Source organism: Paracoccus binzhouensis (assembly GCF_016446475.1).
Lineage (GTDB): Bacteria > Pseudomonadota > Alphaproteobacteria > Rhodobacterales > Rhodobacteraceae > Paracoccus > Paracoccus binzhouensis.
This window is the reverse complement of the sequence record NZ_JAEHFP010000012.1, coordinates 1-54,538: the sequence shown is the minus strand read 5'-3', so window position 1 is coordinate 54,538 and position 54,538 is coordinate 1. Positions and strand designations below refer to the sequence as shown.

General features: G+C 69.2%; 42 protein-coding genes. 28 read left to right on the top strand and 14 right to left on the bottom strand.

Features of this window, described 5'->3' with window-relative positions:
- Positions 1-89: 89 nt before the first annotated feature.
- Complete coding sequence (locus I9P22_RS05485) at positions 90-860, top strand: amino acid ABC transporter ATP-binding protein (protein ID WP_199258351.1); 771 nt, start codon at positions 90-92, stop codon at positions 858-860.
- 142 nt (positions 861-1,002) lie between these two features.
- Entirely contained in the window at positions 1,003-1,908 is a 906-nt protein-coding gene (locus tag I9P22_RS05480; RefSeq protein ID WP_199258350.1) for a calcium-binding protein, read from the top strand.
- 191 nt (positions 1,909-2,099) lie between these two features.
- Here I9P22_RS05480 and I9P22_RS05475 read toward each other — a convergent pair whose 3' ends face one another.
- Positions 2,100-2,960, bottom strand: a complete 861-nt coding sequence (locus tag I9P22_RS05475) for a D-amino-acid transaminase (protein ID WP_199258349.1) — start codon at positions 2,958-2,960, stop codon at positions 2,100-2,102.
- Positions 2,961-3,136: 176 nt separating this feature from the next.
- On the opposite strand from I9P22_RS05475, the gene I9P22_RS05470 reads away from it, so the two are divergent.
- Complete coding sequence (locus tag I9P22_RS05470) at positions 3,137-4,093, top strand: L-malyl-CoA/beta-methylmalyl-CoA lyase (protein ID WP_199258348.1); 957 nt, start codon at positions 3,137-3,139, stop codon at positions 4,091-4,093.
- A gap of 125 nt (positions 4,094-4,218) precedes the next feature.
- Here the strand turns inward: I9P22_RS05470 and I9P22_RS05465 are convergent, their stop codons facing one another.
- From I9P22_RS05465 to I9P22_RS05445, 5 genes are read right to left on the bottom strand one after another with little or no spacing between them, the layout of a single operon-like run.
- On the bottom strand, positions 4,219-4,470 hold the full coding sequence (locus tag I9P22_RS05465) for a hypothetical protein (RefSeq protein WP_199258347.1): 252 nt from the start codon (positions 4,468-4,470) through the stop codon (positions 4,219-4,221).
- Between the two features lie 32 nt (positions 4,471-4,502).
- Positions 4,503-6,128, bottom strand: coding sequence for an ABC transporter ATP-binding protein (locus I9P22_RS05460; RefSeq protein ID WP_199258346.1), 1,626 nt, complete (start codon positions 6,126-6,128; stop codon positions 4,503-4,505).
- On the bottom strand, positions 6,125-6,937 hold the full coding sequence (locus I9P22_RS05455) for an ABC transporter permease (RefSeq protein ID WP_199258345.1): 813 nt from the start codon (positions 6,935-6,937) through the stop codon (positions 6,125-6,127). The genes I9P22_RS05460 and I9P22_RS05455 overlap by 4 nt, the downstream gene beginning before the upstream one ends.
- Positions 6,934-7,872 carry an ABC transporter permease gene (locus I9P22_RS05450; RefSeq protein WP_199258344.1) on the bottom strand — a complete coding sequence of 313 codons (939 nt, stop codon included), beginning with the start codon at positions 7,870-7,872 and terminating at the stop codon, positions 6,934-6,936. The genes I9P22_RS05455 and I9P22_RS05450 overlap by 4 nt, the downstream gene beginning before the upstream one ends.
- A 50-nt stretch (positions 7,873-7,922) precedes the next feature.
- Entirely contained in the window at positions 7,923-9,557 is a 1,635-nt protein-coding gene (locus I9P22_RS05445) for an MFS transporter (RefSeq protein ID WP_199258343.1), read from the bottom strand.
- Between the two features lie 253 nt (positions 9,558-9,810).
- Here I9P22_RS05445 and I9P22_RS05440 point away from each other — a divergent pair, with 253 nt between their 5' ends.
- A complete protein-coding gene (locus I9P22_RS05440) occupies positions 9,811-11,112 on the top strand; it encodes a D-amino acid dehydrogenase (RefSeq protein WP_199258342.1) in 1,302 nt (433 codons plus the stop codon).
- 75 nt (positions 11,113-11,187) lie between these two features.
- On the opposite strand, the gene I9P22_RS05435 is transcribed toward I9P22_RS05440, so the two are convergent.
- The gene (locus I9P22_RS05435) at positions 11,188-11,448 is read right to left on the bottom strand and encodes a GlsB/YeaQ/YmgE family stress response membrane protein (RefSeq protein WP_199258341.1); all 261 of its coding nucleotides are present in this window, start codon (positions 11,446-11,448) and stop codon (positions 11,188-11,190) included.
- Between the two features lie 321 nt (positions 11,449-11,769).
- Between I9P22_RS05435 and I9P22_RS05430 the strand changes: the two genes are divergently transcribed.
- The 3 genes from I9P22_RS05430 (at position 11,770) to I9P22_RS05420 (ending at position 14,233) form a co-directional block, all read left to right on the top strand.
- Complete coding sequence (locus I9P22_RS05430) at positions 11,770-12,519, top strand: L,D-transpeptidase (protein WP_199258340.1); 750 nt, start codon at positions 11,770-11,772, stop codon at positions 12,517-12,519.
- Between the two features lie 124 nt (positions 12,520-12,643).
- A complete protein-coding gene (locus I9P22_RS05425) occupies positions 12,644-13,243 on the top strand; it encodes a hypothetical protein (protein WP_199258339.1) in 600 nt (199 codons plus the stop codon).
- Positions 13,244-13,315: 72 nt separating this feature from the next.
- Positions 13,316-14,233, top strand: coding sequence for a lytic transglycosylase domain-containing protein (locus tag I9P22_RS05420; protein WP_199258338.1), 918 nt, complete (start codon positions 13,316-13,318; stop codon positions 14,231-14,233).
- A 58-nt stretch (positions 14,234-14,291) separates the two neighbouring features.
- On the opposite strand, the gene I9P22_RS05415 is transcribed toward I9P22_RS05420, so the two are convergent.
- From I9P22_RS05415 to serB, 3 genes are all read right to left on the bottom strand, one after another.
- Complete coding sequence (locus I9P22_RS05415; RefSeq protein WP_199258337.1) at positions 14,292-15,761, bottom strand: ABC transporter substrate-binding protein; 1,470 nt, start codon at positions 15,759-15,761, stop codon at positions 14,292-14,294.
- A 53-nt stretch (positions 15,762-15,814) separates the two neighbouring features.
- Positions 15,815-16,507 carry a CDP-alcohol phosphatidyltransferase family protein gene (locus tag I9P22_RS05410; protein ID WP_199258336.1) on the bottom strand — a complete coding sequence of 231 codons (693 nt, stop codon included), beginning with the start codon at positions 16,505-16,507 and terminating at the stop codon, positions 15,815-15,817.
- 101 nt (positions 16,508-16,608) lie between these two features.
- Positions 16,609-17,484, bottom strand: coding sequence for a phosphoserine phosphatase SerB (serB, locus tag I9P22_RS05405; protein WP_199258335.1), 876 nt, complete (start codon positions 17,482-17,484; stop codon positions 16,609-16,611).
- 193 nt (positions 17,485-17,677) lie between these two features.
- Between serB and I9P22_RS05400 the strand changes: the two genes are divergently transcribed.
- The 6 genes from I9P22_RS05400 to hspQ all read left to right on the top strand — a co-directional run bounded on the left by I9P22_RS05400 (position 17,678) and on the right by hspQ (position 24,347).
- Entirely contained in the window at positions 17,678-18,832 is a 1,155-nt protein-coding gene (locus I9P22_RS05400; RefSeq protein ID WP_199258334.1) for a phosphoserine transaminase, read from the top strand.
- Positions 18,833-18,948: 116 nt separating this feature from the next.
- Positions 18,949-20,538, top strand: coding sequence for a phosphoglycerate dehydrogenase (serA, locus tag I9P22_RS05395; RefSeq protein WP_199258333.1), 1,590 nt, complete (start codon positions 18,949-18,951; stop codon positions 20,536-20,538).
- Positions 20,539-20,590: 52 nt separating this feature from the next.
- Positions 20,591-21,319, top strand: coding sequence for a metallophosphoesterase (locus I9P22_RS05390; RefSeq protein WP_199258332.1), 729 nt, complete (start codon positions 20,591-20,593; stop codon positions 21,317-21,319).
- Between the two features lie 150 nt (positions 21,320-21,469).
- Positions 21,470-23,098, top strand: coding sequence for a Na/Pi cotransporter family protein (locus I9P22_RS05385; RefSeq protein WP_199258331.1), 1,629 nt, complete (start codon positions 21,470-21,472; stop codon positions 23,096-23,098).
- Between the two features lie 306 nt (positions 23,099-23,404).
- Positions 23,405-23,866 carry a CreA family protein gene (locus I9P22_RS05380; RefSeq protein ID WP_199258330.1) on the top strand — a complete coding sequence of 154 codons (462 nt, stop codon included), beginning with the start codon at positions 23,405-23,407 and terminating at the stop codon, positions 23,864-23,866.
- Between the two features lie 148 nt (positions 23,867-24,014).
- Positions 24,015-24,347 carry a heat shock protein HspQ gene (hspQ, locus tag I9P22_RS05375; RefSeq protein ID WP_199258329.1) on the top strand — a complete coding sequence of 111 codons (333 nt, stop codon included), beginning with the start codon at positions 24,015-24,017 and terminating at the stop codon, positions 24,345-24,347.
- Here the strand turns inward: hspQ and I9P22_RS05370 are convergent.
- Both I9P22_RS05370 and I9P22_RS05365 read right to left on the bottom strand, forming a co-directional pair.
- The gene (locus tag I9P22_RS05370) at positions 24,320-24,886 is read right to left on the bottom strand and encodes an ATP-binding protein (RefSeq protein WP_233253232.1); all 567 of its coding nucleotides are present in this window, start codon (positions 24,884-24,886) and stop codon (positions 24,320-24,322) included. The two genes, hspQ and I9P22_RS05370, sit on opposite strands and share 28 nt — an antisense overlap.
- A gap of 59 nt (positions 24,887-24,945) precedes the next feature.
- On the bottom strand, positions 24,946-25,284 hold the full coding sequence (locus tag I9P22_RS05365) for an STAS domain-containing protein (protein ID WP_199258327.1): 339 nt from the start codon (positions 25,282-25,284) through the stop codon (positions 24,946-24,948).
- A 273-nt stretch (positions 25,285-25,557) separates the two neighbouring features.
- Between I9P22_RS05365 and I9P22_RS05360 the strand changes: the two genes are divergently transcribed.
- The 7 genes from I9P22_RS05360 to I9P22_RS05330 all read left to right on the top strand — a co-directional run bounded on the left by I9P22_RS05360 (position 25,558) and on the right by I9P22_RS05330 (position 33,931).
- On the top strand, positions 25,558-25,908 hold the full coding sequence (locus I9P22_RS05360; protein ID WP_199258326.1) for a hypothetical protein: 351 nt from the start codon (positions 25,558-25,560) through the stop codon (positions 25,906-25,908).
- A 20-nt stretch (positions 25,909-25,928) separates the two neighbouring features.
- Positions 25,929-28,289: a M10 family metallopeptidase gene (locus tag I9P22_RS24830; RefSeq protein ID WP_269846627.1), complete on the top strand. Its 2,361-nt coding sequence runs from the start codon at positions 25,929-25,931 to the stop codon at positions 28,287-28,289.
- 212 nt (positions 28,290-28,501) lie between these two features.
- Complete coding sequence (locus I9P22_RS05350) at positions 28,502-29,914, top strand: circularly permuted type 2 ATP-grasp protein (RefSeq protein WP_199258324.1); 1,413 nt, start codon at positions 28,502-28,504, stop codon at positions 29,912-29,914.
- Between the two features lie 14 nt (positions 29,915-29,928).
- Positions 29,929-30,888: an alpha-E domain-containing protein gene (locus I9P22_RS05345; protein WP_199258323.1), complete on the top strand. Its 960-nt coding sequence runs from the start codon at positions 29,929-29,931 to the stop codon at positions 30,886-30,888.
- A gap of 9 nt (positions 30,889-30,897) precedes the next feature.
- Positions 30,898-31,704: a transglutaminase family protein gene (locus I9P22_RS05340; RefSeq protein WP_199258322.1), complete on the top strand. Its 807-nt coding sequence runs from the start codon at positions 30,898-30,900 to the stop codon at positions 31,702-31,704.
- 77 nt (positions 31,705-31,781) lie between these two features.
- Entirely contained in the window at positions 31,782-32,507 is a 726-nt protein-coding gene (locus I9P22_RS05335; RefSeq protein WP_199258321.1) for a proteasome-type protease, read from the top strand.
- A 38-nt stretch (positions 32,508-32,545) separates the two neighbouring features.
- On the top strand, positions 32,546-33,931 hold the full coding sequence (locus I9P22_RS05330) for a glycosyltransferase 61 family protein (RefSeq protein ID WP_199258320.1): 1,386 nt from the start codon (positions 32,546-32,548) through the stop codon (positions 33,929-33,931).
- Here I9P22_RS05330 and mutS read toward each other — a convergent pair.
- Positions 33,895-36,531, bottom strand: a complete 2,637-nt coding sequence (mutS, locus tag I9P22_RS05325) for a DNA mismatch repair protein MutS (protein ID WP_199258319.1) — start codon at positions 36,529-36,531, stop codon at positions 33,895-33,897. The genes I9P22_RS05330 and mutS overlap by 37 nt on opposite strands.
- Before the next feature lie 155 nt (positions 36,532-36,686).
- Here mutS and I9P22_RS05320 point away from each other — a divergent pair, with 155 nt between their 5' ends.
- From I9P22_RS05320 to I9P22_RS05300, 5 genes are all read left to right on the top strand, one after another.
- On the top strand, positions 36,687-37,526 hold the full coding sequence (locus I9P22_RS05320) for a 2-keto-4-pentenoate hydratase (protein ID WP_199258318.1): 840 nt from the start codon (positions 36,687-36,689) through the stop codon (positions 37,524-37,526).
- Between the two features lie 140 nt (positions 37,527-37,666).
- On the top strand, positions 37,667-38,773 hold the full coding sequence (locus I9P22_RS05315; protein WP_199258317.1) for an ABC transporter substrate-binding protein: 1,107 nt from the start codon (positions 37,667-37,669) through the stop codon (positions 38,771-38,773).
- Positions 38,774-38,825: 52 nt separating this feature from the next.
- Positions 38,826-39,674, top strand: coding sequence for an ABC transporter permease (locus tag I9P22_RS05310; protein ID WP_199258316.1), 849 nt, complete (start codon positions 38,826-38,828; stop codon positions 39,672-39,674).
- Positions 39,671-40,453, top strand: coding sequence for an ABC transporter permease (locus I9P22_RS05305; protein ID WP_199258315.1), 783 nt, complete (start codon positions 39,671-39,673; stop codon positions 40,451-40,453). Before I9P22_RS05310 ends, I9P22_RS05305 begins: the two co-directional genes overlap by 4 nt.
- Positions 40,450-41,484 (top strand): ABC transporter ATP-binding protein, encoded by a 1,035-nt coding sequence (locus I9P22_RS05300; RefSeq protein WP_199258314.1) that lies wholly within the window; start codon positions 40,450-40,452, stop codon positions 41,482-41,484. The genes I9P22_RS05305 and I9P22_RS05300 overlap by 4 nt, the downstream gene beginning before the upstream one ends.
- Here I9P22_RS05300 and I9P22_RS05295 read toward each other — a convergent pair.
- Entirely contained in the window at positions 41,481-42,263 is a 783-nt protein-coding gene (locus I9P22_RS05295; RefSeq protein ID WP_199258313.1) for a WecB/TagA/CpsF family glycosyltransferase, read from the bottom strand. The genes I9P22_RS05300 and I9P22_RS05295 overlap by 4 nt on opposite strands.
- A 290-nt stretch (positions 42,264-42,553) precedes the next feature.
- Here I9P22_RS05295 and I9P22_RS05290 point away from each other — a divergent pair, with 290 nt between their 5' ends.
- From I9P22_RS05290 to I9P22_RS05280, 3 genes are read left to right on the top strand one after another with little or no spacing between them, the layout of a single operon-like run.
- On the top strand, positions 42,554-48,844 hold the full coding sequence (locus I9P22_RS05290; protein ID WP_199258312.1) for a type I polyketide synthase: 6,291 nt from the start codon (positions 42,554-42,556) through the stop codon (positions 48,842-48,844).
- A 2-nt stretch (positions 48,845-48,846) separates the two neighbouring features.
- Complete coding sequence (locus I9P22_RS05285; protein ID WP_199258352.1) at positions 48,847-49,839, top strand: glycosyltransferase family 2 protein; 993 nt, start codon at positions 48,847-48,849, stop codon at positions 49,837-49,839.
- Entirely contained in the window at positions 49,836-54,455 is a 4,620-nt protein-coding gene (locus I9P22_RS05280) for a MupA/Atu3671 family FMN-dependent luciferase-like monooxygenase (RefSeq protein WP_199258311.1), read from the top strand. The genes I9P22_RS05285 and I9P22_RS05280 overlap by 4 nt, the downstream gene beginning before the upstream one ends.
- Positions 54,456-54,538: the final 83 nt, after the last annotated feature.

The window sequence follows — 54,538 nt, the reverse complement described above, 5'->3', positions numbered from 1 at the left end:
CCCCTCGCAGCCTTCAACACCATGTTTTATATAGGAAATATAATGGTCAGGACAGCGAAATCAGCGCCTTACTTGGGAAATGTGGGTTCATGGCAACGCAAACCCAGACCCAGACGCCGCTTGGCGAGACCGCCATCGACATCGTCAAGCTCAACAAGTGGTACGGCACCTTCCACGTGCTGCGCGACATCGACCTGAACGTCGGCCGGGGCGAGCGCATCGTCATCGCCGGCCCCTCCGGCTCGGGCAAGTCGACGCTGATCCGCTGCATCAACCGGCTGGAAGAACACCAGTCGGGCAAGATCATCGTCGACGGCACCGAGCTGACCCACGACCTGAAAAACATCGACAAGGTGCGCTCCGAGGTCGGCATGGTGTTCCAGCATTTCAACCTGTTCCCGCATCTGACCATCCTGGAAAACTGCACCCTGGCGCCGATCTGGGTGCGCAAGATCCCGCGCCGCGAGGCCGAGGAGACGGCGATGCATTTCCTGACCAAGGTCAAGATCCCCGAGCAGGCGAACAAGTATCCCGGCCAGCTGTCCGGCGGTCAGCAGCAGCGCGTCGCCATCGCCCGCGCGCTGTGCATGCGGCCGCGGATCATGCTGTTCGACGAGCCGACCTCGGCGCTCGACCCCGAGATGATCAAGGAGGTGCTCGACACCATGATCGAGCTGGCCGAGGACGGCATGACCATGCTCTGCGTCACGCATGAGATGGGCTTCGCCCAGGCGGTGGCGCATCGGGTGATCTTCATGGACCAGGGCCAGATCGTCGAGCAGAACACGCCGAAGGAATTCTTCAACAATCCGCGGTCCGAACGCACCAAGCTGTTCCTGTCGCAGATCCTCGGCCACTGACTGTGGGCAGGCGGCCGCCGGATGCGGCGGGCGCCTGCCTCGCGGGATATTTGCCGCGGGCCGGGGCGGAGGTACGTTCTGGCGGTTGCCGGCCGGTGCAGCGCCGGTCTATCTTGCCGGCAACCGCTTCGGAGAATTGACGATGAACCAGACCATTTTCCTGATGCTCGGCCTTCTCAGCATCGTCGGCATCGGCTCGCTGGTGTCCAGCAACGACGACGACCACGCGCCTGAAGCCGAGCCGGATGATCCCAGGCTGTACGACGGCAACGAGATTACCGGGGATGGCGACGAGAACGGCGACGACCTGGTCGGAACCGAGGATGGCGACAGCATCCTGGCGGATGACGGCGACGACACGGTCCAGGGGGCCGCCGGCGATGACGGTATCCGCACCAGGGGCGGCGACGACGAGGTCGATGGCGGGGCGGGCGACGACCTGATCTATACCGGCTATGGCAATGACACGGTCAGTGCCGATGCGGGCGACGACGAGATCTACCTGGGCTATGACGACGATCTCTACGGCGCCGAGAACCCCGGCGTGAACGAGGGCGACGACACCATCGACGGCGGCGAAGGTGAGGACACGATCATCACCAACCTCGGCAACCATTTGATCACCGGCGGCGACGGTGACGACAGCATCACCGACAATGGCGGTTCGGTCTATATCGACGGCGAGGACGACGACGACCTGATCCTGTCGCCCGACGATTCCGAGGCCGACGCCCCCGACACATTGCTGGGCGGCGATGGCAACGACACCATCCATGCCGGCGGCGGCGATCTGGTCGACGGCGGCGACGGCGACGACACCTACATGCTGAGTTCCGCCGCTGGCGGCGCGGCCGACATCACCTACAGCAACGACGACGCCATCGTCATCACCCTGGCCGAGGATTACGGCGGCGAGGGCGAATACGAGCTGGTGCAGGACGGCGACGATGTGCGCGTGGTGCTGGACGGCGCCGATGTGGCGATCCTGCGCGACACGCTGGTCAACGCGGTCGGCACGATCAGCGTGGTGAACGCCGCGGCCAGCTAAGTCCCGAAGGCGCGGTCATTCCCCGGCCGCGCCCCGATCCGGCTTTTTCCGTTTCCCCAATACTCTCGGGGCTGTCGAGCGCCAGGGAGAAGGTTCGGGGATCTTTTCAGCGACAAAGGGGCCGGGAGGCCGGAGATGGGGCGGACAGCCCGCGATGCGACGCCGGCCGACCAGCGACCGGCGCGCCCGTTTCAGATCGCCGATTTCAGCGATTCTTCCAGATACAGCTCGCGCAGCCGGGTCGCCACCGGGCCGGGCCTGCCCTCGCCCAGCGTCACGCCGTCGATCTCGACCACCGGCAGCACGAAGGCCGAGGCCGAGGTGAAGAAGGCCTCGTCCGCCGCCTGCGCCTCGGCGATGGTGAAGGGCCGTTCCTCGATCTGCATCTGCGCCTCGGCGGCATAGCGCAGCAGCGAGGCGCGGGTGATGCCGTGCAGGATGTCGTTCGACAGCTCGCGGGTGATGATCCGGCCGTCCTTGACGATATAGGTGTTGTTCGAGGTGCCCTCGGTCACGAAGCCGTCCTCGACCAGCCAGGCGTCGTCGGCGCCCCTGGCCTTGGCCTCCATCTTGGCCAGCGACGGATAGAGCAGCTGCACGGTCTTGATGTCGCGCCGCGCCCAGCGCAGATCCTCGACCGAGACCACGCGCAGGCCGGTCCTGGCCTGCGGATTGTCGGCCAGGCCGGGCTTGGACTGGGTGAACAGCACCACGGTCTGCGGCGTGTCCTCGGGCGGGAAGGCGAAGTCGCGGTCGCCGGGATTGCCGCGGGTGACCTGCAGATAGATGATGCCCTCGTCGATGCCGTTCAGCTCGACCAGCTTGCGATGCACGGCCAGCCATTCCTCGTCCGAAAGCGGGTTGCCCATCCGCAATTCGCCCAGCGAGCGCGCCAGGCGCTTCAGGTGGCCGGGAAAGTCCAGCAGCTTGCCGTTCAGCACGCTCGTCACCTCGTAGACCCCGTCGGCCATGACGAAGCCACGGTCGAAGATCGAAACCCTGGCCTCGGTTTCCGGCAGATAGTCGCCATTCAGATAGACGGTGCGGGTCATCTTTCCTTCTCCATTCGCAACGGCTGGTGGCGCGGTCCTGCGCCCAAAGCGGCAGGGCGTCAAGATGGCGGCGGCTTCGGTCCTTTCGCAACTGCAAAACAGGCTTGATGCAGGCGCGGCAATTATCTATCGGTTTTGCAGAGCCGTTTGAAACATCCTTACCCGAAAGGCAAGCCATGTCCTTCCGCACGCAACCCGCCCCGCCCGCCCGCCTGAACCGCTGCCAGCTTTTCGGTCCCGGCTCGCGCGAGGCGCTGTTTGCCAAGATGGCCGGCTCGGCCGCCGACGTCATCAACCTGGACCTGGAGGATTCGGTGGCGCCCGACGACAAGGCGCAGGCGCGCCGCAACATCATCCAGGCCATCGGCGACATCGACTGGGGAACCAAGACCCTGTCGGTCAGGATCAACGGGCTGGATACGCCCTGGTGGTATCGCGACGTGGTGGACCTGCTGGAACAGGCCGGCGAGCGGCTGGACCTGATCATGATCCCCAAGGTCGGCAATGCCGCCGACATCTATGCCGTGGACGCGCTGGTCACCGCCATCGAGGCGGCCAAGGGCCGGCAAAAGCGCATCGGGCTGGAGGTGATCATCGAATCCGCCGCCGGCATCGCCCATGTCGAGGAGATCGCGGCCTCCTCGCCCCGGTTGCAGGCGATGAGCCTGGGCGCGGCGGATTTCGCCGCCAGCATGGGCATGGCCACCACCGGCATCGGCGGCACCCAGGAAAACTATTACATGCTGCATGAGGGGGCGAAATACTGGTCCGACCCCTGGCACTGGGCGCAGACCGCCATTGTCGCCGCCTGCCGCACCCATGGCGTGCTGCCGGTCGACGGCCCCTTCGGCGATTTCAGCGACGACGAGGGCTTCCGGGCGCAGGCCCGCCGCTCGGCCACGCTGGGCATGGTCGGCAAATGGGCGATCCATCCCAGGCAGGTGGCGCTGGCGAACGAGGTGTTTTCGCCCGGCGAGAAGGCGGTGACCGAGGCGCGCGAGATCCTGGCCGCGATGGAGGAAGCCAAGCGAACCGGCGCCGGCGCGACCGTATACAAAGGTAGACTGGTTGACATCGCGTCCATCCGTCAGGCACAAGTGATCGTGCGTCAGGCAGAATTGATCGGCGCCTGACCATCAGGAATACCTGGGCGGCCACGCGGGGAGGCTGGCCGCCATGACAGGGGAGGAGCAACAGGCCCTGCGGCTGCGCGGGGCCTGTTGTCGTTCAGGGCCCGCGACCGGAGCGCCGCCGATTTTCATGACAATTCAATGACATCGCAATCCCGCTCCGCGTCGGCTGGCAGGGCTCGGGCTGCGACGCGATCCTCGACCGGCCGCGGCTGCAGCGGATCCGGCGTGCGGTGGCGCCGGGCCAGGTCGAGAATCGGTGATTCGGGCATGGCGGGGAGGCCGCCGCCCATCAGGGAACGGAAGGCGGGTTTTCCGGCGCAAGCCGGGCGATTTCTTCGGCCGGCGGCGAGGCCGGTGCCGCAATCTTCGCGTGTCATGTCCTGTCTCGCTGCGAACAAGTCCGCCGCAGTTATGGAGCCGGCGGGGAAAGCGCAAGGGGGCTGACCGGAATGTGAGCCTGCCATGCGGCCGGGATCCGCGGCGTCGCCGCCAGCAGGCCCTGCGTATAGGGGTGCTGCGGCGCATCCATCACCGCATGGGTGGAGCCGGTCTCGACGATGCAGCCCTTTTCCATGATCATCACCCGGTCGGTGATCTGGCGCACCACCGACAGGTCGTGGCTGATGAACAGGTAGGACAGACCGTGGCTGACCCGCAGCCGCGCCAGCAGGTCCAGCACCTGCGCCCGCACCCGCACGTCCAGCGCGCTGACCGCCTCGTCCAGCACAATCAGCCGCGGCCTGATGATCAGCGCCCGGGCGATGGCGATGCGCTGGCGCTGGCCGCCGCTGAATTCGTGGATGCGCCGGCGCATGGTCTCGGCGCCGGTGATGCCGACCTCGAACAGCGCCTCGGCCACCTGCTCGCGCCAGTCGCGGGGCAGGCCGGTCAGGTGGAAGGGTTCGGCCACCAGCCGCTCGACCCGCCAGCGCGGATCGAAGCTGCCGAACGGGTCCTGGAACACCACCTGCATCTTTGCGCGCAACTCGCGGGACAGGGCGCGGCCGGCGCGGATTTCCTGCCCGTCCAGCAGGATGCGGCCGCCCTGCAGCGGATCGAGGCCAAGGATCGCCCGGGTCAGCGTCGATTTCCCGCAACCGGATTCGCCGACCAGCCCGACCGATTCCCCGGCCTCGATGCGGAAGCTGACCCCGTCCACCGCGCGCAGGCTGCCGCGCGGCGCGGTCAGGCCGCGGCGGGGCAGGGGGTATTCGCGCACCGCCCCGTCCACCTGCAGCAGCGGCCGGGGTTTCGTGGCGGGCAGCACCAGCCGCGGCTGGTGGGTCGAGGCAGCGAACAGCGCCCGGGTATAGGGGTGGGCTTGCCGGCGGAACACCGTCTCGGTCGGCCCTTCCTCGACGACGCGGCCCTGCTGCATGACCGCCACGCGGTCGGCGATGCCCGAGACCACCGCAAGGTCGTGGGTGATGAGCAGCAGCGCCATTCCCTCGTCCCGCACCAACGCCTTGAGCAGCTCGAGGATGCGGGCCTGCGTGGTCACGTCCAGCGCCGTCGTCGGCTCGTCGGCGATCAGCAGCTCGGGGCGCAGCGCGATGGCCAGCGCGATGGCGACGCGCTGGCGCTGGCCGCCGGACAGCTCGTGCGGGTAAAGCGTCAGCGGAAAGCGCGGCGCGGGCAGGCCGACGCGGTCCAGCCGGTCGCGGGCACGTTCCAGCGCCGTCTTGCGGTCCAGGCGCTGATGGGTGCGCAGCACCTCGGCCACCTGGTCGCCGATGGTCATCAGCGGGTTCAGCGCCGTCATCGGCTCCTGGAAGATCATGCCGATGCGCTTGCCGCGGATGCGGCACAGCTCCCGCTCGGGCAGCTCCAGCAGATTGCGGCCGTCCAGCTCCACCCGCCCCTCGGCGGCCATGCCCTCGGGCAGCAGGCCCATGATCGCCAGCGCCGCCATGGACTTGCCCGAGCCGCTTTCGCCGACCAGCCCGGTGATCCGGCCGGGCGGCAGTTGCAGGTCGATGCCGCGCAGGATCTCATGCGCGCCGATCTCGACCGAGAGATTGGCGAGTTCGATCATGGCGACCTGCGCAATCTGGGGTCCAGCGCGTCGCGCAAGCCGTCGCCCAGCAGGTTCAGCCCCAGCACCGTCACGACGATGGCGAGGCCGGGGATGATGGCGACATGCGGCGCCAGCGCCACCATGGTCTGCGCCTCGGCCAGCATCCGGCCCCAGCTGGGCGTGGGCGGCTGCGCGCCAAGCCCGACATAGGAAAGGCCCGCCTCGGCCAGGATGCCCAGGCTGAACTGGATGGTGCCCTGTACGATCAGCAGGTTGGCGATGTTGGGCAGGATGTGCTGGACGCTGATCCGGGCGGCGCCCTTGCCGGCGACCCGGGCGGCGCGGATATAGTCCAGCGTCCAGATCGGCAGCGCCGCGCCGCGGCTGACGCGGGCAAAGACCGGGATGTTGAAGATGCCGATGGCGATGATCGCGTTCAGCGCCGAAGGCCCCAGCGCTGCGGTGATCAGGATGGCGATGACGAGGCTGGGAAAGGCGAAGACCAGGTCGTTGCCGCGCATGACGATCTCGTCGATCCAGCCGCCGCTGCGGGCGGCGGCCAGCAGGCCCAGCGGCACGCCCAGGCCCATGCCGATGCCCACCGCCACCAGCGCCACCGCGATCGAGGTGCGCGCGCCGACCATGATCATCGTCAGCATGTCGCGGCCGAAATGGTCGGTGCCCAGCCAGTGCTGGCCCGAGGGCGGCAGCAGCTTCTGCGCGATGGCCAGCTGCGTCACGTCCGCCGGCGTCCAGATGAACGAGACCAGCGCCGCGGCCAGCGCCAGCCCGGAAAGCAGGGTACCGAGGATCAGCGATACCCTCATCTGCGCAGCCTCGGGTCGATCAGCGCATAGGACAGATCGACCAGGAAGGTGACCAGGATCACCGCCGCCACCAGCACCAGCACCGCGCTTTGCACCACGATCAGGTCGCGCTGGGTGATGGCCTGAAAGATCAGCCGGCCGAGGCCGGGCAGATAGAACACATTCTCGATGATGATCGCCCCGGCCAGCAGAAAGGAAAACTGCATCCCCAGGATGGTCAGCACCGGGATCAGTGCGTTGCGCAGCGCATGGCGCGACAATGCCTGCCCGGCGCTCAGCCCCTTGGCGCGGGCGGTGCGGATGTAGTCCTGCCCCAGCGTCTCGACCAGGGCCGAGCGCAGCACGCGCGCCAGGATCGCCGCCTGCGGCAGGGCCAGCGCGAAAGCCGGCAGGATCAGCGATTTCAGCGCCGCGCCGGGATGGTCCCAGCCGGGAAAGCCGCCGGCCGGCAGCCAGCGCAGGTTCACCGCGAAGACCAGCACCAGCAGCATGGCGAACCAGAAATTCGGCAGCGCGATGCCGATCTGCGTCGCCCCCATCACCACCGTATCGCCGGCCCTGCCGCGACGCGCGGCGGCGAACATGCCGATGGGCAGGGCGATCAGCGCCGCCAGCGCCAGCGCCATCAGCGCCAGCGGCAGCGAGACCTGCATCCGGTCGAGGATCATTCCCCCGACCGGCGTCTTGTAGGTGAAGCTGTGGCCCAGATCGCCGCTCAGCACCCCGCCCAGCCAGCGCAGGTAGCGCAGCGGCAGCGGCAGGTCGAGCCCCAGCTGCTGGCGCAGCGCCGCCACCGTCTCGGGCTGGGCGCCGGTGCCCAGCATGAAGCTGGCCGGGTCGCCCGGCACCAGCGCCACCACCGAAAAGATCAGCGCCGAGGCCACGAGCAGGCTCAGGCCAAGCGAGATCAGGCGGCGGGTCACATAGCGCAGCATGGGCCGACGCTAATCCGGCACCGGGCGGCGGTAAAGGTGGCTAAAAGGGGTCAGGGCACCTCGATCTTGCCGATCAGCGGCACGTCGTCGTCCAGGCTGACGCTGTGGCGCTCGATCATGCGGTGTACGACCGGCGGCTCGGCGCCGCGATGCAGCTTGTGCAGGTCCTCATAGGTCTGGAAATCGGCCTTGGTGCGGCGCAGGTTGTGGCGCACATATTCGTCCCAGGTGGCGATGTGATAGCTTTCGGTCCAGCGCCCGGGATGTTCCAGGTCGCGCAGCAGCGCCCAGTTGCGCGCCCCGTCGCGGCGGCGGATATTGCGGCGCAAGGCCATCAGCCGCAGGAATTCCGGCACGTCCACCTGGTCGATCTCGTAGTCGATCATCACCATGATCGGGCCCGATCGGCCGCGCAGGTCCAGCGCCAGCTCGGGCTCGCGGAAGCGGTTCACCGGGTCCAGGTCCAGCGTGCCGAATTCCGGGATGCGCAGCCAGTGGCCCAGCACGGCGCCCAGGAACAGCGGTGCCGAGGCGGCGACCAGCGCCGTGTTCACGTCGTAATTGTTGGCGACTGAGCCCCAGGCCCAGCTGCCCGCCGCCATGCCGCCGAAGACCGAGGTCTGGTAAAGCGCCAGCGCCCGCGCAACCACCCAGCGCGGCGTCGAAAGCTGCACGGTGACGTTGAACAGCGACAGCGCCAGCACCCAGCTTGCCCCCGCGGGCAGCATGGCCAGAGCGTGCAGCCAGGTGCTTTCGGTCAGCGCCAGCATCAGCGCCGAGGCCCCGAAGGCGGCGAAGGCGACGCGCACCACGTTCTCGTTGTCCAGCCGCTCGCGCACCAGCGGGTTGATCAGTGCCCCGCAGATCGCGCCAAGGCCGAAGCAGCCCAGCAGCAGGCCGAACAGCAGCGAGCCGCCAGCGGGGTTCTGCTTGGCCACCAGCGGCAGCAGCGCCATGATGACGATGGCCGAAAAGCCGAACAGCGCCCCGCGCATCAGCACCCGCATCAGGTTCGGCGACAGCGCTACATAGCGCAGCCCGGCGCCGACGGCGGCGACGAAAGGCTCGGGCGTGGTGGTGCGGGGCGGCGTCACCGGGTGCCAGCGCATCAGCGCGCCAAGCAGTGGCACATAGCTGGCCGCATTGACCGCGAAGGCCGCCGCCGCGCCGAAGGCGGCGGTGATGATGCCGCCCACCGCCGGCCCGACCGAGCGCATCATGTTGAAGCCGACCGAGTTCAGCGACACCGCCGCCGGCAGGTCGTCGCGCGGCACCAGGTCCTGCATGCTGGCCTGCCAGGGCGGGTTGTAGATCGCCTGTCCGACCCCGATCAGGAAGGTCAGCGACAAAAGCAGCAGCGGCGTCATCCAGCCCTGCCAGGTCAGCACCGCCAGCAGCACCGAGACCAGCGCCATGAACATCTGCGCCCCCAGCAGCAGCGTGCGGCGGTCGAAGATGTCGGCCAGCGCCCCCGACAGCAGCGCAAACAGCATGATCGGCAGCGTGTTCGAGGCTTGCACCAGCGCGATCAGCGTCGCGGAATCGGTCAGCTGCGTCATCATCCAGGCGGCGCCGACCGCCTGCACCAGCCCGCCGAAGTTCGAGATCAGCGTCGCCGACCACAGCAGGCGGAAATCATGGTGTCGAAACGGGGCGAATGGGCTCTTGCGGGCAGTCGCTGGCATGATCCGTAAAACCTGGGACGGGTGGCTCCAACCTTAGGCAGAGCCATTGCCCGCTGCAATCGCCGCGGGCCGATTCTTGCCGCCGACGCCGGATCTCCTGCCACTTAGACAAACAGTCGAAGAATACTTCACAAAAATACGAAACATGAACGCAATCGTGCGCATTTCCGGCAAAATTGCGGCAAGATCGGGATTTCATTTCCGCGCCCGCCGCTATTCTTGCCGCAATCTCTTCCGAACAGGGTGCGCGAACATGAAGGTCATCGTTCTGGGAGCCGGCGTTCTCGGCGTCACCTCGGCCTGGTATCTGGCCAAGGCCGGCCACGAGGTCACGGTGATCGACCGCCAGGAGGGGCCGGCGCTGGAAACCAGCTTCGCCAACGCCGGCGAGATCTCGCCCGGCTATTCCTCGCCCTGGGCGGCGCCGGGCATTCCGCTCAAGGCGCTGAAATGGATGTTCCAGCGCCATGCGCCGCTGGTCATCCAGCCGCGGCTGGACTGGCAGCGCCTCTCGTGGATGGCGCGGATGCTGGCGAACTGCACCGCCTCGTCCTATGCCGTCAACAAGAGCCGCATGGTCCGCATCGCCGAATACAGCCGCGACTGCCTGGGCGAGCTGCGGGCCGAGACCGGCATCCATTACGACGAGCGCACCCAGGGCACGCTGCAGGTGTTCCGCAAGCAGGAACAGCTGGACGGCGCCGGCAAGGACATCGAGGTGCTGAAGGCCGACGGCGTGCCTTTCGAGGTGCTGGACCGCGCCGGCTGCATCGCGGCCGAGCCGGGGCTGGCGGATGCGGCTGGGCGCATCGTTGGCGGCCTGCGCCTGCCGGGCGACGAGACCGGCGACTGCTTCAAGTTCACCAACCGCCTGGCCGAGATGGCCGCGGCGGCCGGCGTGACCTTCCGCTGGGGCGTCAGCATCGAGGCGCTGGAAGCCGAGGGCGGCCGCATCAGCGCCGTGCGCACCGGCCAGGGCCGCATGCAGGCCGACCGCTACGTGCTGGCTTTGGGTCCGCATTCGCCGCTGCTGGTCCGTCCCCTGGGCATCAAGCTGCCGATCTATCCGCTCAAGGGCTATTCGCTGACCATCGACATCGAGGACGAAAGCCGCGCCCCGGTCTCGACGGTGATGGACGAGACCTACAAGGTCGCGATCACCCGGCTGGGCGACCGCATCCGCGTCGGCGGCCTGGCCGAGATCGCCGGCTACGACCTGAGCTTGAACCCGCGCCGCCGCGCCACGCTGGCGAAATCGGTCTCGGAGCTGTTTGGCGGCTCGGGCGACCCCGACAAGGCGCTGTTCTGGACCGGGCTGCGCCCGATGACGCCGGACGGCACCCCCATCGTCGGCGCGACGCCGATCCCGAACCTGTTCCTGAACACCGGCCATGGCACGCTGGGCTGGACCATGTCGGCGGGGTCGAGCCGGGTGCTGGCCGACCTGATCTCGGGCCGCAAGCCGGATATCGAGGCCGAGGACCTGGGCTATGCCCGCTATCTGCGCGGCCGCCGAGCCGAGGCCGGGCGGGTGCTGCAGCCGGCCCGCGCCTGACCGGCCCGTGCCTGGCGGAGCGACGAGAAAGGGGCCCGGCCGGGCCCCTTCTTGCTGCACGTTCGGCTGCCGCGGTCAGGCCTGCTTGATCAGGCGCAGAAGCACCAGCAGGATCACTGCGCCTATGGTGGCGAAGATGATCGTGCCGAGGATCGGGGCCGAGGCGCTCATGCCGATGCCCAGCATCGGGAACAGCCACCCGGCGATCACCGCGCCGACGATGCCGACGACGATGTTCATCAGCAGGCCCTGGCCGCGGCCTTTCACGATCAGGCCGGCCAGCCAGCCAGCGATCGCGCCGATGATGAGGGTGACGAGCAAGGCAGTCAGGGTCATGGAACACGTCCTTTGCAAGCTCCCGGCTTTCGGCCGGTCCGGCGGGGAAACGCCCGCCGCCCGCCGGCGGTTCCGGGCGGCGCGGCAAAGCCCCTGTATTCCGGCGGTTTCCTCGTGGAGCCCGCGCCATTCGGCAACAGTTCGGTAACGATCACGCCTGTCTCGGGGCCCGCCACTTGACGCAGCAAGGCCGGGTAAGGCTGATACGGATATGCGAATCATGTCCGCCCTCTGCTCGGGCCGGGCAAGTGACCTGACGCTATGTCGCTGCTGCCACGGTCGCGTCCCTCGGGACGCGGCGCGTTATGAAGGGAATGACCGATGCGCCTTGCACCGCTGATGCTGGCGATGGGGCTTGGCCTTGCCGCCTGCGCCCCCACGCCGTCCACCACCACCGTGCCGACCACGGCCGAGACCGGCGTCTACGGCGCCCGCACCGATACCGGCCCGAACGGCGAGCCGATCGAGATCCACGCCGTCCGCCCCGCCTATCTGACCGAGCGCAACCGCCGCCAGCGCGTCGCCTATAACGGCCCCGAGGCGCCGGGCACCATCGTCGTCGATCCCTATGCCCGCTTCCTCTACCATGTGCTGGAAAACGGCGAGGCGATGCGCTTCGGCATCGCGGTCGGTCAGGCCGGCAAGAACTTCCGCGGCAATGCCTCCATCGGCCGCAAGCACGCCTGGCCCAGCTGGACGCCCACGGCGAACATGGTCCGCACCCAGCCCGAACTCTACGGCCCGCTGAAGGGCGGCCTGCGCGGCGGCGTGGACAACCCGCTGGGCTCGCGCGCGCTCTATCTCTACCGGGGCGGCCGCGACACCATGTATCGCATCCACGGCACCATGGACCCGTCCTCGATCGGCAAGGCCACCTCGGCCGGCTGCATCCGGCTGTTCAACCAGGACATCATGGACCTGTTCGACGAGATCCCCAACGGCACGCGGGTCAAGGTCCGCACCCAGGCCGAAAGCCTGGCGCTGGAAGGGCCGCTGGTGGAATTGCCGAATGGCTACCTGGCGCCCGCGCACGAGGCGCAGGCCACCGCCGAAGCCGCGTCCGCGCAGTAACCGCGCCCCTCCTGCAACCGCTTTGCGTCCCGGCCCGTGCACGGCCGGGGCGTTGTTGCTCTGGCCAGCGGCGACGGCTCGTGGCAGATTTCGCGCGCAACGCGGCTGATAAGGAGAGACTGCCATGGCCAGGCCCGTCGATCAGACCACCACCGCCTCGCGCGATCTGGACGCGCTGGCCGAACAGACCCAGCCCGCGGCGCTGCGGCTGCTGGAGATGCCGGCGCTGAACGCGCTGCAGCGCGATCTGCGGGCGATGAAGGCGCGCGAGCAGGACGAGGCGGTGCGCAAGACCCTGGCTCAGGCGATGCGCCGCGCCGCCGCGGAAAAGCGCCGCCGCAAGGAGCAGGGCGCCGGCGCGGAACCCGCCACCGCAAGCGTGCGCGAGACCGCGTCGAGGGCTCGGCCCGCCACCGCTGCGACCCTCGCCGCGCCCGCCAAGGCCACGCCGCCGCTGCAGGCGATCCTGCCCCGGCCCGACAAGGCCGAAAGGAAGCGCATCAAGGAAGCCGAGAAGGCCGAGAAGAAGCGGGTGAAGGAGGCCGAGAAGGCCGAGCGCAAGGCCGCGAAGCAGGCCGCCCGCGCCGCCGAGAAGGAGGCCGCCAAGGCGCAGCGCCGGGCCGAGAAGGCGGCGGCCGCCCAGACGGGGCAGGGCGGCAAGGGCAAGGCCGGCAAGGGCGGGGCTGGAAAGAACAAGGGCGGCAAGGGTCCGAAAGCCGTCTGAGCCCGCGGCCGCGGTTCCCAAACCGCGCTCTGCCTGCTATGCGAGACCTGCCGATCCCATCCGAGTTTCACGATGCGCCGCCTGGTTCTGGCCCTTGTCGCCGCCGTCTCGACCGCCGCCACCCCCACCCCCGCCTATGAGGCGGTGGATGCGATCCTGGGCCTGCGCGCGCCGCGGGTCTCGGACAAGCTGCGCTGCACCGATGACGGGGTCTATTGCATCTCGGCCGCGACCTATGTCGCGGATGTCTGCTCGGCCATCGAGCGGGCGGCGGGGCAGAACGGGCTGGACCCGCATTTCTTCGCCCGGCTGCTGTGGAAGGAAAGCCTGTTCGAGCCCGGCGCCATCAGCCCGGTCGGCGCCATGGGCATCGCCCAGTTCATGCCCGGCACCGCCGAGATGGTCGGCCTCGACGATCCCTTCAACCCGGCCAAGGCCATCGCCGCCTCGGCGCGCTACCTGCGCAAGCTGACCGACGGATTCGGCAATGTCGGCCTGGCCGCCGTGGCCTATAACGGCGGCGAGAACCGTGCCGCGCGCTTCATCGCCGAGGGCGGCAGCCTGCCCTGGGAGACCCAGGATTACGTCGAGGCGATTACCGGTCGGAACGCCTGGACCTGGCGCGACAGCCCGCCCAAGGCGCTGGACATCCGGCTGGACAAGCAGCGCAGCTTCCGCGAGGCCTGCATCGACCTGGCCGGGTCGCGCAAGCTGCGCGAGTTCCAGACCCAGGACCACCCCTGGCCCTGGGGCGTGATCGTTGCCACCCATCCCAGCCAGTCGGGGGTTTCGGCGCAGGTCTCGCGGCTGAACCGGCAGCTGCGGCCGATCCTGGGCGGCAAGCGGGTCAGCTATGTGCGCCGCAAGATCTCGGGCGGGCCGCGCAAGGTCTATACCGCGCAGATCGGCTATTCGTCCAGGACCGAGGCCTATGCCTTCTGCAACCGGCTGCGCAGCGTCGGCGGCCGCTGCCTGGTGCTGAGGAATTGAAGCGCCGCACGGGCGGCGCGGTCGCGGTCGGGTATTTGGGGAGCAAAGAAGCGCGGGCCTAGTCCCGCCAATGCACGGCCGTGAGGTCGTTGGCGGGCATCGGCGCGTTTTCCCACAGCCCCTCGATTTCCGCCTTGGCGACGCCGGTCTTGGCGAGCTGGAACAGGAAGGCGTTGGCGTAGTCGTCGGCAAGGATCTGCTGCGCCTGTTTCAGCAGCTTCGAGCGTTCTGCCGGGTCGGTGGCGGCGTCGAGTTTCGTCATCGCCGCGTTGAAGTCGGGATTGGCGTAGTTGAAATAATAGTCCTGGCGCCCGTAGATGCCGATATCCATCGGCTCGACATGGCTGATGATGGTCAGGTCGTAATCGGCGTTCTTGAACACCTGTTCCAGCCATTGCGCCCATTCCATGTTGGTGATCTGCGTCTGGATGCCCACCGCGCGCAGTTCGGCCGCGACGATCTCGCCGCCGCGGCGGGCATAGGGCGTCGGCGGCAGGGCCAGGCGCAGGGTCAGGTTTTCGGCCCCCGCCTCGGCCAGCAGCGTCTTCGCCAGCTCGGGATCGTGCTGCGATTTCGCGGTCAGGTCGACGTAATCGGGATGATGCGGTGCGAAATGCGTGCCGATCGGCGTGCCATAGCCGAACATGGCGCCGTCGATGATCTCCTGGCGGTTGACGGCATGGGCGATGGCCTCGCGCACCTTGGCCTGGGCCAGCGCCGGGTGCTTGTGGTTCATGGCCAGGATCGTCTCGCCCTCGGTGGTGCCGACCAGCACCTTGAAGCGCGGATCGGCCTGCAGCTGGGCCAGGGTTTCCGGGGCGGGATAGATCGGGAAGGTGTCGATGTCGCCCGCCATCAGTGCCGCGAAGGCGGCGCTGGGATCGGCGATGAAGCGGAAGGTGGCGGTCTTCAGCGCCGGCTTCTTGCCCCAGTAGCCCTCGAAGGCGTCGAGCCGGATATGGTCGCCTTGCCGCCATTCGCCGAATTTGAAGGGGCCGGTGCCGACGGGTCGGGTGGCGATGTCCTTGATGCTGGCCTGATCGACCATCACCGCGTCGCCCCAGGCCATCTTGAAGGGGAAGCCGCCGTCCGGGGCCTTCAGCGTGACGCGGACGGTCAGCGGGTCCGGCGCCTCGACCGTCTCGATGCCCTCGAACAGGGCCTTCTGGGCGTTGGTGCTGTCCGGGGCGCGGGCGCGATCCAGCGAGAAGATCACGTCCTGCGCGTCGAAGGCGCTGCCGTCGTGGAAGGTCACGTCCGGGCGCAGGCGGAAGGTATAGGTCTTGCCGTCGGGGCTGTCCCAGCTTTCGGCCAGGGCCGGCTGCACGCTGCCGTCCGGGGCGATGCGGGTCAGGCCCTCGAAGACATTGGCATAGACCACCTCGTCGATGGCGGCGGCGGCGCCGCCGGTCGGGTCCAGGTTCGGCGGCTCGAGCACCATGGCGAGCGTGATCGAATCCGGTGCCGCCAGCGCCGGCGTGGCCAGCATCGCCGCCGCCGCGGCCGCCTGCATGAGTTTCGCGAACATCCCTGCCCCCTTGGCTGATCCCAGGGGCACATTCCGGGCAAAATGCCCGGCGATCAACCCCGTCTCTGGGTCAGCTGCTGGGCGAGGCCGGCAAAGAGCAGCCAGAGCGAGGTCAGCAGCAGCCCCCAGCGCGCGAAGCTTTCGGGGTGGAAATCGACCAGAACCGCCCAGACCGCGAAGCCGACCCAGGCCGCGCAGACCGGCAGCGAAATCCAGCGCCAGCGCTCGGTGCGGACCGGGTGGATGAACTTCACAGGCGTGAACATGGTCGCCGCCAGCGCCACCACGATCAGCAGGATGATCCAGAAATTCGGCTTGAGCGCGAACAGCACCAGCACCACCATGTTCCAGCAGGCGGGAAAGCCGGCGAAGGAATTGTCCCTTGTCTTCATGCGGGTATCGGCGAAATAGACCACGCTGCCATAGGTGATGGCGATGATCGCGATCCAGCCGGTCCAGCCGGGCAGCAGGCCCGACATGAACAGCGCATAGGCCGGGATGAACACATAGGTCAGGTAGTCGATGATCAGGTCCATCAGCACGCCGTCATAGGTCGGCCAGTTCTTCTTGACCTGGTAGCGGCGCGCCAATGGCCCGTCGACGCCGTCCACGATCAGGGCGACGACCAGCCAGAAGAACATCTCGGACCAGTTGGCCTGGGCGGCGGCCAGCAGGGCAAGCATCGACAGCACCGCGCCGGTGGCGGTCAGCAGATGCACGGACAGGGCTTTGAGGCGTGGATTCATCCCCTGCTTCTGTCACCGAACGGTCATGATCGCAAGTTCGTGACCCCGCGGCCGCGCGCTTTGCCGGCGAGTGATGCGCGGAAGTCCCGCAGGCAACGGGTCTATGCGACGAATTCCTCGGCGGCGTAGCCTTGCAGATAGAGCAGGGCGGTCAGGTCGCCGTGGTTGATTCGCAACCCGACCTGCGCCGCGACCACGGGCTTGGCGTGCAGCGCGACGCCCATGCCGGCCAGCTGCAGCATGCCCAGGTCGTTGGCGCCGTCGCCCACCGCCAGCACGTCGGCGGGCGTCAGGCCGCGGGCGGCGGCGATGTCCTGCAGCGCCTCGACCTTGGCCTCGCGGCCCAGGACCGGCAGGGCGACATGGCCGGTCAGCACGCCGCCCTCGGCAAGCAGGGTGTTGGCGCGGTGCTCGTCGAAACCCAGCGCCGTGGCGACCGGGCCGGTGAAGACGGTGAAACCGCCCGAGACCAGCGCTGCATAGGCGCCCTGCGCGCGCATGGTCGCCACCAGCTGCCGGCCGCCGGGGGCCAGCGTGATGCGGCTGTCCAGCACCTCGCCGATGGCGGTTTCCGGCAGGCCGGCCAGCAGGCCGACGCGGGCCAGTAGCGCCTCGTGGAAATTCAGCTCTCCGTTCATCGCCCGGGCGGTGATGGCGGCGACGCGCTGGCCGACGCCGGCGAAATCCGCAAGCTCGTCGATGCATTCCTGCTGGATCATAGTCGAATCCATGTCGGCGAGCAGCACCGCCTTGCGCCGGCCCGCGGTCGGCTGGATCGCCAGGTCGAAGCCCTCGGCCTGCAGTCGTTCCCAGGCCTGCCAGAAATCCTGCGGTTCGGCAGCGAGGGGGAATTCCGCGGCGATGCCCGGGGCCAGCCAGAGCGGGTGGCCGCCGTTCCAGGCGCCGCGCAGCTCGTCCACCAGCGCGGCGGACAGGTCGGCGCGGCTGGGCGCGGCAAGGATGGTGACGGTGAACATGCGGGCCCCCGGGGCGGTTGTTTGCGGCAGCACTAGCCAAAGCGTTGCGGCGGATCAATCGGTCGGATTCATCCCGCGAACCTGTCGCAAACGTGGCTTGCAAATTTTTCTTGCGGGAATCCCTCGCCGGCGCTAAGGCGGTCAGCGGGACACGCCGCCCCAACGCGGCGCTTATAGCTGGAAGGCTAACATCATGGGCAAGACTGCTCCGGCCGCGCGGCCGGCCAATCCGCGCTTTTCCTCGGGCCCCTGCGCCAAGATCCCCCATTTCTCGCTGGACATGCTTGCCGACGCAGCCCTGGGCCGCTCGCATCGTGCCGCCGTCGGCAAGGCCAAGCTGGCCGAGGCCATCGACCTGACCCGCGAGGTGCTGGACGTGCCGGCGGATTACCGCATCGGCATCGTTCCCGCCTCGGATACCGGCGCCGTCGAGATGGCGCTGTGGTCGCTTCTGGGCGCGCGCAAGGTCGAGATGCTGGCCTGGGAAAGCTTCGGCGAGGGCTGGGTCACCGACGTAGTCAAGCAGCTGAAGCTGGACGCGGTGGTCCGCAAGGCCGATTACGGCAAGATCGTGGATTTCGCCCAGGTCGATTTCGACAATGACGTGGTCTTCACCTGGAACGGCACCACCTCGGGCGTGCGGGTGCCGAACGGTGACGCCATTCCGGCCGACCGCGCCGGGCTGACCATCTGCGACGCCACCTCGGCCGCCTTCGCGATGGAGCTGCCCTTCGACAAGCTCGACGTGGTGACGTTCAGCTGGCAGAAGGTGCTGGGCGGCGAGGGTGCGCATGGCATCCTGATCCTGAGCCCGCGCGCCGTTGAGCGGCTGGAGAGCTACACGCCCGCCTGGCCGCTGCCGAAGATCTTCCGCATGACCAAGGGCGGCAAGCTGATCGAGGGCATCTTCAGGGGCGAGACCATCAACACGCCCTCGATGCTCTGCGTCGAGGATTACCTGGTGGCGCTGAAATGGGCGCAATCCATCGGCGGCCGCAAGGCGCTGGTGGCCCGGGCCGAGGCCAATGCCAGGGCCGTGCGCGACTTCATCGCCACCCGCGACTGGATCGCCGACCTGGCCGAGGATCCGGCGACGGCTTCGACCACCTCGGTCTGCCTGAAATTCACCGATCCGCGCATTAGGGACGGTGCCGCCTTTGCCAAGGCCGTCGCGAAGCGGCTGGAGAAGGAAGGCGTGGCGCTGGATGCCGGCGCCTATCGCGACGCGCCCCCGGGCCTGCGGATCTGGTGCGGCTCGACCGTCGAGACTGCCGATGTCGCGGCGCTGATGCCCTGGATCGAACATGCCTTCGAGGCCGAGATCGCGGCGCAGGTGGAAGCGGCCTGACGGTGAACGGGGGGCGCTGCCCCCCGCGCCCCCCGGAGTATTTATCGAACGAAGCAGACGAGGCGCGGCCTTTCGGGCTGCGCGCGCTTTCCCGCATATCCAAGAGGATAGAGAAGATGCCCAAGGTTCTTGTTTCGGACAAGCTTTCGGAAACCGCCGTGCAGATCTTTCGCGATCGCGGCGTCGAGGTGGACTACCTGCCGGATCTCGGCAAGGACAAGGAAAAGCTGGCCGAGGTGATCGGGCAGTATGACGGGCTGGCGATCCGCTCGGCCACCAAGGTGACGGCGAAGCTGCTGGAGGCTGCCACCAACCTGAAGGTGATCGGCCGCGCCGGCATCGGCGTCGACAATGTCGACATTCCGGCCGCCTCGAAGAAGGGCGTGATCGTGATGAACACGCCGTTCGGCAACTCGGTCACGACGGCCGAGCATGCCATCGCGCTGATGTTCGCGGTGGCGCGGCAACTGCCCGAGGCCAGCGTCTCGACCCATGAGGGCAAGTGGGAGAAGAACCGCTTCATGGGCGTCGAGGTCTTCAACAAGGTGCTGGGCGTGATCGGCGCGGGCAATATCGGCTCGATCGTCATCGACCGGGCGCTGGGGCTGAAGATGAAGGTGCTGGCCTATGACCCCTTCCTGTCGGAGGATCGGGCCAAGGAACTGGGCGTGAAGAAGGTCGAGCTGGACGAGCTGCTGGCCCGCGCCGATTTCATCACCCTGCATGTGCCGCTGACCGACAAGACCCGCAACATCCTGTCGCGCGAGAACCTGGAGAAGACCAGGAAGGGCGTGCGCATCGTCAACGCCGCCCGCGGCGGGCTGATCGACGAGGCGGCGCTGGCCGAACTGCTGAAATCCGGCCATGTCGCCGGCGCGGCGCTGGACGTCTTTGCCACCGAGCCCGCGACCGAGAGCCCGCTCTTCGGCCTGCCCAACGTGGTGGTGACGCCGCATCTGGGTGCCTCGACCACCGAGGCGCAGGAGAACGTGGCGCTGCAGGTCGCCGAGCAGATGTCGGACTACCTGCTGACCGGCGCGGTGCAGAACGCGCTGAACATGCCCTCGGTCACCGCCGAGGAAGCGGCGGTGATGGGCCCTTGGCTGAAGCTGGCCGGGCATCTGGGCGCCTTCATCGGCCAGATGACCGACGAGCCGATCAAGGCGATCAACGTGCTTTACGACGGCGTCGCATCCGAGATGAACCTCAAGGCACTGAACGCCGCGGTGATCGCCGGGGTGATGAAGGCCACGAACCCGGACGTGAACATGGTCTCGGCCCCGGTCATGGCCTCCGAGCGCGGCGTGCAGGTCGCGACCACGACGCAGGACAAGTCGGGCGTCTTCGACGGCTATATCAAGGCCACCGTCGTCACCGACACCCGCGAGCGCTCGATCGCCGGCACGGTGTTCAGCGACGGCAAGCCGCGCTTCATCCAGATCCGCGGCATCAATGTCGATGCCGAGATCGGCGCGCATATGCTCTATACCCGCAACAAGGACGTGCCGGGCGTCATCGGCGCGCTGGGCATGACGCTGGGCGACCTGGGAGTGAACATCGCCAACTTTACCCTCGGCCGCACCAAGACCGGCGACGATGCCATCGCCATCCTTTACCTGGACGAGGCGCTGAAGCCCGAGGCGCTGGAGGCGCTGCGCGCCACCGGCAAGTTCCTGCAGGTGCGGCCGCTGCAATTCGAGGTTTGAACCTTTCGCGCCCCCGGACTACGGTCCGGGGGTTTTCATTTGCGGGGGCGGCATGCGGACCTATGCCATCGGCGACATCCACGGGCATCTCGACCTGCTGAAGGCGGCGCATGAGCGCATCGCGCGCGACGATGCGGCGCATGGCGGCGGTGGGGTGGTGGTGCATGTCGGCGATCTGCTGGATCGCGGCCCGGATTCGCGCGGCGTGGTGGATTACCTGCTGCGCGGCCAGGCCGGCGGCCGGCCCTGGATCGTGCTCAAGGGCAATCACGACCGCTTCCTGCCGATCTTTGCCGCGCGGCCGGACTGGATCGACGCCGGGCTCGCCTCGGGCAGGCACTGGCTGGAGCACGAGACCCTGGGCGCGGCCGAGACGCTGGCCTCCTACGGGGTCGAGATCACCGACCCGGCCCGCACCCATGCCGAGGTGCTGCGCGCCGTGCCCGAGACGCATCTGCGCTGGCTGGACGCGCTGCCGCTCTGGCACCTGATCCCGCAGGCCCTGTTCGTGCATGCGGGCATTCGCCCCGGCATCGACCTGGCGCGGCAGACCGAGCATGACCTGGTCTGGATCCGCAAGGGCTTTCTGGACGATGCCACCGACCACGGGGTGCTGGTCGTGCATGGCCATACCCCGGTCGGCCAGGTGACGCATTTCGGCAACCGCCTGGCCATCGACACCGGCGCCGCCTATGGCGGGCCGCTGAGCGTCGTGGTCTTCGACGAGACCGGGCTGCACCTGCTGGCCGAGGACGGGCGCGCGCCGGTGCAGCGCGCCTGAGCCGCGGCCGCCCATGTGGCAAGGGTGCCAGCGCGCCGGCGGGAAATGTCACAAATGCTTCACATCCGTTGACCGTCCGGCCGGCGGGGCCAGATACTCATGGGAAACGATCATAGCGGTTTCCCGTTGTATTTCAGGAGGTGAAGCGCCGTGCAGTCCCTTTCGGTCATCCTTCAGCTGGCAGGCGCGGTGGCGCTGCTGCTTTTCGGCCTCGGCCTGGTCCGCGACGGCATGGTGCGTGCCTTCGGGATGAAGCTGAAGATGGTGCTGGGACGCGGCACCGAGACCGGGGCGCGCGCCTTCCTGTCCGGGCTGGTGGCGACGCTGGGGCTGCAAAGCTCGACCGCGACGGCGCTGATGACCGCCTCCTTCGTGGATCGCGGCATGATCCGGCCGAAGATGGCGCAGATCGTGCTGCTGGGGGCGAACCTGGGCACGGCGCTGACGGCCTGGATCGTCGCCTCGGGGCTCGAGGCGCTGGTGCCGGCGCTGCTGCTGGTGGGCTATGTGCTGCGGCGGCGCCACCAGCGCGCCTGGTCGGGGGGCGGGCTGGCGCTGATCGGCATCGCGCTGATGCTGCTGTCGCTGTCGCTGCTGACCCAGGCGACCGAGCCCTTGCGGGATTCGCCGGCCATGGCGGCGTTCCTGGCGATGCTGGGCAATGCCTGGCCGGTGGCACTGGCCGTCGCGGCGGGGCTGGCGGTGGTCTGTTCCTCCTCGCTCGCCGTGGTGATGCTGGTGCTGTCCCTGGGCATGGAGCCGGCGCTGACCGTGGTGCTGGTGCTGGGCGCCAACCTGGGCGGGGCGATCCCGCCGGTGATGGCGACGGCCGGGCAGGGCATCGCCGCGCGGCGGGTCGCGCTGGGCAACCTGATCGTGCGCGGCATCGGCTGCCTGGTGGCGCTGCCGCTGGCCGGACAGGCGGCGCAGCTGCTGACTGCCATGCCGCTGCCCGAGACCGGGCTGGCGGTCGAGGCGCATCTGGCCTTCAACCTGGTCCTTGCGGCGGCGCTCTGGCCCTTTGCCGCGCTGGTCACCCGGCTGACCGCGGCCGTCCTGCCCGAGGAGGAGCAGTCGCCGCCGATCGAGGCGCAGCTGCTCGACGGCTCGGCACTGGACACGCCGGCCGTGGCGCTAGCGCGCGCCAGCCGCGCCGCGCTGGCCATCGGCGATGTGGTCGAACGCATGCTGCAGCAAGCCCGCACCGCCTTTGCCCGCGGCGACGACGCGCCGCTGGCCGAGGTCCGCGTGCTCGAGGACCGGGTGGACCGCATGCAGCAGGAGGTGAAGAGCTTCCTGTCCCGGCTGGGCCGCGAGGCGGGCGAGGCCGAGCGGCGCCAGGCGATCACCATCCTGGACTACGTGATCAATCTCGAACATGTCGGCGACATCATCGACAAGGGGCTGGCGCCCGAGATCCGCAAGAAGGCCGGACTGGGGCTGCGCTTCTCGGACGAGGGCTATCGCGAACTGGACGACCTGTTCCTGATGACCATCGAGAACCTGCGCGTCGCCCAGACCGTGTTCATGACCCGCGACCGCGACCTGGCCCGGCAGCTGATGGAGGAGAAGGTCGAGATCCGCCGGCTGGAACGGCTGTCGGCGCAGCGCCACCTGATGCGGCTGCGCGAGGGGCGGGCGGAAAGCCAGCAGACCTCCTCGCTGCACCTGGACCTTCTGCGCGATCTCAAGCGGGTCAATGCCCATGTCGTCTCGGTCGCGCATCCGATCCTGGACGAGGCCGACCTGCTGATCGAGAGCCGGCTGAAGACGGGATAGCACGCGCCGCCGCCGAGGCCGCCGCCATTGCCAGGCCCCGGTTCGGGATCGAGGCCCAAGGCGGTCCCGGGCCGGGGCAGGCCGGCGAAGGGGCGACGGATCGGGTGCGGGCCGGCCCTCGCCTTGTCCCAGGCCTTGGTGGCGTTGTCTGCCTGGCCGGCAGGGATGCCGGGGTTCGCCGTCGCCGGTCATGGCCCGCCTTGCCCTTCGGCGCCGAGGGGCGCTTGCGGTCCGGCCCGGTCAGCGGGCTTGCGGCGCGGCGGCGGGCTTGCCATCCTCGGCGGCGAATGACGAGCGGAGGCCGGGATGCTGAAATGGATTGCCGCGGGGTTGCTCGCGGCCATGCCCGCGGCGGCGGATGTGGTGGGCAATGTCGGTGTGGACTGGGTCGGCAACGATGTGGTCATCGAGGCCATCGCCGATCCCCAGGTGCAGGGCGTGACCTGCCACCTGGCCTATTTCGACCGTTCGGTGATCGACCGGCTGAGCCAGGGCAACTGGTTCGAGGATCCGTCGAACTCGGCCATCGAATGCGCGCGCACCGGACCGATCCGCATTGGCGACATCCGCCGCGGCCCGAAGGGCGAGGACGTGTTCAGCGCCTCGCGCTCTCTGATCTTCAAGTCGCTGCGGGTGAAGCGGATCTATGACGAGCGGAACCAGGTGCTGATCTACCTGGCCCATGCCGATCAGGTGAAGGAGGGCTCGGCCAAGATGTCGCTCTCGACCGTGGCGCTGGAACCGGGCGAGGCCTTGCCGCCCGAATAGGGCGCCGAACGGCAATCTTGCCGATTTATCGCCGGCGGTCGGCGTGCGAAACTGGCATCAGCCCTGCTGTATCGGCGCCCTGCCAGTCCGGGGCGGTGGACAGTGGCGCGGGCGCGCTGTATGAGCCGCGCCAAACGGGAAGGATGCGATGCGGATTCCGTCCAAGACGGCGAAATACAACCTGGGCCAGGTGGTCCGCCACCGCGAACATCCGTTCCGCGGGGTGATCTTCGACGTCGACCCGGAATTCGCCAATACCGAGGAATGGTACGAATCCATCCCCGAGGATTCGCGCCCGTCGCGCAACCAGCCCTTCTACCATCTCTATGCCGAGACCGAGGCGACCTATTACGTCGCCTATGTCTCGGAACAGAACCTGGTGCCCGACCACTCCGGCGAGCCGCTGGAACATCCCGAGGTCACCGAGATGTTCGGCGAGTTCCGGGACGGCCGCTATCCCTTGCAGTTCGGGCTGAACTGAGTCGGGCCGGGATCCGCCTCCCGGGCCGGATCCCGGGTGGTCCCCCGGGTCGGGCCGCCGGGGGGCGTGCCCTGCATCAGCGGCTCGATCACCGGCACGATGAAGGCCAGGAAATTCCGCCGCCCCTCGCGGAAATAGCTGAGCGAGGCGGTCAGTTCCTGGATCAGGAACCAGCCGAAGCCGCCTTCCGGCAGCAGCAGGATCGAGGCGGCGTCCCTGGCATCGACATCGGCATAGGGCAGGCACCGGGAATCGAGGCAGGACGGCGGCAGCGGCCGGCCGTCATCGGTCACCGCACAGGCGATGCCGCCGACATGGCGGGCGACGCAAAGATGGATCAGCGGCGTGTGCGGCCGGCCGCCCAGCCGCGTCGCCTCGGACCGGGTGCCGTGTTCGCAGATATTGTTCAGCACCTCGGCCAGGGCGAGTTCCAGCTTGGCGACCACCTCTTCCTCGGCGCTGCCGTCGAAGCGCTGGCGCAGGAACAGCAGCGCCGCGCGCACGGTTTCGGGATCGGCGCGGAAGATGCGGTGGAGCATCGGCCGGCGTCCCGCCGGTGGCCGACGCAACCGCCTGTCGGGCCGGGGCGGCGGCACGCTCATGGCGCGGGGCTTTCCTGGCCGGCGGGCGGATCCCTGCGGATGGTCAGCACCGTGTCCATCCGGGTCAGCTGGAACACCCGCTCGACATTCGGGGTCAGGCCGGTCAGCACCAGCCGGCGGTCGGCCGGCATCGCCTTGAAAAGCGCGATCACTGCGCCAAGGCCCGAGCTGTCGATGAAATCGACCCCGCGCAGGTCCAGCACCACCAGCGGGCCGCCATCGGCGATCATGCTGCGCACGCGGTCCTTGAAGGCCGTGGCGATGGCGGCGTCGAGGCGCCTTTCGTCGACGCGGATCGTCACCCCGTCCTGTCGGGGCAGCAAGGTCAGTTGCATGTCTGGTTCCGGTATTCGTCTTTCCCGGGACCGTTCTAGCGCGCAAACCTTACCGATCGGTAAGCGGATGCCGCCGGACCCCCCGAAACTTGCATCGCATTTTCCGCATCGGCCGGGAACTGTCCGAAAGATCAGGTCCGGACCGGGCGCGGGCGCGTTGATGTCGGTGCAGGCCCCGGGTTACCCTGCCGGCAATGAATGGCCCGCCCCCGGACGAGAGATGAGCCCATGCGTTCCGCCTTCCTGCCCGCGACCCTGGTTGCGGCCCTTGCCATGAGCGGAACCCCCGGCCAGGCCGGTCCCGTCGCCCTGACCTGTCCCGAAGCCGGCAATGCGCTGGTCGCGCGCCTCTGCGCTGCCCTGCAGGAGGAACTGCGCCGGCCCGGTCGTCCCCCGCTGCCGGCCGGCGAGGCACCGCTGCGGCTGCTGCTCGAGGCGGAAAGCCCGCGTCCCGACCTGCTGCGGGCGCGGCTGATCGCCCAGGATGCCTCGGGCCGGCGCGCTGCCGAGATGCTGGAGCTTTCGGTCATGGATCGCGCCACGATCCCCGAGGCGCGGCTGCGATCCTTCGCCCGGCTGCTGCTGGGCGAGGCGCTTTCCCGGAAACGCCTTCAGACGAGATGAGTTCAGATAAGGAATTTGCCATGAGTCTTGCCAGGTTTTTCGACGGGATTGCCCCCGCCCGCCCACAGACCGGCGCCGAGGCCGATGTCGTCCGCGCCGTCCGCATCGAGGGGGCCGATGCGCCGGCCTCGACCGGGACCGGCTACACGATCGAGGTGGGCGACACGTTCAACGGCTTCCTGGGAACCGGCGATGCCGACTGGGTGCGGGTGCAGCTGCAGCCCGGCACCTATATCATCACCCTGGACGGACGCGGCAGCGGCGGGCTCTACGACCCCTATCTGCGGGTGGTGAACGGCGCCGGCTTCGAGGTCGCCGTCGATGACGATGGCGGCAGCACCGGCTACAATTCGCGCCTGATCCTCAACGTCACGCGGCCCGGCACCTATTACCTCGAGGCGGGCAGCTATGCCGATGCCTATTCGGGCAATTACAGCCTGGGCATCGTGGCGCGGCCGCCGCTGCGCAACTTCACCATGGCCGAGATCGCCCATCAGCTGACCGACGGCTTCTGGGAAAGCGTCGGCAGCGCGCGCCGGGCCTTCGACGCGGGGCAGGGCGATGTGCTGAACGTGGACCTGTCCGCCCTGACGGATGCCGGCCGCCGGCTGGCCAACATGGCGCTGAACGCCTGGGAGGCGGTGACCGGCATCCGCTTCAACCGCAACCCGGGTCCGGACGCCACCATCCACATCACCTTCGACGACGACGAAGCCGGCGCCTGGTCCGATTCGAGCAGGCGCAGCGACGGCACCATCCTCAGCTCCCACGTCAACGTGGGGACCGACTGGCTGAGCCAAAATGGCATCGCCTTCAACGGCTACAGCTACCAGACCTATATCCACGAGATCGGCCATGCGCTGGGACTGGGCCATGCCGGGAATTACAACGGCAGTGCGGTCTACGGCCTGGACAACCACTATCTGAACGACAGCTGGCAGGCCTCGATCATGTCCTATTTCGACCAGGAGCAGAACACCTCGGTCAATGCCAGCGAGGCCTATGTCGTCTCGCCGATGATCGCGGACATCCTGGCGGTGCAGGATCTTTACGGCCCGACCGCGATCCGCACCGGCAGCAATACCTATGGCGAGCACACCAATGCCGGCGCGGCCTATGCCACCATCGCCGCCATGCTGCGCAACGTGAACAGCCGCGGCGACATCACCTTCACCATCTTCGACCAGGGCGGCGTGGACCTGCTGGACCTGGCCGGCGACAGCCACAACCAGCGCATCTCGCTGGCGCCGGGGACGGTGTCGAATGCCTATGGGCTGGTCGGCAACATCTCGATCGCCTTCGGCACGCTGATCGAGAATGTGCAGGCCGGCCGCGGCCATGACCTGGTGATCGGCAACTGGGCCAACAACCTGCTGCGCGGCGGCGCCGGCAACGACACGCTGCGTGGCAACAACGGCCATGACACGCTGATCGGCGGCCCCGGCCAGGACCGGCTGGAGGGCGGCGCCGGCAACGACACCTATGTCGTCGATGCGCGCGACGGCATCGCCGAGGCGGCGAATGCCGGCCTGGACACGGTGCGCGCCCTGGTCTCGATGCAGCTGGGGGCGCATCTCGAGAACCTGACGCTGATCGCGGACGCGGTGCAGCACGGCACCGGCAACGCGCTGGCCAACCGGCTGACCGGCAATGCTCATGCCAACCAGCTGAACGGGCTGCTGGGGCACGACTCGCTGTTCGGGCTGGCCGGCAACGACAGGCTGGACGGCGGCCATGGCAATGACTGGCTGGATGGCGGCGCCGGGGCCGACGTGCTGATCGGCGGGGTCGGCAATGATTTCTACGTCACCGACGGGCGCGACCAGCTGCGCGAAGCGGCCGGGCAGGGCATCGACACGGTGCGCGCCCTGGCCTCGATGCAGCTGGGGGCGCATCTCGAGAACCTGACGCTGATCGCGAACGCGGTGCAGAACGGCACCGGCAATGCGCTGGCGAACCGGCTGATCGGCAACGGCCATGCCAACCTGCTGGACGGGCGGCTGGGCAATGACAGCCTGTTCGGGCTGGCCGGCAACGACACGCTGTTCGGCGCGCTGGGCGCCGATTCCCTGCATGGCGGGGTCGGCAACGACTTCCTGTCCGGGCTGGCGGGCAATGACACGCTGTTCGGCGGGCTGGGCGCCGACCATTTCGCCTTCCACGGCGGGCATGACGTGATCCAGGACTTCCGGGACGATGTCGATACGCTGCGCATCGACGATGCACTTTGGGGCGGCGGGGCGCGCAGCATGGCGCAGATCCTGTCCCATGCCAGCGTGGTGGACAGCAATACCGTCTTCGACTTCGGCAACGGCAATACGCTGACCCTGAACGGGCTCAGCAATATCGCCGCCCTGCAGAACGACCTGGTCGTGGTCTGATCCGCGGCCCTGCCGGGCCGAAAAGGCGCCGCCGGTCCGCGGCGTCTCTGGCCTGCCGCAAGCCGGAACGTCCTGCCGGCTCTCTGCCTTTATTTTGGGCAGCGGACCCCGGCGACCCCTGCCAAGCGGACAATCCGCCCCGCCGCCGGGGCGCCGGCTGTGGACAGCGCGCGCCCAGATGCGAAGATCATGGGCAGAGGCGAGGGTGAGCGATGACGATGTACTACAATGAAATGGTCGAGGGCAGCCAGGTGCGCGAGCCCTATGCCCTGCTTTCGGACTGGATCGAAACCATGCCGGCCGAAATCCGGCAGATGAAGCAGGCCGAGGCCGAGGCGCTGTTCCGCCGCATCGGCATCACCTTCGCGGTCTATGGCGAGGGCGGCGACCCGGACCGGCTGATCCCCTTCGACATGATGCCGCGGGTGTTCCTGCAAGCGGAATGGCGGCGGCTGGAACGCGGCATCAAGCAGCGGGCGCGGGCGCTGAACGCCTTCCTGCGCGACGTCTACGGCCGGGGCGAGATCATCCGCGCCGGCCGCGTCCCGGCGCGGCTGGTCTATCAGAACGCCGCCTATGAAAAGGCGGTGGTGGGCTTCGTGCCGCCGCGCGGCGTCTTCTCGCATATCGTCGGCATCGACATCGTCCGCACCGGCCGGGACGAGTTCCATGTGCTCGAGGACAATTGCCGCACCCCCTCGGGCGTCAGCTACATGCTGGAGAACCGCGAGATCATGATGCGCATGTTCCCGGCGCTGTTCCGCAACAATCGCATCGAGCCGGTGGACCAGTATCCCGAACTTTTGCGCCGCACGCTGGCCTCTGTCGCGCCGGCGAAATGCGAAGGCACGCCGACCGTGGTGATCCTGACGCCGGGCCATTACAACAGCGCCTATTACGAGCACAGCTTCCTGGCGAACCTGATGGGCGTCGAGCTGGTCGAGGGCAGCGACCTGTTCGTGGACGCGGGCTTCGTCTACATGCGCACCACCCAGGGGCCGAAGCGGGTGGACGTGATCTATCGCCGCATCGACGACCAGTTTCTCGATCCCCTGTGCTTCCGGCGCGATTCCATGCTGGGCGTGCCGGGGCTGATGGATGTCTATCGTTCGGGCGGGGTCTCGATCGCCTCGGCCCCGGGGGCCGGGGTGGCCGACGACAAGGCGATCTATACCTTCGTGCCCGAGATGATCCGCTTCTACCTGGGAGAGGAGCCGATCCTGCGCAACGTCCAGACCTGGACGCTGTGGAAGGACGAGGATTACCGCTATGTCATGGCCAACCTGGCCGAGCTGGTGGTCAAGGAGGTGCATGGCTCGGGCGGCTACGGCATGCTGATCGGTCCCCGCGCCAGCAAGGCCGAGATCGCGGATTTCGCCGAGCGCATCCGCGCCAATCCGCACAATTACATCGCCCAGCCGACCCTGGCGCTGTCCACCTGCCCGACCTTCGTGGAGGAGGGGGTGGCGCCGCGCCATGTCGACCTGCGGCCCTTCTGCCTGTGCGGCGACCGGGTCGAGCTGGTGCCGGGCGGGCTGACCCGCGTCGCCCTGCGCGAGGGTTCGCTGGTGGTGAACTCGTCGCAGGGCGGCGGGGTCAAGGACACCTGGGTCCTGTCGGAATAATGGGAGGGTCAGCCATGCTCAGCCGCACCGCCGCCAACCTGTTCTGGATGGGCCGTCACCTGGAACGCGCCGAGACCGCCGCCCGGCTTCTGGACGTGGGCGCGCGCATCACTCTGCTGCCCAACACCGAGGAGGGCTATCGCAACGAATGGGAATCGCTGCTGCGGGCATCCGGCGCGCAGGCCGCCTTCGCCGAACGCTATGGCGCCGCGATCACCCAGGAGAACATCGAATCCTGGCTGTTCTTCGACCAGGACAACCCGTCCTCGGTCGCCTCCTGCATCGAGCGGGCGCGCGAGGGCGGGCGCATCGTGCGCACGGCGCTGACCAGCCAGGTCTGGGATGCGCTGAACCTCGGCTACCAGGAATTGCGCGCCCTGCAGCGCCGGCCGCGCAGCCAGCTCGACACCGCGATGCTGACCGATTTCACCATGCGCCACGGCGCCACCGTGCGCGGCGCCATCAATGCCACGCAGCTGCGCAACGACGGCTGGCATTTCCTGAACCTAGGCTATGCGCTGGAACGCGCCGACGCCACCGCCCGGCTGCTGGACGTGAAGTATTTCGTGCTGCTGCCGCGGGTGGAATTCGTCGGCTCCGGCCTCGACAACTACCAGTGGCAGGTGATCCTGCGGGCGCTGTCGGCGCACCGGGCCTTCCACTGGGCCTATGGCGGCGAGGTGACGGCCGGCAAGGTCGCGGATTTCCTGATCCTGAACGGCGAGAGCCCGCGCTCGCTGCTGACCTCGCTCTACGAGGCGGTCTGGCACCTGGACGGGCTGGTGCGCCGCTATGGCGAGGAGGTGCCGCAAACCGGCTCGGTCAAGGCACATGAGACGCTGAACGCGCTGATGGCGCGCGACATCGAGGCGATCTTCGACGAGGGGCTGCACGAATTCCTGTCCTGGTTCATCAACGAACTGGCCGGCATCTCGAATGCGGTGCACGAGGATTATCTGAGCGGACGGATGTAGGGGGACGTCATGCGGTTGAAGATCACCCACGAGACCAGCTATCGCTATGACCATCCGGCGCAGGCGCTGGTGCAGAGCCTGCGGCTGACGCCCTCGGTCCACGAGGGGCAGCGGGTGGCGGACTGGCGGATCTCGGTCACCGGCGGCCAGCGCGGCGCCGGTTTTCGCGACGGCGCCGGCGACTGGATCGAGGACTGGACCGTGCGCGGCCCCGTCGAGGAGATCACCGTCGCCATCGCCGGCCAGGTCGAGACCCGCGACACCGCCGGCGTGCTGCGCGGCCATCGCGAGGTCATCAACCCGCTGGTCTATCTGCGCCCGACCCGCTTCACCGCCCTGGACGAGGCGCTGCGCGCGCTGGCCCGATCCGAACGGGGCGAGGATGCGCTGGACCTGGCGCACCGGCTGTCCGCCGCCGTGGCCGCGGCCATCGCCTATGTGCCCGGCGTGACCGAGGCCCATACCTCGGCCGCCGAGGCGCTGGCCCTGGGCCAGGGCGTCTGCCAGGACCACGCCCATGCGCTGATCGCCTGCGCCCGCGAACGCGGCCTGCCGGCGCGCTATGTCTCGGGCTACCTGCATTCCAATGCCGGGGGCGAGCCGCATGACGCCGCCCATGCCTGGGCCGAGATCCATGTCGGCGCCCTGGGCTGGGTCGGTTTCGACGCCGCCAATGCCTGCTGCCCGGACGACCGCTATGTCCGGCTCGGCTCGGGCTATGATGCGGACGACGCGGCGCCGGTGCGTGGCACCGCCTTCGGCATCGGCACCGAAAGCCTGGATGTGCGCGTGCAGGTCGAGGAGATGGAGCAATAGGCCCGCCGCCGCCGGCCTGTTGCGCCGGGCGCCGGGCGGTCGTATCCCTCGGGGAAATCTGGCGGCAGGAAACGGACATGACCTATTGCGTCGGCTTGAAGCTCAACGAGGGGCTGGTCCTGCTTTCGGACACCCGGACCAATGCCGGGCTGGACAATATCTCGACCTATCGCAAGATGTTCTTCTTCGAGCGCCCGGGCGAGCGGGTGATCGCGGTGATGACCGCCGGCAGCCTGTCGCTGACCCAGACCACCATCGCCCGCCTGCAGGAGGCCATCGACCAGCCCGAGGCCGACGAGGAAAGCTCGATCATGCGCGCGCCCAGCATGCTGCAGGTGGCGACGATCATCGGCCGGACGCTGAACCGCACCCGGCGCGAGATCGTCGAGCAGTGCCGTGACCTGAACCAGCAGGCCAGCGCCAGCATGATCGTCGGCGGCCAGCGCGCCGGCGGCGAGATGCGGCTGTTCCTGATCTATCCCGAGGGCAATTTCATCGAGGCGACCGAGGATACCCCTTTCCTGCAGATCGGCGAGCACAAATACGGCAAGCCGATCCTGGACCGGGTGGTGCGGCCTGAGACGAATCTTGCCGATGCGCAGAAGGCGGTGCTGTTGTCGATGGATTCGACGTTGCGGTCCAATCTGTCGGTGGGTATGCCCCTGGACCTGGCCGTCATCCGCAAGGATGCGTGCGCGGTCTCGCATACCCGCCGCATCCTGGAGGGCGACCCGGCCTTCATGGCCATGTCCGCCGCCTGGTCCGCGGCGCTGCGCGACAGTTTCGTGAAGGTCACGATCTGACCGCAGCCCTCCGCGGACCCAAGTCCGAGGAGAGGCAGATGAAGATCGATCTTGCCCGCCCCCCGATGTCCGTGTTCCACATGCCGGGCCTGCATCCCGGCCTGTCCTACCTGCCGCCGCGCCCCGGCTGGATCCTGCGCCCGGCCCGGGGCGCGCGGGTGCGGCTTTTCGCCGAAAGCGACGACCCGGGGCTGCGCCGCGCGCAGCAGAACGCCATTGACCGCCAGCAGCGCCGGATGCTGGACAGCGTGATGGAGATCAACTGCGCCCCCGTGTTGCTCGAGGACGCGACCTTCCGGAATGGCTTTGCCACGATCGGCGAGCGGGTCTGGCTGAACGGCGCCGCCGGCGGCCGGATGCGCACCCGCTATGACGAGAAGAACCGGGCCGAGTGGCGCCAGTCGCGGCTGCACGATGCCTTCCGGCGCGCGCGGCGTAGCGCCCACCAGCCGCTGCCGGTCTGGAAGGAGCCGGTCGAGGACCTGCCCATCGCCATCGAGCTGAAGAACGGCTTCAACTATTACCATTTCACCGTCGAGACCCTGGGCTGCCTGGCCGCCTTTGCCGATGACGACAGCGGCCAGCCGATCAACCTGCACCTGCCGCAGGACCATGTGCGGGGCTTCATCCCGAATTTCATCGCCGCGGTCTTTCCCGGCATCGCGGATCGCGTGGCCTTCGTCTCGCGCCGGCAGTCCTATGAAAGGGTGCGGGCGCATTACAGCCATCGGCATTACCTCTACCAGACTGGCGACGAACGCATCCGCGCCGCCATCGCCGAACCGGAGGTCGATCCGCGCTGGGCCGGGCAACTGCGCTCGGAATCGCTCTGTTGCAAGACCATCGCCATGGCCTCTTATGACAGCAGCCTGCGGCTGCTGCGCGAACACGCCCTGTGCCAGCTGCCCGCCAGGCTGGTCGGGGAACGGCCGCGCCTGGTCTGGATGGGCCGCGACGAGGGCGGCGAGGCCCGCGCCCGCGGCATTACCGGGCACAAGTCGCTGCTGGCCGAACTCTCCGCCCGCGGCTTCCGGGTGGTGGCTTTCGAGCATCTCAGCCCGCTTGAACAGATCGCGCAGATGCAGGCGGCGGACATCGTGATCGCGCCGCATGGCGCCGGCCTGGCGAACATGGTCTATGCCCGGCCCGGCGCGCTGGTGATCGAGATCGGCACCCGCCAGACGCAGCTGCATCGCTGGGGCGATTTCCTGTCCGCCGCGCATGTCTCGGGCTGCCATTACGATACGGTCTTCGCCGATGTCGCGGGCCTGTCCGACCTGGGGCGGGTGCCGCCCGTCTCGGACGGGTTGCTGGGCGTGCATGTCGGGCGCAACGCCACCCGCCGCATCCTCGAACTGGTGGACGAGGCGCTGGCGCAGGACGCCGCTCAGCCCGTCTCGTCCAGCATGCCGCGCAGTTCGTAGACCAGGTCCAGCGCCTCGCGGGCGCTGATCGTGTCGGGGTTCAGGCCGCGCAGCCGCTCCTCGACCGCCGAGGGCTTCGCCCTGGCCGCGGGTGCCGGCTCCGGGGCGGCGCGGAACAGCGGCAGGTCGTCTAGCAGCGCTGTGGGCTTGCCCGTGCCCTGCCGCTCGCCGTTTTCCAGCTGGTGCAGGATGTCGCGGGCCCGGTCCACCACCGAGGGCGGCAGCCCCGCCAGCCGCGCCACCTGCACGCCATAGGAACGGTCGGCGGCGCCTTTCCTGACCTCGTGCAGGAAGATCACCTCGCCCTCCCATTCGCGCACCGCGACGGTGGCGTTCTCGACGCCGGGCAGGCGGGCCGACAGGCTGGTCATCTCGTGGTAATGGGTGGCGAACAGCGCCCGGCAGCGGTTCTTGCCATGCAGATGCTCCATCACCGCCCAGGCGATCGACAGCCCGTCCCAGGTCGCGGTGCCGCGGCCGATCTCGTCCAGGATCACCAGCGCGTGGTCGTCGGCCTGGTTCAGGATCGCCGCCGTCTCGACCATCTCGACCATGAAGGTGGACCGGCCGCGCGCCAGGTCGTCCGCGGCGCCGACGCGGCTGAAAAGCTGGCTGATCAGGCCGACATGGGCGCGGCGGGCAGGCACGAAGCCGCCGGCCTGGGCCAGGATGGCGATCAGCGCGTTCTGGCGCAGAAAGGTCGATTTTCCGGCCATGTTCGGGCCGGTCAGCAGCCAGATCGCCGGCGTCTCGCCCTCGGTCAGGGCGCAGTCGTTGGCGACGAAAGCCTCGCCCTTGCGCTTGAGCGCGCGTTCCACCACCGGATGCCGGCCGCCCTCGATCACGAAGGCGCGGCTGGCATCGACCTCGGGGCGCACCCAGCCCTCGCCCGAGGCGAGGTCGGCGAAGGCGGCGGTCAGGTCGATCTCGGCCAGCGCGCGGGCGGCCTGGCCGATGGGACCGGCGCGGTCCAGCACGGCGCGGGACAGGCGGGCAAAGATCTCGCGCTCGATCTCCAGCGCCCGGTCGCGGGCGTTGAGGATGCGGGTTTCCAGCTCGGACAGCTCGACCGTGGTGAAGCGGATCTGGTTCGCCGTGGTTTGGCGGTGGATGAAGCGCTCGTTCAGCGGCGGCGCCAGCATCTTCTCGGCATGGGTCGAGGTGGTCTCGATGAAATAGCCCAGCACGTTGTTGTGCTTGATCTTCAGGTTCTGCACCCCGGTCTCGGCGATGTAATCGGCCTGCATGCGGGCGATGACGCCGCGACCCTCGTCGCGCAACCGGCGGGTTTCGTCCAGATCGGCGTCATGGCCCGGCGCGACGAAGCCGCCGTCGCGGGTCAAAAGCGGCGGCTCGGCCACCAGTGCGTCGTCGAGCAGGTCGATCAGGGCGTCATGGCCGGTCAGGTCGCGCGCCGCCTCGGCCAGCACGGCGATCTCATCGTCACCCAGCATGGCGGCGATGGCCGCGCCTTGCGTCAGCCCGGCGCGGATCGCGGCCAGGTCGCGCGGCCCGCCCCGCTCCAGCGCCAGCCGCGACAGCGCCCGGTCCATGTCGGGCGCGCGCGACAGCGCCTCGCGCAGGTCCGCGGTCAGGCGCGGGTCGTCCACCAGATGCGCGACGGCGGCCTGCCGGGCATGGATCTCGGCCAGGTCGCGCGAGGGGGCGCTGATGCGCCGCTCCAGCAGGCGCGCGCCGCCCGCCGTCACCGTGCGGTCGATGGCGGAGAGCAGCGAGCCCTCGCGCCCGCCCGACAGCGCCTGCGTCAGTTCCAGGTTGCGGCGGGTGGCGGCGTCGATCTGCATGGCGCCGCCAGGTGCCTCGCGCACCGGCGGGCGGATCAGCGGCATCCGGCCCTTTTGCGTCAGGTCCAGGTAATCGGCGATGGCGCCCATGGCGGCCAGTTCCGCGCGGGAAAACTGGCCGAAACCGTCCAGCGCCTCGACCTGGAACAATGCGCAGAGCCGGCGCGTGGCGGCGCTGCTGTCGAAGCTGCCGCCCGGCAGTTCGGTCAGCGCCGCGCCGGCCTCGGCGGCGATTTCGGCAAGACCCGAGCCCTCGGCGGCCAGCAATTCGCGGGGGGCGTGGCGGGCGAGTTCGGGGGCCAGCCGCGCGGGCGGGCAGGGCATGACGCGGAAGGCGCCGGTCGAGATGTCGACCCAGGCCAGCGCCGATTCCTCGCGCACCGTGGCGAAGCTCGCCAGGAAATTGTGCCGCCGCGCCTCCAAGAGCGATTCCTCGGTCAGCGTGCCGGGCGTTACCAGCCGCACCACGTCGCGGGCCACCACGGATTTGCTGCCGCGCTTCCTGGCCTCGGCGGGATCCTCCATCTGTTCGGCGATGGCGACACGGAAGCCCTTGCGGATCAGCGTCAGCAGGTAGGACTCAGCCGCATGGACCGGCACGCCGCACATCGGGATCGGCTCGCCCAGATGGGTGCCGCGCCTGGTCAGGGCGATGTCGAGCGCTGCGGCGGCGGCCACCGCGTCCTCGAAGAACATCTCGTAGAAATCGCCCATGCGATAGAACAGCAGCGCGTCGGGATTGGCCTCGCGGATCGCGAGATATTGCGCCATCATCGGGGTGGGTTGATCGCTCATGTCCAGCCTTGTCGCCTGCGGTCCCGTTCTTCTAGGGGATGCGCGGGCCGATGCAAACAGCATGCGGCCAAGTTGCCGCAAGGACGCAAGAATCCCGGTGACAGACGGCTTTCGTTGCGGCATCGTCTGGCGAAAGATACTTGTGAGGCATTGGAATGAAATCCTTGATTCTGGGCGCAATCCTGCTGCCCTTTGCCCAGGGGGCAATGGCGGCCTGTCCGGATGTCTCATTGATGCAGAACGCCGCCCGCGGCTGGATCGCCGGCCAGCGCCTGCCCGACCCGCTGGTGCGCACGGTCGAGGACGGAACCTGCGCCTATGCCGCCTTCCGCAGCATCCTCGAGGCCGAGCTGGGCCCGCCGGTCGGCGTGAAGGTGGGCTTCACCTCGAAGCCGGTGCAGAAGCGGTTCGGGGTGACGGCCCCGGTCGCCGGGGCGCTGTTCGCGCCGATGCTGCTGCCGGACGGGGCGCGGCTCAGCCTGGAAGGCAGCCGGGCGCCGTTCTTCGAAGCCGACCTGGTGGTGACGGTCGGCAGCGCGGCCATCATGCAGGCCCGCACGCGCGAGGAAGTGGCGGCGGCGCTGCGCGACGTGCGGCCCTTCATCGAATTGCCCGACATCGCCCTGCAAAGGGACGTGGCGCCGACCGGGCCGCTGATGGCGGCCTATGGGGTGACGCCCTGGCGCGGCGTGCTGGGGCGCGGCATCGCCATGGCCGAGCTGGCCGATCCGGTCGCGGACCTGGCGGCGCTGACCGTCAACCTGAAGCTGGACGGCAAGAGCGTCGGCACCGGCTCGGGCGAGATGCTGCTGGGCCATCCGCTGGACGTGGTGCTGTGGCTGGTCGAGCAGGGCAGTTACGAGCTGAAGCCCGGCTCGGTCATCTCGCTGGGGTCGCTGGGCACCCTGCATCCCGCCTGGCCCGGCCACCGGGTCGAGGCGGATTACCGCGTCGGCGGCCGGGCGATGAAGGTGGGCGTGACGCTGGTTCCCTGACCTTGGGTCAGGCTGGCCGTTTCGGCAGATCGGGAAAAAACCTTTGCTTTGCGGGGGGCTGTGTCGCAACACTGTCACCCGGGGCCGCTAGGTGGCAGCCAGCCGCCCGAAGCGGGCGTGTTCTGTAACGGAGTTGACCAATGACCATTCAATCGACCGCGGCCGGGCTCGCCGCCCTTGTCGCGCTGGCCGCCTCGGGCGTCGCTTCGGCGCAGGACCTGGCGGCGCTGGAAGAGGCCGCCAAGGCCGAGGGCATGCTGACCACCATCGCGCTGCCGCATGACTGGTGCAACTACGGCGGCGTGATCGAGGGCTTCAAGGCGAAATACCCCGAGATCAAGGTCAACGAGCTGAATCCCGACGCCGGCTCGGCCGATGAGCTGGAGGCGATCCGCGCCAACAAGGACAACAAGGGTCCGCAGGCGCCCGACGTGATCGACGTCGGCCTGTCCTTTGGCCCGCAGGCCAAGGCCGAGGGGCTGATCCAGCCCTACAAGGTCGCGACCTGGGACTCGATCCCCGAGGATGCCAAGGACGCCGAGGGCTATTGGTATGGCGACTATTACGGCGTCATGGCCTTCGGCGTGAACTCGGACCTGATCGACACGGTGCCGAAAACTTGGAAGGACCTGACCAAGCCGGAATATGCCAACGCCTTCGCGCTGGCGGGCGATCCGCGCGCCTCGGCGCAGGCGATCATCTCGGTCATGGCGGCCGGGATCGCCAATGGCGGCGAGCCGGGCGAGGCATCCGGCCAGAAGGGCATGGAGCTGATGGCCGAGGTGAACAAGGCCGGCAATTTCGTCCCGGTGATCGGCAAGTCGGCGACCATCGCCCAGGGCGCGACGCCGATCGTCACCGCCTGGGACTACAACCTGCTTTCCTGGCGCGACAGCCTGAACGGCAATCCGCCGGTCGAGGTGGTGATCCCCGAGGACGGCGTGGTCGCGGGCGTCTATGTCCAGGCGATCTCGGCCTTTGCCCCGCATCCGAACGCGGCCAAGCTGTGGATGGAATACCTCTATTCGGACGAGGGGCAGCTGGGCTGGCTGAAAGGCTATTGCCACCCGATCCGCTTCAATGACCTGGTCGCCAAGGGCAAGGTCCCGCAAGAGATGCTGGACGCGCTGCCCGAGGCCTCGGCCTATGAGAAGGCGATCTTCCCGACGCTGGAACAGCAGGAGGCCAACAAGAAGGTGGTGACCGAGGGCTGGGACAGCGTCGTCGGCGCGGCGGTCAAGGAATAAGGCGCGGCGGCCTCGCCCGACCGGCGGGGCCGCCCCCAACAGGCGAGGCGGAATGAGACGGATCGGCTGGAACTGGCTGGGCGTGCTGCCCTTTTTCGCCTTCGCGGCCCTGTTCCTGGTGCTGCCGACGATGAACATCGTCATCGGCGCCTTCCAGAACCCCGAGGGGGGCCTCACGCTGGCGAACCTTGCCGGGCTTGCCTCGCCGCGGATCGTGGACAGCTTCGCCATCTCGATCAAGGTGTCGCTGGCCTCGGCTGTGCTGGGCTGCCTGATCGGCTTTGCCATGGCGGCGGCGGTGGTCATGGGCGGCGTGCCGCGCTGGATCAAGGCGCCGCTGATGACCTTCTCGGGCGTCGCCTCGAACTTCGCCGGCGTGCCGCTGGCCTTCGCCTTCATCGCCACGCTGGGCCGGGTGGGGCTGGTCACCATGCTGCTGCGGCAATGGTTCGGCATCAACATCTATGCCATGGGCTTCAACCTGCTGAGCTTCTGGGGCCTGACGCTGACCTATCTGTTCTTCCAGATCCCGCTGATGATCCTGATCATCACCCCGGCGCTGGAGGGGCTGAAGCGCGAATGGCGCGAGGCGGCCGAGGTGCTGGGCGCCAGCACCTTCCAATACTGGCGCATGGTGGCGCTGCCGATCCTGTTCCCGTCGCTTCTGGGCACCTTCGCGCTGCTGTTCGCCAACAGTTTCGGGGCGGTGGCGACGGCCTATGCGCTGACCGGCTCGTCGCTGTCCATCGTGCCGATCATGCTGTTCGCGCAGATCCGCGGCGACGTGCTGCAGGACCCGCATCTGGGCTATGCCATGGCCTTTGGCATGATCGTCGTCACCGGCCTGGCGAACCTCGCCTATGTCGTCATGCGCACCCGCGCCGAAAGGTGGATGCGATGAGGCGGGTCTGGTCCTGGGCGGCGCTGATCGTCGGCGGGCTGTATTTCCTGCTGCCGCTGATCGGCACCATCGAATTCTCGCTGCGGATGCGGCGCGGGGAATATTCGCTGGACGCCTATCGTTCCGTGCTGGCGGATGCGGCCTTTCGGCAGACCTTCAGCTATTCGGTGGTCATGGCGCTGCTGACCATCGTGCTGGGCGTGCTGATCGTGGTGCCGACCGCCTATTGGGTGCGGCTGCGCCTGCCGCGGCTGCGCCCGGTGATCGAGTTCATCACCCTGCTGCCACTGGTCATCCCGGCCATTGTCGTGGTCTTCGGCTATATCCGGCTTTACAACACCAGCTCGATCCTGCCGCTCACCGGCACCGCATCCGGCACCAACCTGCTGCTGCTTTGCGGCTATGCCACGCTGGCGCTGCCCTATATGTATCGCGCGGTGGATACCGGGCTGTCGACGCTGGACGTGCGCAGCCTGACCGAGGCCGCGCAATCGCTGGGCGCCGGCTGGGTGCGGATCATCGGCCGGCTGATCCTGCCCAACGTGCTGGGCGCGGTGATGTCGGGCGCCTTCCTGTCCTTCGCCATCGTCATCGGCGAATTCACCATGGCGGCGCTGCTGAACCGCCCGGCCTTCGGGCCCTATATGCAGCTGCTGGGCGCCAACCGCGCCTATGAGCCGGCGGCGCTGGCGGTGATCGCCTTCGCCGTCACCTGGGGCTGCATGGGGCTGATGCAGCTGATCTCCCGCCTGTTCGGCACACGGATTCAACCGACATGAGCTTCCTGACCCTCGACCACCTGCAGAAATCCTTCGGCCCGACCAGGGTCGTCCACGACTTCGACCTGTCGGTGGAAAAGGGCGAGTTCGTGTCGTTCCTGGGCCCTTCGGGCTGCGGCAAGACCACGGTGCTGCGCATGGTGGCGGGGTTCGAGACGCCGACGGCCGGGCGCATCACCATCGACGGCCAGGACGTGACCCGAGCGCGGCCGAACCAGCGCCGCATCGGCATGGTGTTCCAGTCCTATGCGCTGTTCCCCAACCTGACCGTGGCCGAGAATGTCGGCTTCGGCCTGAAGGTCGCCGGCGTCGCACGGGCCGAGCGCGCGGGCCGCGTGGCCGAGATGCTGGAGCTGATCGGCCTGCCGGACCTGGGCGGGCGCTATCCTTGGCAGCTTTCGGGCGGCCAGCAGCAGCGCGTGGCGCTGGCCCGGGCGCTGGCGCCGCGGCCGCGGGTGCTGCTGCTGGACGAGCCGCTGTCGGCGCTGGATGCCAAGATCCGCGTCTCCCTGCGCAACCAGATCCGCGAGATCCAGCAGCAGTTGGGCATCACCACCATCTTCGTCACCCATGACCAGGAGGAGGCGCTGTCGATTTCCGACCGCATCGTGGTCATGCACAAGGGCGTGGCCGACCAGACCGGCACGCCCGCGCAGATCTACAACCAGCCCGCCACCGATTTCGTCGCCGGCTTCGTCGGCACCCTGAACCGTTTCGAGGCCGAGGTGCTGGACCCGGCCCGCGGCCTGGTCCGCGTCGAGGGGGTCGAGATCGCGCTGGACCGCCCCTTGCCCGCCGGCCGCATCACCCTGGCGGCGCGGCCGGAAAGCCTGCGCATCGGCGCCGAGGGCATCCCGGCCGAGATCGCCGGCGTCGAGTTCCTCGGCTCGGTCCAGCGGCTGCGGGCGCGGGCGGCGGGGCGCGAGGTGGTGCTGGACCGCTTCAACGAGCCGGGCGCCGCCCTGCCGCAACCGGGCGAACGGGTGCATCTGGCCGCCGCCCCGGCCGGCTGGCTGGTGCTGGCCGGCTAGGTCCGCGGGCCGGGTCCGCCCAGGCCGTCGCGGCGCAGCGCCAAAGCCTGCCGGACATGGCCGGGCAGGATGGTGAAGCCCTTGGCATAGCGCAAGAACAGCCGCCGCGGATCGGACAGCATGCGCCACAGCCATTCCAGCTTGAGCCTGCGCAGCAGCCCCGGCGCGCGGCGCTGATGGCCCGACAGGAAATCCAGCCCCGCCCCGATCGAGGCGAAGCCGGTATCCCCCAGCGCGTCGCGGGCGCGGATGGCGAAAAGCTCTTGCCGCGGCGCGCCGAGCGCCAGGAAGCACAGCCGCGCGCCCGAGGCGCGGATGCGGGCGATGATCTCGGCGCCTTCCTCGCCCAGCGGATCGAAGGGAAAGCCCGGCGCATGGGTCAGCGCGACGCGCAGGCCGGGGACGGCACGGGTCATGCCCTGCGCGGCGCGCGCCAGCGAGTCGTCGTTGCTGCCGATCAGGGCGACGGGCAGGCCGGCCTGTGCCGCCTCGGCCGCCAGGGGCAGCACCAGGTCCGAGCCGGGGGCCAGCGCCACCGGCCGGCGGGCGATGCGGGACAGCCAGACGATGGGATTGCCGTCGGCGCAGACCAGGTCATGCGCGGCATAGGCGGCGCGAAAGCGGGCATCCTCGCCCAGCCGTTGCAGGTGATCGACGTTCAGCGTGGCGATGGCGAAACCCCGCCCGTCCTGCAGCCGCTGCCGCACCGCTGCCAGAAGCGCCGCGGAATCCCGGCAGTTGATCCGCACGGCGCTGCCGTCGGGAAAGCTGAAAAGCATGATGCGCCTCGGGGGTCGGGCCGGATTTTCCGGCAGGATGTGGCGGCGGCGGCGGGAATGCAACGGCCTTGCCGCCGCCCCGCAGCTACACCGCCTCCGCCCGCGTATCATGGCGGCGCCGGACCCGGCCGATCCGCCGGCGGTTGCGGCCATTCTGCCTAAAAAGGCAGGCATCCGGCCGGTTTTAACGGTTGGTCCGGGGCGTGGAATTCGGTATGCCGGATACGCCTGCCAGTTGTTGAATGATTTATGCCCGCAGGGGCGTTCCACGAGTTGAAAGAGGCACATCCATGGCCTTCGACAAGACCGTCGTTGAGGACAGTGATATCGCTATCGTCGGCATGGCGGCACAATTGCCGGGCGCGGCGGGCGTGGCGGAATACTGGGACAACCTGTGCCGCGGGGTCGAATCGATCCAGCGCCTGTCCCAGGCCGAGCTGCTGGCGCGGGGCGAGTCGCGGGCGCGGATGGCGGATCCGAACTATGTGCCCTCGGCCGGCATCCTCGGGCAGTTCGACGAATTCGATGCCGAATTCTTCGGGCTTTCGCCCAAGGAAGCGGCGATCATGGACCCGCAGCACCGCAAGTTCCTGGAGACCTGCTGGCACGCGCTGGAGGATGCCGCCCACCCGCCCGAGCGTTTTGCCGGCAATATCGGCGTCTGGGCCGGCTGCGGCATGGGCAGCTATTACTACTGGAACGTCTGCTCGAACCGCGACCTGGTCGATGGCGTCGGGCATTTCCTGCTGCGCCATACCGGCAACGACAAGGATTTCCTGTCCACCCGGGTCAGCCATGTCTTCGACCTGAAGGGGCCGTCGGTCAACGTGCAGACCGCCTGCTCGACCTCGCTAGTGGCGATCCACATGGCCTGCCAGTCGCTGCAATCGGGCGAATGCGACATGGCGCTGGCCGGCGGCGTGACCATCGAACTGCCGCACGGTCTGGGCTATCTCTACAAGGAAAACGAGATCCTGTCGCCCGACGGCCATTGCCACGCTTTCGACCACCGCGCGCAGGGCACCGTTTTCGGCAGCGGCGCGGCGGTGGTGGCGCTGCGCCGGCTGCGCGACGCGCTGGCCGACGGCGACCACATCTGGGCGGTCATCAAGGGCTCGGCCATCAACAACGACGGCGCGGCGAAGGCGGGTTATCTGGCCCCCAGCGTCGAGGGGCAGGCGCAGGCGGTGGCCGAGGCGCTGGTGATGGCCGGCGTCTCCTCGGACAGCATCGGCTATGTCGAATGCCACGGCACCGGCACCGCCTTGGGCGACCCGATCGAGGTGGCGGCGCTGAACCAGGCTTACGCCCGCATCTCGGAAGGGACGCGGCAGGGGCCGTGCCGCATCGGCTCGGTCAAGACCAATATCGGCCACCTGGACACCGCGGCGGGCAGCGCCGGGCTGATCAAGTCGGCGCTGGCCGTGCATCACGGCAAGATCCCGCCCAGCCTGAACTATGAGAAGCCCAACCCGGCCATCGACTTCGAGGGCGGGCCGTTCCAGGTCAACGACCGGCTGTCGGACTGGCCGGTGCCGGGGCCGCGCCGCGCCGGGGTGAACTCGCTGGGCGTCGGCGGCACCAATGCGCATGTGATCCTGCAGGAGCCGCCGGCGGCCGAGGCCTCGGGCGAATCCGACTGGCCCTTCCACATCGTCGCCATCTCGGGCCGCAGCAAGGCGGCGCTGGATGCCAACAGCGCCGCGCTGGCGGGCTGGCTGTCGGCCAATCCCGGCGTGGACATGGCCGACCTGTCCTTTACCCTGACCCAGGGCCGGCGGCAGTTCGACCGCCGCCGGGTGCTGGTCGCGCATGATGCGGCCGAGGCGGCGCGGCTTCTGGCCGATCCCGATCCGCTGCTGGTCTTCGATCACCAGCCGGTGGGCGACCCGGCCGAGGCGGTGTTCATGCTGCCCGGCGGCGGCGCGCAATATGCCGGCATGGCGCGCGGGCTCTACGAGACCGAGCCGGTGTTCCGCGAATGGATGGATCGCGGCCTGGATCACATGGCGCAGGCGCATGGCGTGGACCTGCGCGCGCTGTGGCTGCCCGAGCCGGGAGCCGAGGCCGAGGCGGATCGCCGGCTTCTGCAGCCCTCGTTGCAGCTGCCGCTGCTGATGATCACCGAATATGCGCTGGCGCAGCTGTGGATCAGCTGGGGCGTGCAGCCCGCGGCGCTGATCGGTCATTCCATGGGCGAGAATACCGCCGCCTGCATCGCCGGGGTGATGGGCTTTCAGGATTGCATCGGCCTGGTGCGCCTGCGCGGGCTGCTGATGGACCGGGTGCCGGCCGGCGGCATGCTGTCGGTGCCGCTGCCGCCCGAGGAGTTCGCCGCCGAGCTGGCCGAACTGGAACTGGACCTTGCGGCGGTGAACGGGCCGGGCCTGTCGGTGGTCTCGGGCCCCGACGCGGCGCTGGACCGCTTCGCCGCGCGCATGGCGGCGCGCGAGGTGGAATGCCAGCGCATCGCTATCTCCATCGCCGCGCATTCGCGGCTGCTCGAGCTGGTGCTGGGCGAATTCCGCGCCTATCTCGCCTCGATCCCGCTGAACGCGCCGCGGATCCCGATCATCTCGAACCGCTCGGGCCAGCCCTTGACTGCGGCCGAGGCGACCAGCCCCGACTATTGGGTCGCGCATCTGCGCGGCACGGTGCGCTTCGCCGACGGCATCGCGCATCTGGCGCAGGTGCCGGGGCGGGTGTTCGTCGAGGTGGGCCCCGGCCGGGCCATGCAGGCCATGACCAAGGCGCATCCGGCGGTCGCCGCCAACCAGGTGATCTCGACCCTGCGCCACCGTGACCACGCCACCGGCGACGACAGCTATTTCATGGGCGCTCTGGCGCGGTTCTGGGCCTGCGGCGGGCAGATCGACTGGGATCAGGTCTGGGGCGGCGCCCGGCGCCGGCGCCTGTCGCTGCCCGGCTATGCCTTTCAGCGCAAGCGCTATTTCATCGAGCGTTCGGCCAATGCCGCGGCCGAGGTGGCCTCGGAGCTGGCGCGGATCGAGGAACCGGCGCAATGGGGCTGGCGCCCGGCATGGAAGCTGGCCTCGCCGAATATCGAGATCGGGCCGCAGGGGCCGGTCGCGCCGGGCGAGCGGACCTGGCTGGTCTTTGCCGACGACCTGGGCCTTGCCGAGCGCGTGGCCGAGGGGCTGCGGGCGCGCGGCCAGCGCATCGCCGTGGTGCAGGTCGGCGATACCTTCGCCGACAAGGGGGAAGGCCGCTTCCTGCTGCCGGTCGAATCCGATCGCGAGGGCTACGAGATGCTGCTGGCGGCGCTGGCCGCGCAGGAGATGGTGCCGGATCGCATCCTGCATCTGTGGTCGGTGACGCAGGGGGCGAAGTTCCGCCCCGGCTCCAGCCTGCTCAACAGCCAGCTCGAGCGCGGCTTCTTCGGCCTGTTGCATCTGGCGCAGGCCATCGGCGCCGAACTGCCCGATGCGAGGCTGGAGTTGATCGCGGTCTGCAACGACGCGCTGCGCGTCGCGGACGAACCGGCGCCGGTGCCGGAAAAGGCCACCGCCGCCGGCCCGATCCGGGTGATGCCGCATGAGATGCCGAATGTCTCGGCCCGTCTGGTGGACATCCGCCTGCCGGCCAAGGGGGGCCTGGACACGCTGGCCGCCAACCTGCTGGAGGAGGCGCTGGCCCCCTCGGGCGCTGCCGTCGCCGCCTGGCGCGACGGGCGCCGCTTTGAACAAAGCCTTGAAAAGGTTGCGCTGGAGGATGACGGCATGGCCGCCATCCCGCAGGGCGCCGCCTGCCTGATCACCGGCGGCTTCGGCGGCATCGGCCAGGCCATCGCCCGCGAGCTGGCGCAGCGCGGCGGGGCGAAACTGGCGCTGACCACGCGCGGCCGGGTGGATTCGCCTGCCGTTATCGCCTCGCTGCGGCAGCTGGAATCGCTGGGGGCCGAGGTGCTGGCGATCCGCGCCGACGTGACCAGCCCCGAGGACATGGCCCGCGCCGTGGCCGAGACCAAGGCGCGCTTCGGCAGCCTCGACGTGGTGCTGCACGCTGCCGGCGTGATCCGCGACAGCCTGATCGCCGCCAAGACCGACGACGACGCCTGGGACGTGCTGGCGCCGAAACTGCTGGGCACCCGCGCGCTGATCGAGGCGCTGGCCGGGGATCCGGCGAAGCTGACGGTGCTGTTCTCCTCGACCTCCTCGGTGATCGCGCCGGCGGGGCAGGCGGATTACGTCGCCGCCAACGAATACCTGAACGCAGTGGCGCGCTCGGCGCCGCCGGCGCTGGGGCGCGCGGTCGCGGTCAACTGGGGCGTCTGGGCCGATGCCGGCATGGCGGCGCGGGCGATGGGGCTGGACACCGCATCCGCCGTCGCCGTGCCGCAGGGGCGGCCGCTGCTGGACGACAGCCTGCCGGTTCCGGGCGGGCGCGAGTTCCGCAGCACCCTGCGGATCGAGGACTGGATCATCGGCGGCCACAAGACCGCCGCGGGCCAGGCGCTGATGCCCGGCACCGGCTGGATCGAACTGGTCTCCGAGGCGGCGCTGGAATCCGGCCTGTCGCTGCCCATCGTGATCCGCGACCTGGAGTTTCGCCGGCCGCTGCTGGTGACGGACAAGGCCATGGTGACGACGCGGGTGACGCCCGAGGGCGATGCGATGCGCATCGACATCCTGGACGACCCGCAGGGCGATCCGAACGTCACCGCGCTGGTCGGCCGGCTGGACGCGCCCGCGCCCGCGCCGCTGGCGGTTGCGGGCGGCTGGGACCAGGACGGGCAGGGCGCGGCGCTGCCTTCGGCGCAGGAACGGCAGATGGCGTTCGGCCCGCGCTGGAAGGTGCTGCGCCGCTTCCGCATCGCTGAGGGCGAAGGCGTGGCCGAGCTGTCGCTGGCGCCGGAATTCGCCGGCGAGGCGGGCGAGTGGCTGGCGCATCCGGCCCTGCTGGATATCGCCACCGGCTGGGCCATGGCGCTGATCAAGGGCTGGTCGCCCGATCACCTGTGGGTGCCGATGGGCTATCGCTCGATCCGGCTCTACGCGCCCTTGCCGGAGCAGGTGACCAGCCGCATCCGCAACGCGGGCGAGAATACCGATGCCCAGGGCATGGCGCAGTTCGACATCACCCTGGCCGGGCCCGACGGCACGATTGTTGCGGAAATCAAGGGCTTCGCGCTGCGGAAGCTCTCGGCCGCGATCTCGGCCCAGCCGCAGCGGGCGGCCGCCCCGCGCAGCCTGTCGCCGGCCGAGCGGCGCCTGCAGCACAATATCAGCCAGGGCATCCCGGCGGCCATCGGCCCCTCGATGCTGAGCCGGGCGATCTCGACCGGGCTGGCGCAGGTCTATGTCTCGTCGCTGGACCTGAACACGCTGATCCTTGAGGCCGGCGTGGTCGAGGATGCCGCGCCCAGCGAGGGCGGCTTCGAGCGCCCCGATCTCGACAGCGATTTCGTCGAGCCGGCGCCCGGCACCCAGGCCGAACTGGCCGCGATCTGGTCCGAGCTGCTGGGCATCGCCCAGGTCGGTGCCGTGGACAGCTTCTTCGACCTGGGCGGCCATTCGCTGATCGCGGTGCGCATGTTCGGCCAGCTCCGCAAGGCATTCGGCGTGGACCTGCCGATCTCGACTCTGTTCGAGGCGCCGACCATCGCCCAGCTTGCCGCGCTGGTCGAGGAACGCACCGGCCCGCGCGAGCTGGTCTCGCCCGACAACGTGCGCGCACTGCCGGTCTCGGCCCGGCCGCGCTTCCGTTTCCTCGTCGATATGGGCGGGCGGGGCGAAGGCACGCCCTTTTTCATGGTCGCCGGCATGTTCGGCAATATCATGAACCTGCGCCAGCTGGCGCAGCGGCTGGGGCCGGATCGCCGCTTCTGGGGCATCCAGGCGCGCGGCCTTCTGGGCGACGACAAGCCGCACGAGGATTTCGCCGAGGCGGCCCGCGACTATATCGAGGAACTGCGCCAGGTGCAGCCGACCGGGCCCTATCTGATCGGCGGTTTCTCGGGCGGCGGGCTGACGGCCTATGAGATGGCGCGGCAGCTGCGCGCGGCGGGCGAGGAGGTGGCGATGCTGGTCATGCTCGACACGCCCTTGCCGCAGCGCGAGCCGGTCAGCCGCAAGGACCGACTGGCGATCCGCCTGGGCGAGTTGCGCGAGGGCGGACCGGGCTTCGTCTGGAAATGGCTGCGCGACCGCGTCGCCTATGAGTTCCAGCGCCGCAGCAAGGCCAGGGCCGTCGAGGCCGAGGTGTCGGCCGAGGCGACCGGCGCCTTCCACGACTTGGCCATCGAGGCCGCTTTCCTGGCGGCGCTGCCCGGCTTGCAGCTTTCGGTCTGGGATGGGCCGGTGGCGCTGTTCCGGCCGCCGCTCGACCGGCGCTGGAAGGTGACCGGCGGGCGCTGGATCAATTCCGGCCGGGATTACGTCATCGAGGACAATGGCTGGACGCCCTGGATGCCGGGCCTGCGGGTGATCGAGGTGCCGGGTGACCACGATTCCATGGTGCTGGAGCCGAACGTGCGCCGCCTCGCCTCGGTTCTGCGCGAGATCCTGCGCGAAGCCGATGCCGCGGCGCAGGCCCCGGCCGGGATCAGGGCGGCCGAGTGACCATGGCCCAGGATGCGCCCCCGCCCAGCGTGCATGTCGTGGTGCTGAACTGGCGCACGCCAGAGATGTCCCTGCAGGCCGCCGAGGCCGCGTTGCGCGAAATGGCCGGCCTCGACGGCGGGTTGACCCTGGTGGATAACGATTCCGGCGATGGCAGCCATGAGGCGATGCAGGAGGCGGTGCGGGCGCGCGGCTGGCCGGCGGACCGGGTCGCCGTCGTGCAGTCGGGCTGGAACGGCGGCTTCGGCGCCGGCAACAACCATGGCATCCGCCAGGGCCTGCCGGACAGGCGCCGCGCCGATCTGGTCTATCTGCTGAATTCGGACGCGATTCCGCAGCCCGGCGCGATCCGGGCGCTGGTCGACTATCTGGCTGCGCATCCGCGGGCCGGGATCGCCTGCTCGCGCCTGCGCGGCATCGACGATGTGCCGCATACCACCGCCTTCCGCTTTCCCACCGCGCTTGGCGAGTTCGAATCGGAAAGCCGCACCGGCCCGATCTCGCGCCTGCTGCACCGCCGGGCCGTCTCGTTGCCGCAGCCCGAGACATCGGGTCGCGTGGACTGGTCGGCCGGGGCGTCGATGATGATCCGCATGGATGTGCTGGACCGAATCGGTCTCTTCGACGAGGGCTTCTTCCTTTACTACGAGGAGACCGACCTGTGCCGCCGCGCGGCGCTGGCGGGCTGGCAGACCCATTACGTCGTCGAAAGCCTGGTGCTGCATATCGGTTCGGTCAGCACCGGCATGAAGGAATGGAAGCGGCCGCCGGATTACTGGTACGATTCCCGGCGCCGCTATTTCGAGAAGCATCATGGGCGGCTGGGCGCGCTTTGGGCCACGCTTGCCCATCTGGGCGGCGCGGGGGTGTATCGCCTGCGCTGCCTTCTGTCGGGGCGCAGGCCGGATGGACCGCCGGGCCATCTGGCGCATCTGCTGCGTCACGCCCTTCGTGTTCAGCCAAAGCCCGTTCATGTTGAAAAGGGTAAGCCATGACGCAATTTTCCGCGATTCTGGTGGGTAACGAATCTCTCTTGCGCCACGCGGCCGAGACGCTGCTGGCGCGCGGGCATCGCGTCGCCGCGGTGGTGACGCGCAATCCCGACCTGCGGGACTGGGCGCAGGGCGCGGGGCTCGCGGTCGAGGATCAGGACGCGCCGCTGCCTGCCGGTGCGCCCTCTGCCGACTGGCTGTTCAGCGTCGCCAACCTGTCGATCCTGCGTCCCGAGATGCTGGCGCGCGGCCGGCTGGGCGCGATCAACTTCCATGACGGGCCGCTGCCGCGGCTGGCGGGGCTGAACGCCCCGGTCTGGGCGATCATCGGCGGCGAGGCCCGGCACGGCGTCACCTGGCACATGATCGAGGGCGGCGTGGACGAGGGCGACATCCTGGCCCAGACCCTGTTCGAGATCCGCCCCGACGATACCGCCCTGACCCTGAACGCCCGCTGCTTCGCCCGCGGGGCGGAAAGCTTTTCCGAGGTGGTGGCGCAGCTGGAAGGGGCCGGCCCGCAGCGGGTGAAACAGGACCTGTCGCAGCGCAGCTATGTCGGCCGGGACAAGCGCCCCGAGGCCGCGGGCGTGATCGACTTCACCCAGCCGGCCGGGCGCATCTGCGCGCTGGTGCGGGGGCTCGACCATGGCGGCTACTGGAACCCGCTGACCGAGGCCAAGGTTCGGCTGGCCGATGGCCGGGTGCTGGCGGTCGCCGCCTCGGCCGGGACCGAGCCGGCCAGCGCCGCGCCGGGCACCGTGCTGGCCCATCACGGCGATATCGCCACCATCGCTGCCGGCGATGCGGCGATCCGGCTGGTCTTTCGCGGCGAGCTGCCTCCGCTTGGCACGGTGATCCCGGCGCTGGCCGCCGAGGAGCGCACGCGGCTGACCGATCTGGCCGCGCAGGCGGCGAAGCATGACGGCTTCTGGCGGGGCTGGCTGGCGCGGATGAACCCGGCGGTGCTTCCGGGCGAGGGCTCGGGCGCGACGCAACGCCTGCCGCTGCTGCCCGGCGATGCGCCCGAGCGCATCGCGCTGGCCGCGGCGCTGCTGGCGCGGCTGGCCGGTCAGGCCGAACTCGACCTGGCGCTGCGGCCGCAAGGCCAGCCCGAGGCGACGGGGATCGTCGCCGACTGGCAGCCGCTGGCCGTCGAGGCGCCGGGCGACCGGAGCCTGGCCGATCTGGGGCAGGCGCTGGCGGCGCAGATCGCCGATCAGGCGCAGCGCGGCTTCTTCATGGCCGACCTGCTGCATCGCGCGCCCGAACTGCGCGACATGGCCACGCCGGACCTGGCGATCAGCCTCGATGCCGGCGGCCCGGTCAAGGGTGCGGCGCTGACCGTGACCCTGACCGCGGAGGGCGCCTGGCTGGACCACGACCCGGCCCGCGTCACCTCCGCGCAGGCACAGCGGCTGGCCCGGGCGCTGGACGGCGGCCTGGCGCTGCCCGGCTCCACGGCGCTGCGCGACATCCCCCTGATGGACGCGGGTGAGCGCGAGGAGCTGCTGGTCGGCCGCAACGCCACGCAGCTGGACGTGCGGCTGGCCTGCATTCACGAGTTGATCGCGGGAAAGGCCGCCGAGAACCCCGATGCGGTGGCGCTGGCCTTCGAGGATCACAGCCTGACCCGCGGCCAGCTGGACCGCGCCGCCAATGCGCTGGCCGAAAAGCTGGTGGCGATGGGCGTCGGCCCGGACCAGCCGGTCGGGCTGTTCGCGAAACGCTCGCCCGAGCTGGTGATCGGCGCGCTGGCGATCTGGAAGGCGGGCGGCGCCTATGTGCCGCTGGACCCGGATTATCCCGTCGAGCGCGTCGAGCTTTACCTCGAGGATTCGGCCGCCCGGGTGGTGCTGGTTCAGGGCGGTCTGGCCGACAGGCTGCCGGCGCATGGCGCGCAGGTGGTGGCCATTCCGACCGACCTGCCGCATGGCATGGTCGCGGCGCCGGTCAACCATGCCGGGCCGGAAAACCTGGCCTATCTGATCTACACTTCGGGCTCGACCGGCCGTCCCAAGGGGGTGATGGTCGAGCATCGCAACGTCGCGAATTTCTTCGCCGGCATGGATGCGGTGATTCCGCACCAGCAGGGCGATGCCTGGCTGGCGGTCACGAGTCTTTCCTTCGACATCTCGGTGCTGGAGATCTTCTGGTCGCTGGCGCGGGGCCTGAAACTGGTGATCGCGGGCGAGGAATCGCGGCTCGCCGTCTCCTCGGCGCCCGCGCAGCCGCGGCGCGAGGTTTCGGGCGGCATGGATTTCAGCCTGTTCTACTGGGGCAATGACGATGGGCCGGGGCCGAAGAAATACCAGCTTCTGCTGGAGGGCGCGCGCTTTGCCGACCAGAACGGCTTCGTTGCGGTCTATACGCCCGAGCGGCATTTCCACGCCTTCGGCGGTCCCTATCCGAACCCGGCCGTTTCGGGCGCGGCGGTGGCGGCGGTGACGAAGAACGTCGCCGTGCGCGCCGGCAGCTGCGTGCTGCCCTTGCATCACCCGGCCCGCGTGGCCGAGGAATGGGCGGTGATCGACAACCTGACCTCGGGCCGGGCGGGGCTGGCCATCGCCTCGGGCTGGCAGCCGGACGATTTCGTGCTGCGTCCGGAAAACGCGCCGCCGAACAACAAGACCGCGCTGGCCCAGGGGATCGATCAGCTCCGCCGGCTGTGGCGCGGCGAGGCGGTCGAGTTTCCGCGCAAGGACGGCAGCCTGTTCGGCGTGGTGACGCAGCCGCGTCCGGTGCAGAAGGAATTGCCGCTGTGGATGACCGTCGCCGGAAACCCGGAAACCTGGCTCGAGGCCGGGCGGCTGGGCATGAACGTGCTGACCCACCTGCTGGGGCAAAGCATCGACACGGTCGCGGCCCGGATCAAGGATTACCACGCCGCGCTGCGCGAGGCCGGCCATGACCCGGCGCGCTTCACCGTCACGCTGATGCTGCATACCTGCCTGGCCGAGGATCGCGAGACGGCGCGCGAGATCGCCCGCGAGCCGATGAAGAACTACCTGCGCAGCGCCGCGGCGCTGGTCAAGCAATATGCCTGGGATTTCCCGGCCTTCCGCCGCCCGGCGGGCATGACCAACCCGATGGCCATCGACCTGGGCTCGCTTTCCGAGGAGGAGCTGGACGGCATCCTGGAATTCGCTTTCCTGCGCTATTTCGAGGATTCGGGCCTGTTCGGCTCGCTTCAGGACGGCATCGCCCGGGTCGAGCAGCTGAAGGCCATCGGCGTGGGCGAGATCGCCTGCCTGATCGACTATGGCATCGCCCCCGAGCAGGTCATGGCCGGCTTCCCGCTGCTGGCGCGGCTGCGGGCCGAGGTGAACCCGCATGGCGCCGAGCCCGAGGAGGGCGATTTCTCGATCGCGGCGCAGATCCGGCGCTGGAAGGTCACGCATCTGCAATGCACGCCCAGCATGGCGCGCATCCTGGTCTCGGACCCGCAGGTGGCGGCGGCGATGGCCGGGCTGACATGCGTGATGGTGGGGGGCGAGGCGCTGCTGCCCTCGCTTCTGGCCGAAATCAGGGCGGCGACGCGGGCGCGGGTGCTGAACATGTATGGCCCGACCGAGACGACGATCTGGTCCACGGTGGCCGACCTGTCCGATGCGGTCGAGGTGACGCTGGGCCGGCCGATCGCCAATACCCAGCTTTACGTTCTGGACGCGGACGGCGCGCCGGTCCCCCCCGGCGCGCAGGGCGAGCTGTGGATCGGCGGCCATGGCGTCGCGCGCGGCTATTGGCGGCGCGAGGACCTGACGGCGGCGGCCTTCCGGCCCGATCCCTTCGTGCCCGCGGATCGCGGCGCGCCTTGGGGGGCGCGCATGTATCGCACCGGCGATCTGGTGCGCTGGCGCGAAGATGGGGGCCTCGACTATATCGGCCGGGCCGACCACCAGGTGAAACTGCGCGGCTTCCGCATCGAACTGGGCGAGATCGAGGCGCAGCTGGCCGCCCAGCCCGGCGTGCGCGAGGCGGTGGCGCTGGTGCGCGAGGATGCGCCCGGCGACAAGCGGCTGGTGGCATATGTCACCGGCGCGGGCGATCTGTGCGAGAAGGGGCTGCGCGAGGCGCTGCTGGCGCATCTGCCGGCGCATATGGTGCCGGGGCGGATCGTGCGGCTGGAAAAGATGCCGCTGACCCCGAACCGCAAGATCGACCGCAAGCATCTGCCGGTGCCGGGGGCCGTCGCCTCCGCTCCGGTGGCGGCGCCGACCGTCGAGGCCGCCACCGCTGTCGCCGCCAACGCCCCGACCGAGGATCTGGCGCAGGCGGTGCAGGCGCTGTGGTCCGAGGTGCTGGGCGTCGAGCAGATCGGCCCGCGCGACAACTTCTTCGCCTTGGGCGGGCATTCGCTGCTGGCGATCCAGCTGCACCGGACCATGCGCGACCGGCTGGCGCTGCCGCGGCTGGGGGTGACGGATATCTTCCGCTTCCCGGTCATGGCGGATTTCCTGAAGCACGTCGCCTCGCTGGCGCCGGCGAACAATGTTGCTCCGGCGGTGGCGGTTTCGGTCCCTGTGGCGCCTGTGCGCCCCGAGCCCGAGCCGGTCGGGGCAGCCGACGATGCCATGGCCCGGCGCCGGGCCTTGCGGGCGCAATTGCGCGGCGGACGGTGAGCGGGCCGATGACCGGGCCGACGGCGCTCGAGGCGCTGGCCCGCCGGCTGCTGCCCGCGGGCCATGGCTGCGCGGTGCTGCCG

Coding starts and splice junctions, on each gene's coding strand:
- I9P22_RS05485 (WP_199258351.1), top strand. CDS start 90: ATGGCAACGCAAACCCAGACCCAGACGCCGCTTGGCGAGACCGCCATC.
- I9P22_RS05480 (WP_199258350.1), top strand. CDS start 1,003: ATGAACCAGACCATTTTCCTGATGCTCGGCCTTCTCAGCATCGTCGGC.
- I9P22_RS05475 (WP_199258349.1), bottom strand. CDS start 2,960: ATGACCCGCACCGTCTATCTGAATGGCGACTATCTGCCGGAAACCGAG.
- I9P22_RS05470 (WP_199258348.1), top strand. CDS start 3,137: ATGTCCTTCCGCACGCAACCCGCCCCGCCCGCCCGCCTGAACCGCTGC.
- I9P22_RS05465 (WP_199258347.1), bottom strand. CDS start 4,470: ATGACACGCGAAGATTGCGGCACCGGCCTCGCCGCCGGCCGAAGAAAT.
- I9P22_RS05460 (WP_199258346.1), bottom strand. CDS start 6,128: ATGATCGAACTCGCCAATCTCTCGGTCGAGATCGGCGCGCATGAGATC.
- I9P22_RS05455 (WP_199258345.1), bottom strand. CDS start 6,937: ATGAGGGTATCGCTGATCCTCGGTACCCTGCTTTCCGGGCTGGCGCTG.
- I9P22_RS05450 (WP_199258344.1), bottom strand. CDS start 7,872: ATGCTGCGCTATGTGACCCGCCGCCTGATCTCGCTTGGCCTGAGCCTG.
- I9P22_RS05445 (WP_199258343.1), bottom strand. CDS start 9,557: ATGCCAGCGACTGCCCGCAAGAGCCCATTCGCCCCGTTTCGACACCAT.
- I9P22_RS05440 (WP_199258342.1), top strand. CDS start 9,811: ATGAAGGTCATCGTTCTGGGAGCCGGCGTTCTCGGCGTCACCTCGGCC.
- I9P22_RS05435 (WP_199258341.1), bottom strand. CDS start 11,448: ATGACCCTGACTGCCTTGCTCGTCACCCTCATCATCGGCGCGATCGCT.
- I9P22_RS05430 (WP_199258340.1), top strand. CDS start 11,770: ATGCGCCTTGCACCGCTGATGCTGGCGATGGGGCTTGGCCTTGCCGCC.
- I9P22_RS05425 (WP_199258339.1), top strand. CDS start 12,644: ATGGCCAGGCCCGTCGATCAGACCACCACCGCCTCGCGCGATCTGGAC.
- I9P22_RS05420 (WP_199258338.1), top strand. CDS start 13,316: ATGCGCCGCCTGGTTCTGGCCCTTGTCGCCGCCGTCTCGACCGCCGCC.
- I9P22_RS05415 (WP_199258337.1), bottom strand. CDS start 15,761: ATGTTCGCGAAACTCATGCAGGCGGCCGCGGCGGCGGCGATGCTGGCC.
- I9P22_RS05410 (WP_199258336.1), bottom strand. CDS start 16,507: ATGAATCCACGCCTCAAAGCCCTGTCCGTGCATCTGCTGACCGCCACC.
- serB (WP_199258335.1), bottom strand. CDS start 17,484: ATGTTCACCGTCACCATCCTTGCCGCGCCCAGCCGCGCCGACCTGTCC.
- I9P22_RS05400 (WP_199258334.1), top strand. CDS start 17,678: ATGGGCAAGACTGCTCCGGCCGCGCGGCCGGCCAATCCGCGCTTTTCC.
- serA (WP_199258333.1), top strand. CDS start 18,949: ATGCCCAAGGTTCTTGTTTCGGACAAGCTTTCGGAAACCGCCGTGCAG.
- I9P22_RS05390 (WP_199258332.1), top strand. CDS start 20,591: ATGCGGACCTATGCCATCGGCGACATCCACGGGCATCTCGACCTGCTG.
- I9P22_RS05380 (WP_199258330.1), top strand. CDS start 23,405: ATGCTGAAATGGATTGCCGCGGGGTTGCTCGCGGCCATGCCCGCGGCG.
- hspQ (WP_199258329.1), top strand. CDS start 24,015: ATGCGGATTCCGTCCAAGACGGCGAAATACAACCTGGGCCAGGTGGTC.
- I9P22_RS05370 (WP_233253232.1), bottom strand. CDS start 24,886: ATGCTCCACCGCATCTTCCGCGCCGATCCCGAAACCGTGCGCGCGGCG.
- I9P22_RS05365 (WP_199258327.1), bottom strand. CDS start 25,284: ATGCAACTGACCTTGCTGCCCCGACAGGACGGGGTGACGATCCGCGTC.
- I9P22_RS05360 (WP_199258326.1), top strand. CDS start 25,558: ATGAGCGGAACCCCCGGCCAGGCCGGTCCCGTCGCCCTGACCTGTCCC.
- I9P22_RS24830 (WP_269846627.1), top strand. CDS start 25,929: ATGAGTCTTGCCAGGTTTTTCGACGGGATTGCCCCCGCCCGCCCACAG.
- I9P22_RS05350 (WP_199258324.1), top strand. CDS start 28,502: ATGACGATGTACTACAATGAAATGGTCGAGGGCAGCCAGGTGCGCGAG.
- I9P22_RS05345 (WP_199258323.1), top strand. CDS start 29,929: ATGCTCAGCCGCACCGCCGCCAACCTGTTCTGGATGGGCCGTCACCTG.
- I9P22_RS05340 (WP_199258322.1), top strand. CDS start 30,898: ATGCGGTTGAAGATCACCCACGAGACCAGCTATCGCTATGACCATCCG.
- I9P22_RS05335 (WP_199258321.1), top strand. CDS start 31,782: ATGACCTATTGCGTCGGCTTGAAGCTCAACGAGGGGCTGGTCCTGCTT.
- I9P22_RS05330 (WP_199258320.1), top strand. CDS start 32,546: ATGAAGATCGATCTTGCCCGCCCCCCGATGTCCGTGTTCCACATGCCG.
- mutS (WP_199258319.1), bottom strand. CDS start 36,531: ATGAGCGATCAACCCACCCCGATGATGGCGCAATATCTCGCGATCCGC.
- I9P22_RS05320 (WP_199258318.1), top strand. CDS start 36,687: ATGAAATCCTTGATTCTGGGCGCAATCCTGCTGCCCTTTGCCCAGGGG.
- I9P22_RS05315 (WP_199258317.1), top strand. CDS start 37,667: ATGACCATTCAATCGACCGCGGCCGGGCTCGCCGCCCTTGTCGCGCTG.
- I9P22_RS05310 (WP_199258316.1), top strand. CDS start 38,826: ATGAGACGGATCGGCTGGAACTGGCTGGGCGTGCTGCCCTTTTTCGCC.
- I9P22_RS05305 (WP_199258315.1), top strand. CDS start 39,671: ATGAGGCGGGTCTGGTCCTGGGCGGCGCTGATCGTCGGCGGGCTGTAT.
- I9P22_RS05300 (WP_199258314.1), top strand. CDS start 40,450: ATGAGCTTCCTGACCCTCGACCACCTGCAGAAATCCTTCGGCCCGACC.
- I9P22_RS05295 (WP_199258313.1), bottom strand. CDS start 42,263: ATGCTTTTCAGCTTTCCCGACGGCAGCGCCGTGCGGATCAACTGCCGG.
- I9P22_RS05290 (WP_199258312.1), top strand. CDS start 42,554: ATGGCCTTCGACAAGACCGTCGTTGAGGACAGTGATATCGCTATCGTC.
- I9P22_RS05285 (WP_199258352.1), top strand. CDS start 48,847: ATGGCCCAGGATGCGCCCCCGCCCAGCGTGCATGTCGTGGTGCTGAAC.
- I9P22_RS05280 (WP_199258311.1), top strand. CDS start 49,836: ATGACGCAATTTTCCGCGATTCTGGTGGGTAACGAATCTCTCTTGCGC.